The organism is Mediterraneibacter hominis, from assembly GCF_014287475.1.
GTDB classification, from domain to species: Bacteria; Bacillota; Clostridia; order Lachnospirales; family Lachnospiraceae; genus Mediterraneibacter; species Mediterraneibacter hominis.
On sequence record NZ_JACOPF010000006.1, the window covers coordinates 1 to 57,671 of the forward strand.

Genomic DNA, 57,671 nt, shown 5'->3' on the forward strand with positions numbered 1-57,671 from the left:
GAGGTAGATAGGGCAGAGGTGGAAGTGTGGCAACACATGGAGCTGACTGTTACTAATAGGTCGAGGGCATAACCAAGCAGGTGATAGGTTGGATGATGATTTCTTTTATATGTAGTTTTGAAGGTATAGAGAAAAGCACTTGGAAGATAAACTTCTAAGTGCTTTTTTGCTGGAGATTGTATAAAAAATATAGTAATCCGGTAATAAGAAATATAACAGCAGAAATGTAGAAGCGCATAGAAATATTTTCACTGACGATTGAAGCAAAAAAGTTAATATAAAGGCCTGAAAAAGTTTGTCCTGCAGAACTTCCAACCATCATAATTGAAATATTTGCAGAGATGGAAGATGAAGGGACAGTCTTTATTATCTGATGAACGCAGCTGGGCATGAAGATAGATAAGCCTGCTCCGATAAATGCTGAACCTATATATATAAAAAGAAGGTTTGCCGTTATGCAAAGAAATATACCAGTTATAGAAACAAAACAGGCAAAATAAATGGAATACTTTTTTAAAAATCGTGAAAGAAACACATAACAACATCCAATTCCAAAGGCAGCAAAAGAGTATGCAGAAGTAGCATAGCCGGCTTCTACAGCAGTACCTGTTTGTATTTCTGAGAGATATAGGGCAATGTTAAGAGACAGGGTCATACCAGCACTGATAAATAAAAAAGTTAATATTGAAGTAAGCAGTCCGTACGGCTGTATATGACTTTTGCCCATATGTTCTTGTTCCGGTTGAGTGGCTGGCTTTTCAGGCAGGAATATAAGTATGAAAAAAAAGAAAAGTATGCAGATACTATAAACGAGGAAAATATAGTTTGTTTTAATCTCTACCAGGTATCCGCTTAAAATATTAAAAACAAATCCACCCGAACCGGCCCAGGCAGACTGCATGCCGATTGCTAAATTACGTAAAGGACCTTCCGGATAGTAATCAGCGGCTAAACTGGGAGCTAAAGTAAATAAAAGCCCCAGTCCAATCCCCATGAGTGAACGTACTATAAGGATATATGAAAAGTTGTGTATCCAACAGGGGAGGAGCCCGGTTATAATAATAATAGCGGTGCCGGTTAGTGACAGCTTTTTCTTTGAGAAGTAATAAGTTAATCTTCCTGTTAATACTGTAAAGGGTATTGAAACAAGATATGGAAGAGTAATTGTCAATGTAGCGGCGGCATTGTCGACTCTATAAGTATTCATTAACATTTTAATTCCGGGGGAAAGGGCCAATGCGGCCATAAGCATGGAAGAGAGAATACAAATACAAATTAAAGGTCTATATTTTTTCAAAATTTAATAATTATCCTTTCCAGACTAAATATGAACGACAGACCAGTTTGAATATTTATAATATAAGGTCTGCCGTTCTAAGTACTATTTTCTCATTGAATAAAAACGAGCTGGATTATGAATCATAAAGTCATCAATAGTGTCTTGTGAAAAACCTTCGTCTAACAGACGCGGAAGAAATTTATCCTTAAGCCAGTTCCATCCTGGTCCGCCTCCATATTGTGGATGGTGTGATTTCTTGCCCATATCATTACAAAGCATGATTTGCTTTCCATAACCATCTTCTACCAGACGCCGCAGTATATCCACACGGATAGAATCGGGATAATATTTTGATTTTCCAGGTCCGTCATAAATGATGTAGCATCCTTTTTCACATATCTTTTTATGCAGCCAATAATCGGGATTACGGTCTACATGTGCTACACCAAATCTAGTCAGATCCATTCCTTCTGATTCTACAATTTCAATTTGTTCTAAACAATAAGTGCCTATTTCTGTATGCGTATGCATAGGAGCGCCTGTAATCATAGAAGCGCGTGCGCCTGCGCGCATACAACGTTCTTGAAGAGGCGTAATATAATGGTACATACTTGCTCCCTTGATCCAGCCTGCTTTGATATCAGTTCCGTCAATACCTTCGTTAATCTCTTTTACAAAAAAATCTGTAATTTCATCAGTACTCATTTTAGAAAGAGCCTGACAGTTTTCATAATTTGGTTTTTCTTTTACAAAACCAGTACATGCAACGATGTGTACTCCTGTTTGTTTAGAAACAGTATAAAGACGGGCAACATCACGACCATCATAAGACATAGGATTGGCATCGATTAGGGCGCTGCCTCCATTTTCCTTATATTTTTTAACCATATCAAATTGCTCGTCCCATCTCCAAAGGCTCCATTCAATATCTGGTTTTCCATGTCCCCCGACATCCATAAATACATGTTCGTGAGCCATAGTAAAACCAAGTTCTGAAGAATCAATATCACCAAGAACTGTTCGTACTACTGACATAAAGTACCTCCTTTTATTAAAAAATTTTATTTGTTTGATAATTAGCATATCGGAAACCCTTTTTTGAATCAATAGTTTAACGGGAAATGGCACAGAGGTGATTTCAGAACAAAAGTGCAGAAATAAACCTTTGTAAAATAGAAAAATTGATTTAAAAAATGGGAAAATGTGAAGTGGTGGAAAGTGCTATAAATGCCGTTGAATTGTTGATTTTATGCCGGATTATAAGATACACTTTGAGTAAATTATAAAGATAAGGAGGAAAAAACTTATGCTTGATTTTAATTTTTGTGTACCAACTAATTTTATTTTTGGAAGAGATACACATAAAAAAGTGGGCGAAACAATTAAGGGATTAGGTTACAAAAAAGTACTTGTAAATTATGGAGGTACTTTTTTGCAGGAAACGGGACTTTTAGATGTGGTTTTAAACAGTCTAAAAAATAGTGGCTTGGAGGTAGTAGAATTAGACGGGGTTTTACCAAATCCAAGATTAGGACTGGTGTATAGAGGAATTGAGCTCTGTCGGGCTGAAAAGGTAGATATTGTTCTGGCTATTGGAGGAGGCAGCACGATTGATACATGCAAGGCGATTGCTGCCGGAGTTCCATACAAAGGAGATGTGTGGGACTACTATATGACAGGAGAACCGGTTCTGGAGGCACTGCCCATTGGTGTTATTCTTACGATACCGGCTTCCGGCAGTGAATCCGGATGTGGAAGTATGATTACGAATGAAGAAAATGGACTAAAAAGAGGGGCGGGAGGGCCTGGGTTATATCCTAAATTCGCGATTTGCAATCCTGAATTGACATATTCACTGCCGACAGTTCAGACAGCGTGTGGAATGGCAGACATGTTTACACATGTTTGTGAACGTTATTTTTCAAATACACAGGATACATATATTATCGATGCGATGGATGAAGGCTTCTTCAGAAGTTTGATAGAGATCGCGCCAAAGCTTTTAAAAGATCCGAATAATTATAATTTGCGCTCTGAGATTATGTGGATGGGAACAATCGCACATAATGATACCCTTGGAATCGGGCGTGTACAGGATTGGGGGACCCATGACATGGGACATGAAATCAGTGGTATGTATGACACTACACATGCATTTTCCATGTCTATTATGTTAATCGCATGGATGAAGTATGTATATACCCATGATATAGAGCGGTTTGTACGATATGCAAAGTATGCATTCAGCATTAAGACAGAGGGAAAGACAAGAGAAGAAATAGCTCTGGAAGGAATTCAGAGTACAGAAATGTTTATGAAAGATATTGGAATGCCGGTTCGCCTTTCAGAGATTGGAATTAGTGACACAAATTTCGAAGAAATGGCTGATAAAGCATTGATTGGAAAAGAACATATCGGAAACTTTGTGGAGTTAAAAAAGGATGATATCATAAAAATTTATCAGTTAGCGAAATAGGAGGAAAGCATATGAAATTAACTTGTATCTTGGAAAAACGTATTCCAGAAATAGGGGAACCGATTAAAAGATTTGCGCAAGATTTTAAAGGAGCAGACTGTGTATATGAACTGTGGGATGATCCTGCGGAAGACGATATTTCAGCAGTATTTCGCCGTATAGAAATCAATGGTCCGGACGCAGAACCTATTCCGGAAGGGTTTGCTAAAAATCCAGATACGGAAATTCTTGTTGGAAGTTTCTGCCCATTTTCAGGAAAAGGGATGGATGTATTTGAAAGGCTGCGTATAATAGGAGTGGTTAGGGCAGGAATGGAAAACATTGATGTAGAGGCTGCTACAAAACGCGGCATAGCGGTAGTAAACGCAGCGGGGCGGAATGCAGACGCAGTCTCTGATTTTACAATTGGTATGATGCTAAGTGAGGCGAGGAATATAGCCCGCGCTCATCATTCTATTATGAATGGAGGGTGGCAGCTTAATTTTTCCAATAGTGCTACTGTGCCGGATATGAGAAATAAGACAGTGGGGCTATTTGGATTTGGGTATATTGGGAAATTAATGGCAGAAAAATTAGCGGGCTTTCATGTGAAATTATTAGTCTTCGATCCATATATATCAGAAGATGTTGTAGAGCCGTTTGGAGGAAGATTAGTAGACAAAGAAACTCTGTTTTCAGAATCTGATTTTATTAGTATACATGCAAGACTGACTCCAGAGTCGCGTCATGCTGTCGGTAAGAGTGAAATTTCTCTTATGAAATCTACTGCGTATTTTATTAATACTGCACGTGCAGGCTTAGTCGATTATGAAGCATTATATGAAGCTCTGGAAAAGCATAAGATTGCAGGAGCCGCATTGGACGTATTTGAGGAAGAACCTTTGACAGAGAATAGCGCATTTAGAAAACTGGATAATGTAACATTGACTACACATCGTGCAGGAGCTACATTGGACGCCGCGTTAAATTCTCCCAGACTTGTATTTGAGCGGATCCAAAACTTAATAAGAGGCAAAGAAATAACTGGGTTGGCAAATCCAGAAATATTAAATAACGAATCATTTGAAGAATGGAGAAAGAAAGCAAAATTATATCTGAATTTATAAAAATAAGGAGGAAAAAATATGGATTTAGGTTTAAAAGGAAAAGTAGTAATTGTTACAGGTGGAGGAGCGGGAATTGGCGCCGCTATGTGCCAGACATTTGCAGAGGAAGGCGCTAATGTAGTAATCGCAGATTTTAGACCGATAGAGGATACGGTTTCTTATGCGGATAAGTTAGCACAGAAATATCAGGTAGAGACTTTGGCCGTAAAGGTGGATGTTTCTAGGCCGGATGATGTTAAAAGGCTTTTCGCCGAGACTGTTAAAAAGTTTAGGACAGTAGATATTTTGATGAATAATGCAGGAAAAATGGGATTGAACCGCATTGAAGATATTACAATAGAAGAATTACAAAAATTTGAAAGGGTGAATATAGAAGGTTTATTTTTAATGAGCCAAGCCATGGTTAAACTGCATAGAGAACAAAAAAGGGAAAAAAGCTGGATTGTTAATACGATTTCAAAATCAGCTTTCTCTACTAACAGTGGTGGAAATTCTCCGTATATTGCGACAAAAGGAGCAGCGGCGGCTTTTACCAGAGGACTTGCTACAGAAGTTGGCAGAGAAGGAATCTATGTAAATGGGATTATTCCGGGATATGTAGTTACTGAAACAACCAAAAATATACCAAATGCTAAAGAGCGCAGTGAAGCTATGACTAAAATTATACCTGTGGGACGTGAAGCCGAACCAAAAGAGATTGCAGATGTTGCGGTATTTTTGTGTTCTGAAAAGGCATGTCAGGTAATGGGAGTATTGATGGATATAACCGGAGGAACGATGCTCTGAAAATCATGTCCGTCTGTTAAACACAACATCATTAATTTAAGAGAATCTGCCTGGAGACAGGCAGGTTCTTTTATTATGGTAAAATTCAGGTAAGAAGAATATATGAAGTGGAGTGGTCAAAACCTGCTTAAAGAGGTACATAACTCATTATACTATTTAACCAACTAGAAAAAAGCTATGCAAAAAGGCGCTGAAACATAAATATGAGTCAACGCCTTTTTTGTTTATGACAAGAGGTACAGTTTACCTATTTTGTTATTTAATTAGAATCCGATGATTTATGTCTCAATCTAAATCTCTTTTAATGCTTCGTCTACAGCTGCATTTTCATGTACTATTTTATTCAATGCACGTGCCATTCCAGAAATATTCGTATGTCCCCATACATTTCGCCCTATAATAAGTCCTTTACATCCGGCATCCATTGCTTCTTTTGCACTTTGTAAAACAGCACGATCATCATCGACTTTAGCACCTCCTAAAGCAAGAACATCGGAATAACAATTTTCAATAATTTTCTTAAATTCATTTACAGGTTCTACAAAAGCAGTTTTTACAATATCTACTCCAATTTCTGCACCGACACGACAGGCAATATTCATCGCCCTGACACTGCGGTCTTCAGGATCAGAAGAAAAGCCATTTGGCAACATTTCAGCGGCGGTTATGAGACCATATTTGTTACATTCAGCGATAAGTTTTGCGATATAAATGAGATTTCTGGTATCGTAGTCGTTTCCAATAATACCCATAGTCATAATTCCATCGACTCCTAAACGTAGACAGTCATCGACTGTATAGGGAGTAGACATACCCTGTCCAATAATCGGATTGTAAGGGGTCAGACCAGAACCCAAAACTTCCATACGAAGCATTGTTCCCATTTTTCCAATTTCTTTACGAAAATTAGATATCACACCGTATGTAGTAAGAATTCCATCCATTCCTCCTTGACGCGCACCTTCAATAACGGTAGCTGGATTTACCCAGGCATCCCCGCTGGCGGCATGGTCAAATGCAAGGATAAGTGCTTTTCCGTCCTCACGGAAAAATTTGTAGTAACGATTTTTCATGTTGAACACTCCTTTTTAATTTTTATTTTTTCATTTAAGAAAACTATGTCCATAGCTCTTTGATACGGTTTTTTATACGAAGAGCTTCGAATGCAGGATTTTCGGCTTTTAAAACAGAACGTCCGCAAATAATTGCGTAAACCGGGAGACCTGCGATAGAATCCAGATTTTCATAAGACATACCACCAGTAGCTGTTACAGACATACCCAGATTAATTAAAGCTTTAATATCATCGGCATCTTCTTTTCCCCAAGGACCTTTGCGAGAACGCGGGCGGTTATAAATTACATGATGAATCCCGTAACTTTTCCATCTTTCTACATCGCTGACAGTATAATCTCCATACAGTTCAATTTGTACAATCTGATTTTTGTTTCGTTCTGCGGCTTCTTTTGCGACAGCCTCCTGAACGTGAGGTTCTGCAACAGACAATACAGTCAAAAGATCAGGAGTATGCTCCATGATACGGGAGCCAAAATGTGGAGCTACACATTTAAAATCTGCTACGAGGAGTTTATCCGGATAAATGGTGCGTAAATAATCTACGGCGTGCAGACCTTCATGCAAAAGAAGCATGGTGCCACATTCAATAATATCTACGGTATCATCTAATCCCTTACCGAGAATACGAAATGCTTCACACATGGAAGTCGTATCTAGCGCGACTTGTAAATTTGGAATTTGCATAATTTATTCTCCTTTATATTTTATGTAAAAAATACTATCATTGAATTTTTACAAAGGTCAATACTATAGAATGTTGTTTCACATAATTTAATTCAGCACATATGTGAAACAATGAGCAAATACGTTTTCCCGATAAATAATATTTGATAAAATCAAACATAAATTAGAGGAATTATATGACAAATTACAACGGTGTCATTGTCGAAAGGAGTGAGCAAATTATGCGAGAAATAGAGTTGCTTTTTAAGGTTGCTCAGATGTACTACGAACAGGGGTTGACACAAAAAGAGATTGGAGATAAGTTATTTATTTCCCGTTCCAATATTTCACGGCTTTTAAAACAAGCAGAGGAAGCAGGAATTGTTGAAATAAACGTTCATTATCCTTTTGAACGGAAGAGAAGGTATGAGATAGAATTTCAAAAGCGCTTTAAATTGGAGGAGATACGTATTGTTGATTCGGGAGATAATACAGCATTCGATTGTTATACAGCTACGACAAAGCTGGCAGCTTCTTACGTAAATATGCAATTAAATAATAATTCAATTTTAGCACTTACTTGTGGAAATTCCATATGTGGTATGGTACATGAATTAAGACCGAGAAAATATCTTCCAGATATGCAAGTGGTTCCTCTTATGGGAAGTATTGAAAGCAGTAATGTAATTATTGACGGGCATTATTTAGTGCGTCAGGTTGCTGAGATATATGGGTGCCGTCATTACTACATTATGTCGCCATTTTGTGTAGATGATGAAATAATGTGCCAAAGTCTTATGAAGCGTCCGACGGTTGTAGAAGCGCTTACATTGGCAGAGAATGCAACTATGATGTGTACGGGGATTGGCCATGATATGAAAGCAAGTTATATGTCAAAAGAAAATGAAAAGTTGGTTTTGGAAAAAGGCGCAGTTGGATATATAGCAGGATATTATTTTGATTCCGATGGAAAGATTATTGATATACCAGAAATTTACAGCAAAATGGTCTGTGCAGGCATACAAATGTTTGATATTCCTTTGCGATGTGCGGTAGTAGCAGATGCTGAAAAAGCGCCTGCTACATTGGCGGCGCTGAGAGGGGGACTTGTGAATGTACTGATTACAAATACGATGCTTGCAAATAAAATTTTAGATTTAGATGAACGGAGAAAACGTAAAGGGCAGGGAGGGTGATTATGTTTGGCATAAAACTAATAAAGGCCGAAAGACTTCGGAGGTTTCTGGTTATTCTGTTTTATCTGGGATTTGCAGTTACAATGATTTATTGTTTTCTACATACTGATAATTCTGATGATAAAGTCTTGTACATTCTATTATGTGTGTTTATTCCCTTTGGACTTTGGTATGAAATGATTCGTTATAAATATACAGAGTGTAATGACTATTTACACGATAGGTGCTGCCCGAATAAAGTATTACGACTGACTCAGTTTATCTATAAATATGATATTTTTAAAAGATATAAATTACAAACAATGTATTTGGAAGGATTTGCACTTATAGATTTAGCACGTACGGAAGATGCAAAGAATTTTATTTTGAAGAGTTTAGATAGACTTGCAGGGACAGGTAAAAAATTAAATTTTGAATATAATTATTTGAATTTTATGTTATGGACTATAGAAAAAGACAAGAAGGAAGTACAAATTTATTATACTTCATTGAAAAAGATTTTTAGCATGAATAAAAATAGTAATGAAAATATTTTATCTTTAAAGTATATGGTAGATGGGATTTACTGCTATACAAATAAACAGTATAAAAATGCAAAAATGTTTTTTGATAGAGTGAAAAGTGAATTACTTGGAAAACATGAGTGTGCATGGTATTATTTCTATTTTTCTAAAATTCTTTTTGAAAACAATGAAGTGAAAAATTCCACACAATATTTTCTGAAAGCTTGTGAGATGGCCCCGAACATAAAAATATTTACAAAGTAAAAATAAATGAAAAAGGAGGAGAAACTATGGGGGAATCGTAAATTAGAAGTAATTTTCAAACAGTAATCATGAGAGTCTATTTTTGAAAATAGGAGGAAAAGAAATGTACAAGGTAGAAGACATACACGATTTATCAAAACGTCTATGTAAAACAGTAGGACTTCCGTATAGCCCGGTAGCGATAAGAGTATACGAGAACGACACAGAGTTACCTTCAAACGTTATGCGGCCTTATCAGGATAAAGGGATTCATTATGGATATTGTCAGGCTGTATCATTAGTAAAAACAAAGGGCGCAACAATAGCCCTTTCTAAAGAGGACCACTGGTGCTGGAAGCCATTGATGGCATTTGGATTAGTTGATGTGGAAAGAAATACAGATGTTTATAAAATTATTTTACGGAACTGTGGGATTGCCTGTCCGGACAGAGCAGATTATTTTTTCCAGAATAAATTTCCAATGATGTCTAGAAATGATAATAGAATAATTGTCATGGGGCCTTTGGATAAAGTGGAATTTATTCCTGACGTCATACTGGCATATTGTGATTCGAGTATACAGATACGGGATATGATTGCCGGTATTAAACGGCGTACAGGAAAACTCGTAGAATCTGAATTCGATTATATGGATTCTTGTGTTTTTTCATTCATGCCAACACATTTTGAAAGAAAATTCCATGTTACTTTTCCAGATCCGGGTGAAACCGGAAGAGCATGTTGTGGAGAGAATGAGGTGATATTATCTATACCTATAGAGAATTTAGAAATGCTTGTAGAGGAATGTGAGGCAAAAAAAAGACATGCGCAAGGGAGAACGCTAAAGCAAGATGGAACAATTAAACCAGATTTTCCGCGTCCACAATTTTATAATGAACTTTTTGAAAAATGGGGACTTATGACAGGTGAGGTTTCATGGACTGAAGAACAAAGAGGATATAAAATTTGACATGGAACAGAAAAAACAGGAGAAAATAAGGTATGAATGAGGACAGAACAGTAAGCTACAAAAGGGCAGCAGAGCAGATTATGTCAGTACTAGACCTTACATTTGTTCCTATGGCAGTAAAGCTGGCAAAAAATGAAGGGGAGATTCCTTTGGAGGCTATTCGTCCATATAGAGATTTAGGCATACATTATGCAGAATGTCAATGTTTGGCGAAGGCACGAAAGGATGGAAATACATATGCTCTTACTATAGAGGATCACTGGTGTTGGTTTCCGTTAATTTGCTATGGATTTGTAAATGTAGAAAAGGGAAATAAAGATTATGAAATCGTAATGAACAATCTGGGAATTCCATGTAGAAAGAAACAGGAACTATTTTTTGAGAAGTTTCCTAAAATTCCATATGGAAATATTTATGCATATATCGTAGGACCTGCAAAGAATTTGAAATTTGAACCAGATTTATTTTTAATTTACTGTAATAATGCACAGCAGATAAGAGAACTGGCAGGGGCAGTAAAATATATGACCGGAGATGTATTACATACGGCATTGGACTATGTAGATTCTTGCGGATGGGACATTGTTCCAAGTTATATAAAAAGAGAATTTAGAGTTACAATTCCAGATCCGGGAGAGATAGAAAGAGCAGAGATAGGAAGTAATGAATTAATTTTTACAGTACCTGCTGAAAAATTTATAAAAATATGTGAAGTTACAGAAGATAAACATAAGAAAAAGGCAGCGCGACCAGGTTGTAACTGCGGTTTGGTAGGGGATTTCCCACGGCCAGAATTTATTGCAAATCTGTATAAGGAGTGGGGACTGCAATCCGAGGGGCCTATTTCATGGACAGAAAAACAAAGAGGTTACTAAAGAAAATAATAAGGGACAAGGTGTGCTCATAATTGCACATATGTGCGCGAAAATCAATTGTTCCATTAGGTGTTAGTTTATTGAAGTAAATTTTTTATTATGCTATTTTAAATACAAGACATTTCATGCATTTTGACGATTTTAATAATATATCTGGCCAGAGAATTGTTGAAAGTGTATGAGTTTGGGAAACTAGTGTTAAATAGTGAGGAGGATGAAAATGCTAGATATATTAAATACCTGTTGGACATGGTTTACAACAAATATTTTTACACAAACCGCACAGTTTATGGCTTTGTTAGTATTGATTGGCTTATTGATTGCCAAAAAGACATGGTATGAAGCTGTAGCCGGTATGCTGAAAGCATATATAGGATATTCTGTGTTTAATATTGCATCTAATGGGATGACATCCACATTCCGGCCGATTCTTCTTGGAATTCGAGATGCGTTTAATTTGAATGCCACAGTGTCAGATCCCTATTATGGAATGGCGACAATCAATGCAACGATTCTGCCAGATCTGGGAAGAACAGCGAGTCTTACAGCCTTGGCTATGCTATTTGGCTTTTTGCTTTCAATTCTTCTGGCATTACTTGGGAAAATAACAAAGATACGAACCTTGAATGTCGCGGGCAACTGCCTGAATGCCTTTGCTATTATCCAGGTTTGTGCTATTGCAATGTGCTGTCCATGGATGAGTGATATGGAAGTCATAATAGCAGGCTCCATTTTTACAGCAGTTACAAACAGTGTATATTCTAACTGTACCGTTGTAGCAGCACAGTCCCTTACAGATGGAGCAGGGATGACGGTAGGACATTCACAGAATTTAATGGATGCGTTTGCATACTGGCTGGGTGACAGGATGGCAAGGAAGGCAGAAAAAAAAGGGAAAAAGATTAAATACTATGATGACTTAAATTTACCTGGATGGCTTTCTATTTTTAATGACATTTATGTTTCAGCAGCAATTGTTATGTTTGCGTTTTTTGGGATTATTATTGCCGCGATTGGTCCGGATAAACTGGCGCTAATTGAAGGAAGCGGATATACAGCAGGGGCGAGTTTTGCTATGTATTTGTTTACAACAACAATGAAGTTTCCTATTTATATGGTGGTTTTGACAACAGGTCTGCGAATGTTTGTGTCAGAACTTACAGTTGCATTTAACTATATTTCTGAAAAAGTACTTCATGGGACATTACCGGCAGTTGATTGTGCATGTTTTTATGGTTTTGTAACAAACCCGAATGTTTTAACAGCAGGTTTTTTGATTGGGTCTCTAACAATGATTTCCTGTACAATTATAGGAGCAGTTGCTGGAATTCCGTTTGTATTAATTATGGGATTTATTCCGATGTTTTTTGATAATGCAACAGTTGCATGTTTTGCACATTGTAGAGGTGGAATTAAATGTCAGGTTATTTGTAATGTAATTACGGGTATTATTGATGTTTTCTTAGGAGGACTTGGATGCTACATTATGGGATTCACAGCTTATGGAGGAGCAGGGATGAATGTAGATTCGGCTGCAACGTTTCCTGTTTTTGGAGTGATGTGGAAAGAAATGGGATGGATTGGATTTGGAATTATAATAGTGGCTCTGTTGGCAATTCCTCAGATTATGTATTTCAAAAATAAAGAAACATATTGGCTGGCAGCTCACGATTGGGAGAAATATAAAGAAATTAAATATGGAAATCAGGCAGTAGATTAATTATTGGAGGAAGAATTATGGCATTAAAGAAAGGAACAACTATTAAAGTCCTGGCAGTTTGTGGCGCGGGAATGGGTACTTGTGCTTTTATAAAAACAAATGTACAAAATGCATTAAAACAACATGGAATACAGGCAATTGTAGATGTTGAGGTGGCGGCGAATATAAATAATACAACGATACATAGGTGTGATGTGATTTTTACAAGTAAAAATATAGCAGAAGGTAAATTAGCAAAAGTAGTTGCAAGTGGAGAGGTTCCAGTTATAGCACTTTTGAATATTATGTCTAAGCAAGAGTATAAAGAAAAAATAGAGAAAGATTTGCTTCCACTATTTACTGAGTAATATTGGGCAGCTCTGTAGCTTTTACAGAGCTGCTTAACAGCACAGACGTAATGGGAAGAGGTGATAAAAATGGAGTGGAAACTCGCAAAGATTGTGCGTAATAGAGAATACAAAATAAGGGGTATAAATTTATTTGATTGTGAATGGAAAGTAGAGGGAACGATACAGTTAAAGGATGTTGCACATGCGATGAAAAGAGAGTTTGATGTATGTACAGCCGATATAAATGGAGACACATTCAAATTTGCAGTGTGTGAAATTGCGAAAGATGTGTTTAACTTTTATATACCTAATGAAATATAATTTAATATGATAGAAAGGCTAAAAATGAATACGCGATTTTTAAGAGAATTATATGAAAAAGGATATTTTTCTATTTATGAAAAATTTGATGATTGGCATGATGCGATTCGTGCATGTATAAAACCACTGGTAAATAGCGGTGCAGTAAAAGAGACCTATGCGCAAAGTATATTTGATTCGGTAGAGGAATACGGTCCTTATATTTGTATAGCGCCGGATATTTGTCTTCCACATGCCATGAATAGTGGAAATGTAAATGAAAATGCAATTTGTTTTATGAAATGTAATACGCCGGTTGTCTTTGATGGGGAGGAAAACCATCAGTCACGAGTATTCTTTGCTCTTGCAGCTAATAGTTCAGAGGAACACTTAGACAACATGAAACAGTTAATGGAAATGTTAGAACAAGAAGAATTGGTGGAGGCACTTATTAATGCTAAAACAGAGGAAGAATATAGACGGATTATTTACGGAAGCTAAAAATATAACCTTTAAAAGAGGTAATACATACTAGTATCAGAGATGATAGGTATACTGGGAAAGAATATCTGTTTAGTCATAGCTTAATGGGGATTCTTTGACAGTCTGAGGGGATAGGATCCCCTCTTTTTTAATATTAGGAAAGTTCTCCCTTTTAGAAAAAGAGAAAAAATAGTCCACTTGAAAAAATGGGCATGGGAAATAGACGATATTAGAAAAGATAAAAATCTTCTTCTTCAAAATCGTCATCGTCATCAAATTCATGTAGAAAATAATCCATATCCAGAAGGTCACTGTCGCTCATGTATTTAATATCATAAGGGGTCATACCTTCCGGAGGAGATTCGATGTATTGCTTCCTGAGTTTTTCTGCAAGTTCATGCTCACTTATGGGTTTCATGGGAATACTGCCTCCGTTTCATACTTGATATTCTGATTGTATCACGAATGAAAAGGAGATAAAAGAAATTTACTTTTAGCAGGAGAACGGGGCAGGTACTTTCGCATTGCTTTTTCGTATAATTCTTGCAGAGAACAGGATGATGGTTGTAGTAAATTTCAAGGAGGAGCATGGTTTTGCCACATTTAGGACACCTTAAAGGATCGTAGCCGAAAGAGGCTATGATGGAGCTGCGCCATTTGTTGAAGCTAAGGAGAAAAGGACGGGCTTTTTGGGAAATAGCCCGGAAAAGGAGTTTGTCTGATTCGCGGTGCCTTGCATAAAGACCGTAATAGCGAATGATTTTAAGGTGCTTTTCTGGGATGTGTTGAATCAAGCGGGAGATAAAGTCTAAGGCAGGGAGTGTTTCAACAATAAGTTTTTCATCCTCATGGCGGTTGTAATGGAAGGTGACGGAATCGCCATTGTAAGCATCAATGCGGGAAGTGGCAATGGGAGGGCGGCCGAGATAGCGACCGATATATTTGGAGACAGCATAGGGGTTGCAAAGATAGGATTTGGCATAAACATAAAAGCCGTTCCTACAGTGTTGATAGCAAAAAGCTTTCATTTTTTTAAAAGAGGGACCGAGTTGGTGATGAAGTACATTGAGGAGTGCGGTACAAAAGGCGCTGCGCAGAAAAGAGAAGTTGAAATGAGAGAGTTTGCGCCAAAAATTATCGTGACTAAGCCCGCCTTCGGTAACAAGACAATGAATATGTGGATTCTATTTCAGGTCACGGCCGAAAGTATGAAGGACACAAATAAAACAGGGAGTAAAATTTTTGGATGTATTCACCTTAGAAAATAAGCGGAAGATAACGCTTTGGACTGCGGAAAAAAGGCAGTTAAGAAGAGAACGGTTGTGGAGGAAGAAAGGGCGTAGCTGCTCAGGGATAGTGAAGACACAATGGCGGTGAGTGCAGGCAAGGAGCTTAAAAGACATAGAAGTGGTACGGTGGATGGAATACATGTTGCCACAGGAGGGGCAAAAGCGGCTGTGGCAGCGAAAGGGAACAAACTTCCATTCTGCGCAGTGGGGACAGTGGTACATTGCGCCGCCGAAAGAAGGGTCCCCGCAGTGAATCATTTTTTCAACATTCTCAATAACAGAGATACGGGGATGTAAAATATAAATCATTTCTTCATAATGGTCTGCAAAGATAGTTTGTAAGATATTCATAAAACTATTATGAAGGAAAACGTAACAAAAGGAAACCCCTAATTCCCTCAAGATTGAGGGGCAGGGGAGTTGAATAGGCGAAGCCTATTTTTTATTTTAGAGTATATAAATGAATTTCAATGGCTTCCTAGGCTTTCTTATGGAAAGTTATCTGATCTCGATACTTTTTGGGTGAGATACCGCGCCGTGCTTTAAAAGCATTGATAAAGCTGGCAGAAGAACTATAACCTAGAAATTCTGCAATCTCAGATACAGAGACAGAAGTCGTTCTTAAAATGAGCTTAGCATAGTCAATTTTTGTAATCGAGACAAATTCCAACGGTGAATACCCAGTTTCTTTTTTAAATATATGTGAAAAATAGTAAGGACTTAAATGTGCATAGTCTGCCAACTGCTGTAGAGTAAAATGCTGTTCTATATGATTTTTAATATATTCAATCGTTTTTGCGGCCATATCTGAATAAGGAGATATAGAGGCAGGGAGTGTATCATTTGAGGATTGTATAAGACATAAAGTACTATATACGACAGAGGAGAGAAACGCATCGGATGCTTGTTCCTGATAGCATAGCTTCATAATCGGTTCATTGATATTATGATAAATATCACCGGCATTTTTTAGAGTAAAAACAGGTCTTCCATTCTGTTCGATTAAATGATCTGCCAGATTCGTGGCATATTTTCCATCAAAATGAAAAAACAAAAATTCACAATTATCAGTACAGTAATATTGCTGAGGCTTATAGCAGTTGAGCAGAACAATGTCGTTAGCGTGAGCAGTATAATGTTTTCCATTATAAATTAGTTCGAGAGAACCATTTATAATAAAAAAGAAAAGAGGCGGCCGTGTTCCCTCATTTTTAATGTTATATTGTCCATCACACTGGTAGTATCCACAGCTTACCATATAATAATAGTATTTCTTAAAGGTATCAGAAGGGTTAAAAAAGCACATATAAGAGCCTTCTTTTACTCCAATTTCTTTCCAAATCATAGAATTCCCTCAAACATTTCACTTATTTTTATGAATAGTACTCCTTGAAAACAGTATATCTATATCAGATAAAAAAAGCAATATGAATAAATTTTTCCGCATTACACAGTATTGAAAAAATCTATATTGGAGAATATTGTTTTACATAAGAAGACAGTAATTACTGTAAGACAGGAGGAAAAAATATGAAGTATTATCTTGGCTTAGACGTTGGGGGAACAAATTTTGCAGCGGGAATTATAGACGAAAACTACAGAGTGATCGAAAAAATCAGTGTTCCTGCGGGTGCGGGAAGAAGTATAGAAGAGATCACAGAGGATATGGCAAACGTTTCGTTAGAAGTGGTAAAGAAAGCGGGGGTGGATATATCTGATTTTACTTCCTGGGGAATTGGCATGCCAAGCTTTGTAAATCCTAGAACGAACCTGTTAGTCCATGCAAATTGTTTTGGGTGGAAAAACGTACCTATTTATTCTTACTTAGAACGACATATTCCACTTCCAATTTATATTGAAAATGATGCGAATTGTGCAGCTCTGGGGGAAACCTTGGCAGGAGGAGCAAAAGGATATGAAAATGTTTTGATGCTGACTCTGGGTACAGGACTTGGGGGAGGCATTATCTTGAATAAAAAAATATATGCGGGCGCCGATATGATGGGGGCAGAGTTAGGACACACAAAGCTTGTCTACAATGGTGCCGCGTGTACATGCGGACAATATGGATGTGCAGAGGCATATTGCTCTGCTACTGCTTTGATTAGGCAGGCAAAGGAGGCGTTGGAGAGAGATCCAGAATCTTTGATGGTTAGATTGTGTGACGGTGACATTTCCAAACTGGAGGCAAAAACGGTGTTTGACGCAATGAAACAAGGCGACGATACTGCGAGACAGGTGATTGAACAATATATAGATTATTTGTCCTGTGCAATATCTAGTTTTGTGGTCATTTTCCGGCCGGAAATTATTATATTAGGAGGCGGTGTGGCAAATGCAGGAGAAATTTTACGCAGGCCGTTGCAGGAAAGACTGCTTGTGAATACATATGCAGGAAGCGAAATCGGTGTTCCGGATATTAAAATTGCGGAGTGTGGAAATGACGCGGGGCTTATTGGAGCAGCAATGCTAGAGAAGTATGGCATGAATAGAAATCAGAAATAGAAGGAGGCGGCGCAAGAATGGTGAAATTTGATGTAGAAGGAAGCCAGAATGTGGAAGTAAGCGAGAAAATTCCATGTGAAAAAAGTTTAGTCAGACAGTTGGAAATAATGGAGGAATATACCGCTGTGCATAAAAAATTCAGCGGGGCTTCGAAAGAGAGAAGAGAAGTGGAATGTTTAAAGGTTATCTTTCCTCAGATGTTCCGAACTATTGAGAAACAGGATTTGTTTGCAGGAAGGCTAGATTTTCTGCCGATTGGATTTGGAACTGTAACCTCAATCGGCGGGGTGGGACATTACTGTGTATTCAATAAACTGCGTAAATTTCAAGAGGAGATTAAGAAGCAGGGGGAAATCTACTATGACAGGGTGGAAAATCTATATCAATATTGGCTTGAGCATGATTTAAAGACACAGTATTGTAGGGAGGTTTTGACAGAGACGACCATTGGACGTTTTATCGACGTAGAATATCCATTGATTGCAACGGCGCGACTGTCTGGAATGATGCTGGATTACCCCAAATTGTTAGAAAATGGTGTGGGCGGATTAAAGAGAATTATTTCAGAAAAACTGACAGGTACACCAGACAATGAATTTTATAAAGCCAGTCTGGAATGTTTGGAGCTTGTGACGGTCAGTGCAGATGCTTTAAGAGAGCAGGCACAGAAGCAGATAGAAGAGTTAAAAGAAACTGACAGTAAGAGGAAACAGGAGCTTTGGCGGATAAAAGAGGGCTTAGAGAAAATACGGGAAGACAAACCCTCTACTTTCCATGAGGCTTTACAATTATTCTGGCTGTATGCGCTGCTCGCAGGAGTAATTAATTACGGACGGCTGGACGATTTTTTGGGGCCTTACCTCGCAGCGGATCTGGACAGCGGACGTATGACAGAGCAGGAGGCATATGCGTATATAAAATCCCTTTGGACGATGATTGAGAATCGACGTACAACAGTAAACGGGCGTGTAATTGTCGGAGGAAAAGGAAGAAAACACCCGAAAGAAGCGGATCGTTTTTTACATATAGCGATGAAGGTGTGCAAGGACTGCCGGTATGTAGAGCCACAGTTTACACTACGTCTTACGCAGGATACCACAGAAGAAATATGGAAAGAAGCATTGGATGCTCTCGGCGCAGGCGCAACGTATCCTACTCTTTACAATGATGAGGTGAATGTTCCGGCGGTGGCCTATGGAATGCGTGTAAGTGAAGAAACTGCAAAGAGGTATGTTCCGTTTGGGTGTACAGAATTTGTACTATGGGGACAAAGTACGGGAACACCGAATATCTGCATTAATTTGTTGAAGCTTTTAAACATCTACATGAACGAAGGAATTGACCCTATGGACGGCAAGTACAAATTAGGGGAAGTTTCTCCAAAGAAACTGGAAGAGATACAAAGCTTTGAGGAATTTTATGACGGCTATAAAGAAGTTCTGGACTATTATATGGATTTGTCTGTGCAGGCGCAATATCGTTCCTATGGCGTGATGAATGAACAGGTCAGCTTTTTGTTCACAAGTATACTTATGGACGACTGCATTGAAAGAGGAAAGGCTTTATTAGACGGAGGAGTCAGATACCTGGGAGGAACCTGTGAAACATATGGAAATATAAATGCTTCGGATTCATTGTGGGCAATCAAACACCTTGTATTTGACACAAAGCGCTATACCTTAAGAGAAATAGAAGAAGCTGTGTTGGCTGACTACTGTGGGTACGAGGACATAAGAAAAGCCTGCCTTAACTGCGATAAGTATGGAAACGATCTGGAAACGGCAGACGGCATGGCAAATAGTCTGTATGAGTACGTATCTAAAGGCATACGTAACCGCGGAATTGAAATAGGGATGCAGTATTTTTTGATCGTAATCAGCAATAATTCTTTAAACACAGAATGGGGAATCAGGACGTCTGCATCTCCGGATGGAAGACTGTCGGGAGTATATATGAATCCTGCAAACAATCCGCAGGGTGGAGCAGACAAAAACGGGCCGACAGCGATGTTGAATTCTTTGACTACATTTGATGCAAAATACCATGCAGGTTCTGTACAGAATATTAAATTTGAGAAGAGCATGTTTAATAAAAATAAGGCTCTGATTGAAGCAATGTTTAAGGCATACTTTGAAAAAGGCGGGTGCCATCTGATGGTAACAGTAGTGGACAAGGGAGCCTTGGAAGATGCAATGATACACCCAGAAAAATATCCTGATTTAATCGTGCGTGTCGCCGGATATTCAGCGGTATTTATCCATCTGGATCGAAGTGTTCAGGAAGAACTGTTGAGTCGTTCACTTTACGGAGAGGCGGGCGTGTGATGAATAGGAGAACGCTTCCTGTGTCGAATATCGAACGCTTTGCGATCCACGACGGGCCAGGTATCAGAACGACGGTTTTCCTCCAAAGCTGTCCGCTGCGGTGCCAGTGGTGCGCAAACCCAGAAGCACAGACGGAAGGAAAACATTTGATGTTTTTAGAACAAAAGTGTGTGGGATGTGGAAGCTGTGTAAAGAATTGCCCGCAGCATGCAATTACAATACGCGAAGGGAAAGCACGTGTGTGTCGGGAAAAGTGTATTGTATGCGGGAAATGTGCGCAAACTTGTCCAAATGAGGCATTGAGTATAAGTGGAAAGCAAATGACGCCGGATGAGATATATGACATTGTAGTCAGGGACAGTATTTATTATGAAAAAACAGGCGGAGGAGTGACCTTTTCAGGAGGGGAGGCACTGCTCCATATCGAAGAAATTGCCATACTAACAGACAGGCTGAGAAGAGCTGGAATCCATACGGCGGTAGAAACCTGCGGGTATGTACCGGAAGCATATATAAAAAAAGCGGTACAAGCGATAGAGTTGTTTTTATTTGACATAAAAACATTAGATGCAGACAAGATGAAACGATACACAGAGGGAGAACTGTCTGTGGTTCTGAACAATTTTACATATGTTGCAAAATGTGGGCCAGACAGAGTGACGGCACGTATACCAGTGATTCCAAATTTGAACCATACAGAAAAAGAGATGCTGGAAATCTTCCAGTTTTTAGTAGACAACCATGTGAAAAAGGCAGATCTTCTGCCGTATCATACGCTGGGGATAACAAAATATAAGCAACTTGGAAAAGAATATCCCTTTGACTGCAGAGAAAGCTTAAGACCGGATGAACTGATAAGGTACCGGTCCATAGGGGAAGAAATGGGGTTATGTATTACAATAGGGGGATAATCCAATCCCCCTGTTTATTTTTATATAATAGGAAATTTCGATAAATTTCCTATTATACAAAAAGCCCTCCGGGCAGGATGCGCACGCCGCAATAAGGAAATTTTACCGCTTTGCGGTATTGCGGCGGCGCGCAAAGTGGGCTTGCCCACTTTGTTCACTATTTTTGAGAGAAGAGGAAAAGTGTATGAGAGAATTAATATTTTTAGAAACAGAATTTAAGAAAATGATATGGGGAGAAGAACAATGGGTGATAAGTGCCAATGAAAAAGGGGATTGCAGAATAAAAAATGAAGGTTGGAGAGGAAAAACGTTATCGGCATTATGGAAAGAAGCTCCGGAACTATTCGGAAATATAAAAAAAGAATACTTCCCGCTTTTGGTGAAAGTGATAAAGGCGCGGGAAGATTTGAGCATACAGGTACACCCTGATGATGTCTATGCAGAAGAACACGAAGAGGGAAGTCCAGGTAAAAATGAATGTTGGTATATTCTGGAGTGTGAGAAAGATTCCTACCTGATTGTAGGACATAATGCAGTAAGTAGACAGGAATTAAGGCAGATGATTGAGGAAGGCAGGTGGATGAGTTTATTTAGGAAAGTTCCGATCAAAAAAGGCGATTTTATAAAGATTGATGCGGGGACTCTTCATGCGATAAAAGGAGGGATTACACTTCTTGAGATTCAGGAAAATTCAGATATTACTTACCGAGTGTATGACTATGGAAGGAAGAAAGACGGGAAACCAAGAGAATTGCATACACAAAAGGCTCTTGACGTTATAAAGGTACCGGCAGAGAGCACAGAAACAAGCATTTACAGGGCGGAAGCTATTTGCAAAAACCAGGAGGAAATCCTGGGAGAAAATGCTTATTACAAGGTTTTTAGGATATATGTTTTAGATTCTTTCAAAATGGAGCAGAGGTTCCCGTTTTTGATTGTGAGTGTGGTGGAAGGATCTGGGAGGATAAATAATATGCATATTAAAAAAGGAGATCATTTTATCATATCGGCAGGTTATGGAACGTCAGAATTCAAAGGAGAGATGGAATTGATTTGTTCCACGTACCCTGTACTACAGAAAAAATAGATATAATTTCAATAAGTTTAATTTTTTTTTGCACATTGATGATAAAATATGATAAAATATGATAGAGAGAAGGTTGTTGCTGAAAAAATGAAATAGGAGTAGGATATGATTGCGTTAGAAAGAAAAAGGTATATTTTAAATGCGCTTAATGAAAAAGGGATTATTAATCTGAGGGAAATTGCGAAAGAGCTGAATATGGCAGAGATAACAATACGGCGTGATTTTGAAAAGCTGGAAGCGGAAGGAAAGTTAAAGCGTGTACAGGGGGGCGCAACCATTGGAGAGGATTCGCAGAATGATGTAAGTGCAGAGCTTACTATGAGCAGAAAAATTTCTGTTCATATGAAAGAAAAAGAACTGGTTGCACGTTATGTCGCCAAAACTGTAAAAGAAGGGGAGTGCGTTTTTATCGACGGAGGGACGACCATGATTCCGTTAGTAGCAGAGCTGGTCAAGAAAAACGTGCATATTGTTACGTATAACACGTTGATTTTAGAAAAGCTTGCGAATCCGTCGGCGAAGATATTTATGATTGGCGGGGAGTATTCGCCTTATTTTAATATGAATGTCGGAGCAATGGCACAGGATATGCTGCGTCAATTCCATTTTGACAAAAGCTTTATCAGCTGTGTGGCTGCCAATTTGGAGCAAAAAGCGGCTTATATGGCGGAGACAGAGAGTTTGATTATGAAAAAGATTGCTATGGAGCAGTCAGATAATAATTACCTGCTGATAGACGCGCATAAATTTGAGGCGAACGGGTTCTTAAAATTATGTGATTTTTCGAAATTTGACAAAATCTACTGTAATGAATTCCAGACGGATACGGCCCTTCCGGATAACATTACTATGGTGAAAGCGGATATATGAGAAAAAAGTTTAAAAATGATAATAAATGATAATTAATGATATAAAAAGATAAAAAATGATTGACAACGTCCGGCTGCGGTGGTATGATAATTTCAACATACAAAGTTGAATAAGGAGACAGTGTTTTATGAAGACGAAGGATGAAAGAAAAAGAGCAATTTTGGAATCCTTTAAGAACGGTCTGATTGTTTCCTGCCAAGCGCAGCCGGACGATCCAATTTATAGTGAAGAAATGCCGGTGAAAATGGCAGAGGCGGCAAAATGGGCCGGAGCCGTCGGGATTCGGGCAAATTCACCAGAGCAGATACGCGCGATCCACAAGGCTGTGGATTTGCCAATTATCGGACTGTACAAGATTTGGAATGAAAATACAGATGTATTTATTACACCGACCTTAGAAGCAGCGATAGAAGTCTATGAAGCAGGAGCAGAAATTGTTGCATTAGATTGTACAGAACAAGAGATTAATGGACGAAAAGCTTATGAACTTTTTCCGGAAGTAAAAAAAGCATTGCCAGATGCGATACTATTTGCCGATGTTTCAAATTATAGGGAGGCAAAGAGAGCCGTTGAAATGGGGGCGGATATTGTAGGCCCTACTTTATATGGTTATACAAAAGAAACAAAAGAAATTGAGATGCCGGATTTACGAGAGTTTGCAAAAATGTGCCGAGACTTGAAAGACGAAGCGTATGTGGTGATGGAAGGGCATATCTATACACCCGAAGATGCTATGAAATGTATTTATCTGGGAGCACATGCTGTAGTTGTTGGAAGTGCAATTACCCGCCCGCATCTGACAGCGAAGCGTTTTGTGGATCTGTTGAGTGGATACCAAAATGATTGGCGTACAGATGAGAGAAGAAAACATTAGATAAAGGATCAAAAATGAGAAATTGGAGGATGCGGTATGAAAAAATGGAAAATAGCAATTATGGGATGTGGCATGATTGCACAGGATATTTACATTCCACAGATAAAAAAGATGTCGAAAGCAGAATTGGCAGCTGTTTGTGATATTAATGCTGCACGTGCCAAAGAATGTGCGGAGAAATTCGCGATTCCGCAATGGTACAGTGATTACGACGAGCTGCTGGAAAAATGTGAATTTGATATTTTGATGGATATAGCCTCCATACCGGCACATCACGAGATTAATATGAAGGCACTGAAAGCCGGAAAACATCTCTATTCACAAAAACCGGTAGGGCTGTCTGTAGAACAGGTTACAGAACAGATAGAGGCAGCGAAGGAAGCGCATGTGAAATATTCAGCCTCTCCGATTCATCTTCTTCGGCCCGACATTAAAAAGGTGCGTGAGATTATTGCAAACGGAACAATCGGAAAGGTGACAATGATCCGTGTACATGCCTCCCATGGAGGGCCAGAATATTTCCAGTACAGAGATGCAGATCCATCCTGGTTTTTTAAACCAGGGGCAGGGGCGTTATATGACATGGGTGTTCATGGAATTACAATGGCAACGGCAGTCATGGATCGGCCGGCAAAGGAAGTGGGATGTATGGCGGCAATATCTGAACCAGAGAGAACGGTACGCTCTGGAGCTTTTGACGGGAAAAAGATAAAGACGGATATGCTTCCAGATAATTATTTGATTACTCTGAATTGGGGAGACGGCTGTATTGGAATTATAGATACGGGCTTTTGCCAGAAGGCTTCTACCGTAAATATGCTGGAAGTATATGGAACACTTGGGACGGTAACGATACTTGGAGAACTGCGGATTGGAGAAGGGGATGGGGTTCGGTTGTACCTGGATGATCCAGAAAAGAAAGCAAGAGGCTGGATGGATCCACTTCCACAGATGTATCCAGATAAGGAATTTGAACAGGCAGACAGCATAGCTGATTTGATAGAAGCGATAGAAAATGATACAGAAACAGGGCTGCCGCCAGAGCATGCAAGACATGTAATTGATATTTTGTGTACCATACCAAAGGCAGCAGAAGAAAAACGCATTTTACCTCTTCATACAGAGTTTTAAAAGGGAAAAAGGAGGAAGCATATGATAGCGACAGGTATTTTTACAGGATATTACCCGATGACAATAGATGAAACGATTGCACAGATTAAAAAAGATGGATTTTCATGTGTACAGTTAGATGTTTCTTTTAAAGATTGCGATGCAGTAAAAGAATATTTAACAAAAGAAAAGGCAAATCTGATTCGTGACAAGTTCCGCGACGCAAACCTTCCTATTGTGGCTGTGTCTGCATATACAAATATTATTCACCACGATGCAGAAAAGAAGAAGGCAAATCTTGATTACATAAAAATGATGATGGAACGAGCGTTAGATCTAGGGTGTCCATATGTAGCAAGTGAGACCGGAACCAAAAATATAGAAAGTGACTGGGCCTGGGATGAAGCAAACGCGGGAGAACTTGCATATGAGGAAACAGCAGAAACGATTGCGGAGATCGTAAAGTTTGGAAAAGAAGTGGGAGCTACCTTTATCGTGGAGAACTACGTAAACAATGTAATTGGCTCTATTGAGCAGGTACAGAGACTTTTTAGCGACATCAACATGCTGAACTTAAAGCTGATTTGTGACCCGACGAATTATTTTACAGAAGCTTTAATGGACGATATAGATGGAGAACTGAACCGGATTTTTAATGCTCTTGCAGATAAGATGGTGATTGCACATGCAAAAGATATAAAGCTGGCAACGGATACTTCTGTAAAAGTGGCGGATATTGATGCAGATGAATCGCATTGTTTCCGCGGTTCTGGCGCCGTAGAACTGCCGGCGGCTGGACTGGGATGCCTGAATTATGATTTATATGTAAAGCTTTTAGCAAAGTTCCACCCGAACATGCCTCTTATTATTGAACATCTGGATGCAGGGGATATTGCAAGAGGAAAATCCTTTGTCGATGCAGTATTAAAACGTCAGGGTGTATAACGGATAAAGGATGTTCCCCTTGGACTGGCAGAACAAAGAATATCCTCGGATTAATAATATTCCCTTTGAATGTGTTCGCCAAGGTCAGAGTTATTGTACAAATCTATATGAAAAGTGCACTTGTCTGCGCGGGTGACAGAGGAAGTATATTCAAATATAAAGCCGGATTCAAGACTAGAAATACGGTGAATCCGATAGCCAGCTACAGGCAGCGCACTTTGACATTGAAGCAAATCCGCCTCTTTTTCACTTAGAATAATTGCTTCGATATTTTCAGAGGCGTGATGCAGGTTTAATTTGTAATGGTCGGTTAAAATATGGTACAGAGAGGAGGATTCAAAATTAAATTGTTCAATGCCATTACACAGGTAATATGGAATATAGGTTTCTTCAATCAGAAAAGGCACGTCATTGCTGCATCTTAACCGTAACAATTTGAAAACAGTGGTTTGCTTTCCGGGCATTTTCAAGATGTCCTTCACCGACGAAGGCGGAGACTGTATGACAGATGCTTTCAAAATCTGAGAGGAAGGAACCATACCAAGAGCGCGCATATCCTCAGAGAAAGAATATAGATGATTCATATTTCTTTCTACTTTGGGAATAGTCACAAAAGTACCTTTGCCGCGGCATCTGGTTATATAGTGCTCTTTGGCAAGAAGATTCATTGCCTGCCTGACAGTAGTCCGGCTGCAGCCTAAGATATTACACAAGGTTTCTTCTGGAGGCATCTGTTCATCAATATGCAGTTCTTCCGCCTGTATTTGTATTTTGAAAAAAGAGGCTAGCTGCATATAGAGAGGAACCGTACTGTCATAGGAAAAGTGAAATGACTCTTTGAATTTATTAATATCCATAAATACCCTCCTGATGTTGCACTTATTAGTATATTACTAATGTAATCTTAATAATAATTAATGTCAATATAGATTAAATGTGCAATTTGACGAAAAAATAAATATTGGGATTTGATAGATTGAAAAAAATGACAAAAAATGATTGACAAGTAAAAGTATTAAATGTATGATACAAATACAACATATCATATTAAAAGACAAAAGTAAAGGAGGAAAGAATTATGAAAAGAAAAGTTGTAAGTGTGATGTGTGCAGTTGTTATGGTTGCTTCTCTTATCGTTGGATGTGGAAGCTCTGGCGGCAAAGAAGAAACGAAGGAAAGCGGCGATGGAGCAAAAGCAGAGGTGTCGCTGGAAGGGGATATTTATAAAATTATCCCTGAGGGAGATTTAGTGGTAGGATTTTCCACAGGTTCCTCAGGTACTTCCTGGAGAGACCAGATGATCGACGATTTTACGATTGTCGCGGAAGAATATAAAGAAGCGGGCAGAATCAAAGATTATAAGATCGTAAACAACACAACAAACGGAGATGCGACAGAGCAGGCAAATATTATCCGTGATTTTACATCAGATCCAGAAGTGAATGTCATCATTGTAGACGCAAATGACAGTACCGCTTTAAATGAAGCAATTGCCGATGCGCAGAAGGCAGGAAAATTAGTTGTGATTGCAGATACAGGATGCGATGCTCCGGGTGCATTAAATGTTGTGCTTGATCATACGGCATGGATGACGAAAAACGTAGAATTTGTGACAGAGGCTCTTGGCGGAAAAGGGGATCTTATTTACATCAATGGTCTGGACGGAAATCCAGCAGATAATGCCAGACAGGAAGGCGTAGATGCGGTACTTAAAGAAAATCCGGATATGAAGATTTTACAGAAAACATCCGGAGGATGGGATCAGACAAAAGCAAAAGAAGCATGTGCACAAATTTTAAGTACAACACAGGATGTTGACGGTGTTCTTACACAAGACGGTATGGCATATGGCTGTCTACAGGCTTTCCAGGATGCAGGAATGCTTCCGAAAGTGATGATAGGAGATCCGGGATTATCATTCTTTACAGAATGGAAGAAGTTGATGGATGAAGGCGCAGATTTCCAGGCATGCGCACAGCCAAACCCGCCGGGAGTTGCAGCGACAGCATTGAGACTGGCTGTTAATATGGCTGAAGGAAAAGAACTGGATGAATCTAAACTGGACGGAAATACATATTCTTATATTGTAGGTTCTTTCTATACAGAAGAAAATTTTGATGAAGCATGGGAAATTCTGCAAAAAGAATCCGGTGATTACCAGCTGGATGAGTGGTTGACAGAAGAAGAAGCGCTGGAATTATTTAAATAAGAGTAAAGGATGGGGTTCTTCTCTCACGATGACAGGAAATATATATGATCGGGAGAGAGGAACTCTTTTAGGAGGGAAACGGATGGTAATATTAGAGGCTAAAAATATTGTGAAACGTTTTGGCGGTGTTACTGCGTTAAGCGACGGCAATATAGTATGCAGAGAAGGGAAAATTACTGGACTTTTGGGAACGAATGGCTCTGGTAAGAGTACGATTTCCAAAATTATCACCGGCGTATACCTTCCGGACAGCGGAACGATTACATATTATGGACAGCAGGTTTCTTTCCGCAATCCTATAGAGGCGAAAAAGGCCGGCATCATTATGGCATTTCAGAATTTGAGCCTGATTCCGGATTTGACTGTATGGCAGAATGTTGTATTGAGCTTTGAGAAAACGAAAAAAGGATTTCTTGACAATCAGTCCGCTAAGAAAATTACAAAGGAATTGATTGATTCTTTTGTAGAAGGATTTGACATTGAGCGAAAGGTTGTGCAGCTTAATTCCAGTGAAAAACAGATTGTTGAAATTGTAAAAGCAATTTCAGAAGAGCCGAAGCTATTAATTTTGGACGAGCCTACGGCTGCGTTGGAACAGGCACAAGCACAGGCTTTGTTCAAATATATGAAAAAACTGGCGGCACAGGGAACTTCTATTATTTTTACGTCTCATCGAATGAACGAGATTATGGAAGTGTGCGACGACATTGTTGTTTTCAATAATGGCCATAATGTGGGAAGTGTTGATTTTGAGGTAGATGGAAGAAACCAAAAAGAAATCGTTAAAATGATAACAGGAGATATTCATACAGAGGATATTAGCCATACACGTACAGAGAATACAAAAGACATTCAGCTAGAAATAAAGAATCTACAGTATGAAAATATCCTGCATGATATTCAATTTTCTGTAAAAAAAGGAGAAGTACTTGGCATAGGCGGACTGCAGGGACAAGGGCAGACGGAGCTTATGCTCGCACTTGCAGGGAATTATAAAACCTTGCAGGCGGAAGTTCATTTGAATAAGGAAAAGATACGTTTAAATACTCCTGCCAACACGATAAGAAAAGGGATATTTTTAGTGCCAGGGGACCGTCAGACAGAAGGCTTAATGATGAAAGAATCCATCTATCACAATATGCTGATGCCTAAATTTGCATTAAAGAGACAGCCCTTTTTTATACCGGAGAAAAAATACCGGAAAGAGTGTGAAGAAATTGTTAAGTTGCTTTCTATTAAAACAGATTCAATTGATACAAAAGCGGATAATCTGTCAGGAGGAAATCAGCAGAAAATCGTAGTCGGCAAATGGCTTCCATTTGATATAAAAGTTCTCTTACTTTCCGATCCGGCAAAAGGAGTAGACATTGGTGCAAAGCGCGATATGTATCAATTTATTTTAAAACTGGCAAGAGAAAAAGACATCAGTGTGATTTTGTATGCCAGTGACAATGATGAATTAGTAAGATATTGTGACAATGTACTGATTATGTATGAAGGAAGCATTGTGAAGAGGCTGTCAGGTGATGCGATCAACAATGTGAACATCACAGCGGCATCCTTAAATCTTACGAAGGAAGAGGAGGTAGAGAAAGATGAATGTAAAGAGCATTAAAAAGCTGCTGCACAGAACAGAGACAGCAACGGTCATTCTCCTTATCCTTATGGTTGCTGTGATTGCATCATTGTCAGGCAATTTTTTTGAAGCATATACAATCCGCAGCAATATTATTTCATGGACTCCGCTGATTCTGCTGGCTATGGGACAGTCATTTGTCATCATCGGCGGCGGACTGGACTTGTCAAATGGGCCGGCAATGTCTCTTATATTGTGTACCTTGACTGCGGTCATGCATGCGGATTCCGATATTACAGGAATTAAGGCGTTATTCATCGGGCTTTTGGTGGCTTTGGGAATCGGCGTTATCAATGGATTCGTAGTGGGATATTTGCGGGTACCGGCGCTGATTGCTACATTTGCAACCTCTTATATCTGGCTGGGAGCAGCGCTTTTGGTGATGCCGACACCAGGAGGCGAGTGTGTAAACTGGATGCGGATTTTCTATGATTTCCAGTCAGTGGAAAGTCTGCCGGAGGGGCTGAAACAGTTCGGAGCAGTGATACCAAGTGGATTGATTCTCATCATTATAGGGATTATTGTGTGGGTGGTATTGAGTAGAAAAAAATTCGGCAGATACCTATATGCAGTAGGTTCTGATAGGGATATTGCATACCAGAGTGGGATCAATTCTGCGAAAATGCAGTTACTTACCTATGTTATTAATGCTTTGTTTATTTATGGATGCGCGTTGTTCTATGCAGCGCAGAATCAGGCAGGCTCTGCAAGAATCGGAGATCCCCTGACATTACAGTCTGTCGCGGCAGTTGTGGTAGGTGGAGTTGCACTAAGCGGCGGAACGGGAAAAGTATATATGGCAGCAATCGGAGCTGTGATTATGAGCCTGGTAAACAGACTGATCTACATATTGGAATTGCCGGCAGAATATCAGGTATTAGTAAGCGGTGCTATTATCATCCTGGCAATAACAATTTCGACTATATATGAGACGACGAATGCAAAAGCAGCAGAAAAAAGGGAGGTGAATTAAGTGGTGAAAGAGAAAAGTTTTACGGTAATGACAGAAAGGTATAAGAAGACTTTGATCGCACTGGCCTTTATTGTGCTGCTCTATGTGATCGGCGAGATAACAGTGGGCAGTTTTGTATCCGTACATGCTATTATGCAGATGATAAAGTTTGCCACTTATATTGCACTGTTTGCCTTGTGCCAGCTCTTGGTGATCTGTGCAGGAGGAGACATTGATTTGTCCGTGGGATACACTGCAACTTTGGTTGCTGTACTGTCTGCACATATTCTGGAGGGAAGCAATGCACAGCTATGGAAAGCGATTCTTATTGCGGTTGCAGTAGGAGGATGTATTGGCCTGATAAACGGATTTTTGGTAAGCTATGTAAAGCTCCCTTCTCTTGTAGTGACAATGGGAATGGCAAATGTGGCCCAGGGAATTGTGAATGTATATTCTGCAAAATATGGAATAGGCGGTTCCCCCTCACCCGTTTTAAAGACGATTACGACAGGTTCCATTGGAGTAGTCCCGAATATTATCTGGCTTTTGCTTGTGTGTACAGTGATTGCAATGATCGTTTTCTATAAAACAAAGATAGGAGTGTTGTTAAAGAGTATAGGATTTAATGCACTTGCATCTTACCGCTGCGGACTAAAAGTCCAGGTGATCCGTACAATGGCGTTTGTGGCGAGTGGAATTATAGCAGGCTGTGTCGGACTTTTACTGCTAGGAAATTTAGGACAGGCGTTTAAAGATATGGCGTCTCAGTATGTTATGCCCAGTATCGCAGCAGTAGTAGTTGGTGGTGTCTCTCTAAATGGCGGCGAGGGAAACTATATAAATGTCGTGCTCGGCGCTATGGTTCTTCAGACACTTACGAACCTTTTTGTCTCATATGGACTGGGGGATGCAGGTAAATGGCTTGGAATAGGAGCGATTCTTTTGTTGATGTTAATTTTCTATGTGCGTGAAAAAGTGAGCCGCTAAGAAGGCTCTAGTATAAAATATGGAGGTGTCATTATGAGACTTGGATTTTTAAGCTCTATCGTACCAGAACTTACGTTTGAGCAAGTGATTGATTTTGCGGCGGAAAATGGATTTGCCAGTGTAGAACTGGCATGCTGGCCATATGGAAAAGCTGCGAGAAGATATGCAGGGGTAACGCATATTGATGTGGACAGTCTGGATGATGAAAAAGTTGCATATATTAAAAAATATACGGAGGACAGAAATGTTGCCATTAGCGGATTGGGATATTATCCGAATCCTTTGTCTTCCGATCCGGAGACAAGAAAGATAGCGATTGAGCATATCAAGGCATGCATTACCGGTGCAAAGAAACTGGGAGTTCCAGTAGTAAATACATTTATAGGAAAAAACAGGACTGCTGACAACGAAAAGAACTGGGAGGAATTTTTATCCGTATGGCCGGATATTATCGCATTTGCTGATGAACAGGGTGTGAAAATCGGAATTGAAAATTGCCCGATGTATTTTAGAGATGAATGGCCGGCAGGAGATAATCTGGCGAGCAATCCAGCTTTTTGGAGAAAGATGTTCGCTGCAATCGAAAGTGACAATTTCGGACTGAACTACGATCCGTCTCATATGGTATTGCAGAGAATGGATTATCTGAAGCCTATTTATAATTTTAAAGATAAATTATTCCATTTCCATATTAAAGATGTGAAATTCTATCAGGAAAAATATGATGAAGTAGGACTTTTTGCACCTCCGCTGGAGTACCATGCGCCAAAGCTGCCGGGGCTGGGAGACATTGAATGGGGCAAAGTAATTGCGGCATTGAATGATGTACAGTACAAAGGTGATGTGATTATTGAAGTAGAAGACCGAGCATATGAGGATACGCTGGAAGACCGTCTGGAGTCTATTTTGCTTTGCAAACAGTTTATGAACCAATATGTAAGATAAAAAGGTGAATTATATGTCGGACAACAGATTATTACAAGATGTTGCAAGAAAGTTAAAAGAAAAAAATCCCGCTGTGCTCCGGATGCTGATGGGATTTGACGGCTTTGTGGATGAAGTTGTACACGTCGTGGGAAAACGCTATGACAATGAACGGTATGAACGGCTGAATTATATGGAGGAATATGGCCAGAAAATTTGTGATGCGGCGGGACTAAGCTTTAATATAGAAATGCTGCCAGTTCAGAGGAAACTTGGAGGAAACGGGCCGATTATGGCAAATTCCCTGGCGGCGCATGGATGTGATATTACATATATAGGCGCGTTGGGAAAAGAATATGTTCATCCAGTATTTCACGAACTGACCCAAAAGGTCAAAGCGGTTTCTATCAGCAATCCAGGGTATACAGATGCGATTGAGTTTCTGGATGGAAAAATTATCAGTTGTAAATTAGAACCATTAAAAGACGTAAACTGGGAAAATATAAAAGAAAAAATAGGCGTAAAAGCTCTTGCAAAGCTCATGGATGAGAGCAACTTAATCGGTTTTGAAAATTGGACGTTAGTGGTAGGAACATCAGATATATGGAAACATATTATCTGTGAAGTCATTCCAGAGATGGAAACTCAGGACAGGAAAACCTTATTTGTAGATTTAGCAGATCCTGAAAAAAGGGACAAGAAAGATATTTTAGAGGCATTGAAATATCTGGAGCAATTTGAAACTAAATTTGAAACAATTTTGGGACTGAATGAAAAAGAAGCTTATGAAATTGCAGAACTGTTTGGAAAGGAAAAGGCACAGTTTGCGGATGTACTGGAGACGGTTACATTTTTGTGGGAGAATATACACATATCTGCGGTTGTAGTTCATCCTGTAAAACAGGCGTGCGTAGCAGGTAAAGAAGGACAGTTCCTTGTGGATGGTCCTTATTGTGAATCCCCGAAGCTTACAACAGGAGCAGGGGACAATTTCAATGCGGGTTTCGTATTGGGAAGAATGTTAGGGCTTGGATATGAAGAAGCACTTATTACGGGAGTAGCGAATTCTGGATTTTATGTAAGGAATGCAAGGAGCGCTTCCTATGAAGAACTTCAAAAGTTTATTGCTGACTGGAGCAGAATGAAAGAAGCATTGTAGAGTCAAGGAGGAAAATATATGGATAAGATTAAAGTAGGCATAATTGGAACAGGCTTTATCGGACCGGTACATGTAGAAGCTGTTCGGAGACAGCCGGATACAGAGGTAGTTGCACTTTCTGAAATTAATGCGGAGCTGGCGAGAAAAAAAGCAGACGAGCTTGGGATTGAGAAAGCTTATGGGGATTATAAGGAACTCCTTGCAGATAAGGAGATTGACGTAATACATATCTGTACTCCAAATCATCTCCATTATGAAATTGCGAAGGAAGCTGTTCTGTCAGGCAAGCATGTAGTTTGCGAGAAGCCTCTTGCGATGAATACAACAGAAGGAAAAGAATTAACAGAGCTTGCAAAAAAGAATAACGTTATCTGTGCAATGCACTTGAATTGTCGTGCATATCCGTTAATACAGCAGGTAAAAGAGATGGTTGCCAGAGGAGATCTCGGAACGATTTTTGCGGTAAATGGTTCCTACCAGCAGGACTGGTTGTTTAAGGAAACAGACTATAGCTGGAGATTAGAAAAACAATTCAGCGGGGAGTCCAGGGCGATTGCAGATATTGGAACACATTGGTTTGACACGATAGAAACTGTAACAGGCTTAAAGACAGAAAAAGTGTGTGCGGATTTTGCTACATTTTATAAAACAAGAAAGAAACCATTGAAACCAGTGGAGACATATTCTGGCAAAACATTGGAGCCTAGCGACTATGAAGATGTTCCGATTGATACAGAGGATTATGCGACAGTGCTGATTAAATTTAATAATGGCGCACATGGCTCTTTTACAGTAAATCAGGTTGCGGCGGGAAGAAAGAATCGGTTGTATTTTGAAATTTACGGCAGTAAATGTGCGGTTGCATTTGACAGCGAAGAGCCAAATCAGCTTTGGATAGGAAACAGGGATGGCAATAATGAGATTATGATGAAGGATCCTTCCTTGTTATACCCTGAAGTAAGAGAGTATAACAGCTATCCAGGAGGACATACGGAAGGCTTTGCAGACGCTTCGAAGCATACGATTCGTAAGATCTATGAAGCGATCCGTGCGGGGAAAGCTGCAGATACAGATTATCCTCAGTTTGCTGACGGTTATCGTGAACTAGCTCTGTGTGAAGCAATTGTAAAATCAGCAGAAAAAGAGGCATGGGTGAAGATAGAGGATTAAAAACATACGAATACAGGAGGATATAGAAAATGAAAACAGTAAAAAAAGCGAGTGAAATGACGACAAAAGAGCTTGCAGCATATATTGATTATTCTGTATTAAAGCCGGAATTTACGGAGGAAGAAATTATTGCACTGACAAAAGACGGGGTAAAGCTTGGATGTGCGACTATCTGCATTAATCCCGGATATATGGAACTATGTGAGCCATATGTAAAGGGAACAGACACGATGCTGTGTCCGGTTACCGATTTCCCATTCGGTACAAGCTCCACACAGTCGAGAGTAGAGCAGATTGAAAATGTAGCGAAGTATGACACAGTAAAAGAAGTGGATATTGTTGCGAATTTTGGATGGCTCAAAGAAGGACTGTACGATAAAGTGACAGAGGATTTAAAAGCATGTGCAGAAGCAGTTCACAAATATGGAAGAGAAATCAAAGTGATTTTGGAAACGGATGCCCTCAATGAAGAACAGATAAGAAAAGGATGTGAATGCTGTGTGGAGGCAGGCGTGGACTTTGTCAAGACAAGCACAGGATTCCTCACAGGGTTTGAGCTAAAAGGTGCGGCGCCGGAAGTCATTGAAATCATTATGGATCAGTTAAAAGGAAGAGCAAAAGTAAAGGGAAGCGGCTGCATCCGTACAAGAGAACATTTCTTAAAATTGATTGATATGGGAATTGACCGCATGGGAGTCGGATATAAATCAGTTCCGGTAGTGCTGGATTTAGAAAAATAATTAAAACTATTTGTGATTATGTGCGTGGAAAAACCACTGTAAGTCTTGGAGTGCAAGGTTTTACAGTGGTTTTTTCGTACATTTGTCCGAAGATATCAGACTACTGTTTATAAAAGAATTATCTGGACAGAAGAAATTTTGCAAAATTTTTCTTTTAGGAAAAGATAAAGAAATTACAGAAAAGATTTGTGCTAAATATACAAAATTTATTGTGTTTTATTAACAAAATTCACTAATATTTAAAAAGGGACTTGCAAATCAATATGGAGTTAGATATAATGACAACGTAGGACAAAGACGAAGATCGGACAGGCAGGAGGAAGCAGAATGAGCAATGTTACGATTGTAGATATTGCAAATGCATGTGGCGTATCTATTAAGTCGGTATCCCGTGTGCTGAATAATAGCCCGAATGTTAGTGATGCGATGCGTGAAAAAGTAATGAATGCAGTGAAAGAACAAGGGTATCAGGTAAATATGCTTGCACGGGGGCTTAAGGGCTCACGTACCAATATTATTGTAGTATTTGCAGAGAGACATCATGAAGAACATTTAAGCATATGGCACAATATTATGTTGAAACATTTATTTTCTTATGCAAAAAAATGTGCGATGAAAATAGTCCTTTCCCCATCTAACAGTGAAAAATTTGAGGAAGATGAAACAGACGGATTTTATCTGATTGCTAACGGTATCGCAGATGGTGCAATTCTTTTAGAAAATGTGTTGCATGATGCAAGAATTGATTATTTTGAAAAACACGATATTCCTTATGTAGTGTTTGGGGAGCCTGAGGATGATAATATTCCTTATGTTAGTCTAGATAATTTTTCTGTGGGATATACAGGAGGAAATTATTTGACGGAGAAGGGATTTGAAAAAATAGCCTTTTTTATAGGTGAAAGGAAGTTTTTATCTACACAGCACCGTATGGATGGGTTTGAAAAAGCTATGTTCGAAAGTAAGAACAGAAAATATAAGATTTATACGGGAATTGATACTTTGGAGAAGGCTTATAAAAAAGCAGTTGAGGTGATTGAAAAATCGGATATTGAGGCTTTCTTTGTTTCAGGAGATGAAAGAGCTTTAGGAGTGTATCGGGGTATTTATGAGAAGGGGCTCTCTATCCCAAAAGATGTTGCTGTACTGGGAATTGATAATATCACATTGGGAGAATATTATTACCCCCCAATCAGTACAATTAATCAGGATTTTGAGATAATGGCGAAATGCTGTATTGACTATGTAATTCAAAGAATCGAGAAAACAGACGGTATGCAGGCAAAAGAATATAAATTTCCATGCAAGATCGTGGAGAGAGGCTCTTTATAAGTACCTATGTAAGCAGAACAGAGAATATAAGGCTTGTTCAGATAGTGCAGATAAATTATCTGAACAAGGTAATAAATAATTTTTTTAGCAAAAAATGACAACGTTGACATAAGGAGCAAAAATGAATATAGAGTTGGAGAAGAAGATACAAAAGAGGTTAAGGGGTATATATGGTGACAGTATAAAGGAAGAAAAAGCGCTGGCAGAGATTAAGGGAAAATTATCCCAATATCATGCAGAAACGAAACCATACAAAAGGACATTTTCTGAAAAGGACTGTATATTGATTACTTATGGAGATTCGATTGTAGACGAAAAAAACTCTCCGTTGAAAGTGCTGCGGAAATTCCTGGATAGATTTGTGCAGGATGCGATTAATACCGTACATATACTTCCTATGTATCCCTATACTTCAGATGACGGGTTTTCTGTAACAGATTATAGAAAAATAAGTACAAAATTAGGAGAATGGAAAGATATAAAGAAATTAGCAGTATCTTACCATTTAATGTTTGATGCGGTTATCAACCATGTATCGAAAGCAAGCGACTGGTTCAAAGGGTATCTGGAATATAAGGAGCCATATAAGGAATTCTTTATAACAAGCGATCCAAATGCAGACTACAGCAAAGTGATCCGCCCGAGAACCTCTCCTCTGCTTACGGCGTTTGATACAGCGAGAGGACAGAAATATGTGTGGACAACCTTTAGCGAGGACCAGATAGATTTGAATTATCAATCTACGAAACTTCTTGCCGAAATTATAGATATTTTGCTTTTATATGCACAAAAGGGGGCATCTTATATACGGCTGGATGCTATTGGATTCATGTGGAAAGAAATAGGAACAAGCTGTATGCACCTAAAGCAGACACACGAGATCATTAAATTATTTAAAGATATTTTCAGGGTGTATGCACCGGGAACAAAGATTGTAACAGAGACAAATGTTCCACACGAAGACAACGTCAGCTATTTCGGGGAAGGAGGAGATGAAGCGGATATGGTATATCAGTTTCCTCTGCCGCCGCTTACTCTTTATACTCTACTCACCGGAAATGCGGAGATCTTATCCGACTGGCTCGAAGGACTTGCTGTACCGGATAAACAAGTGACATTTTTTAATTTTTTGAGTTCGCATGATGGTATTGGAATTAGACCTACAGAAGGGATTTTAACAGATGATCAAAGGCAGATTCTTGTGAACAGTACTTTGAAAAACGGAGGTGCAGTTTCCTACAAAGATAATGGCGACGGAACAAGAAGCCCCTATGAATTGAATATCAATTACCAGGATGCTCTTGCGGGACCGGATGAATCTGATGCTGAAAGGATGAAAAAATTCCTAGCGGCAGAGACAATACTTTTGTCTTTGCAGGGGATACCGGGGATTTATATCCACAGCCTTCTGGGTTCCAGAAATGATTATTACGGAAAGAGTATTTCCGGTATCGCACGCAGAATTAACAGAGAAAAACTGGATTATGGGTATATTGCAGAGCAGCTAGAGAAAGAAACAAACAGGAAAATTATTTTTAAAGAGCTCATACGACGACTGAAAATAAGACAGAAAGAGAGTGCATTTTCACCTCTTGCAGATCAGGAAGTTATCCGAATCTGTCCGCAAGTACTGGGATTAAAACGCAGTAATATAAAGACTGGCGGAAAGATATATGTTTTAGTGAATGTTTCAGGAGAGGCCATAGATATAGAAAATAGTGAATTGTATGGAATAGAGCTTATATCTGAAAAAAGTGTGGAAGGGAAAATACAGCTAGAACCATGGGATTGTGCTTGGATACGATAGTAGAAGAAAATTAAGTAGGAAGGGAGGGCAGAGAAAATATTGCTGTAGATAGTAACCAAAAAATAAAATGATAATTTAGGAGGAAAAGATTCATGAAAAAAAGAGCAAGTAAAATTATTGCAATGATTATGGCAGCGTCTATGTTAGCGGGGTGTGGAGCAGGAGCATCGGGTGATTCAGGGAAATCAGAAGATGGCAAAGTAACAATTGAATTCATGCATGATGAGGCCGAAGAAGATCGAATGGCAGTATATGACGAGATCATAAAGGACTTTATGGCAGAAAATCCAGATATTGAAGTAAAGCAGACGGCGATATCAGAGGATGGATTTGAAGACAAAGTAAAAACTTTAATTTCAGCCGGAGAAATGCCTGCTATTGTGGCGGGGTCTACATCTCTGATGCAGTTGTTGGATGGAGAAGAGATGATAAATACTAAGGCAAACAAAGAAGTTGTGGAAGAGAGAGGAAGAGACGACTTCTATGAACAAGTATTATCGCTGCTAAATGCACAGGACGGTGAGGGAATGATAGGGGTTCCAATTTCAACCTGGGTGAATGGAATTTGGTACCGCAAAGATCTTTTTGCCGAGAAAGGACTGAATCCGCCTGAAACATGGGAGGATATACTTACAGCAGCAAAAACATTCCATGATCCAGACAATAAAATGTATGGAATTATGTTTGGAACAGAAGAAGGGGCAATTGCCCAGAATAATTTCGAGTTATTTGCAGGTTCCAACGGAGCACAGTTGTTTGATGAGGAAGGAAATGTACAGTTTACTTCACCGGAAATGAAAGAGACGATGGAATTTTATAAAGAACTATATCAGTATTCTCTTCCAGGCTCTAATGGGACTACACAGATTCGTGATGCTATGGTAGGTGGAAACACAGCAATGTGCGTATATTCAAGCTATATTTTGGCGCCTCTCTATAATGCAGAAATGGGCGAAAAAATTGGATATTGTGTTCCTGAAAATACACAGAAATCAGTATACTCATCTCCATCGATTTACACAATCTCCAATACGATTTCTGATGAGGAAACAGAAGCTGCTAAGAAATTTATTTCTTATATGTTGACAGATGAAGTAAATATAAAAGTGCTGCACATTGCACCGGGAGGTCCACAGCCAGTTATGAAATCTGTTGCGGAGAATCCAGAGTATAGAGATGCTGATGTACTGCAGGTATATGGTGAAGAGATAGATAAAATAGCAGATGCTTTGAATTACATCAACGTATTTGGAACACAGGACGGAATAACCGATTCACATATTGGAGCAATCAGCAATTCTATGATTATCAGTAAAGCAATTAACCAGATTTTAGTACAGGATCAGGATATGGACGAAATGATGCAGATTGCACAGGAGGATATGGAGAAAGAAATAAGCAGATAGAAGGAGAAAACAGATGAAGCGGTGGAAGAAAAAATCTCCATTAACAATGAAGAAAAAAGAAAGTATACTGGGTTTTCTGTTAATTCTTCCAGTTATATTATTGATTGCATTTGTAGTTTTGTACCCCATTATATATAACGTAAAAATCAGTTTCTTTGATGTAGCATTAAATCCGAATAAACCAGACATTTTTATAGGATGGGAAAATTATATTGACCTTTTGACAGATAAAGAGTTTTATAAAGTATTAGTTGTAACAATTCTGTTTGTGGCGGCTACGGTTATTTTATCAACGGCACTTGGTCTTGGAGTTGCACTGCTGTTTAACAGAAAGTTCCGTTTTAGGGGAGCAGCCAGAGCTTTAGTAATGCTTTCCTTTGTGACACCAGCTGTATCTTTGGTCTATGTATGGAAGTATATGTTCAATGGACTGTATGGAATTGTGAATTATGCGCTCGTAGATGTTCTTCATATACTAGAAACAGCACCGGCGTGGTTTGACAATATTGTATTTGCGTTCATATCAGTAGTAATATTTGATACTTGGCGTTTATATCCATATGCATTTATGACAATACTGGCAGCACTACAGACAATTGATACATCGCTGTATGAAGCAGCAAAGATTGACGGAGCAGGCGCGTGGGCGCGATTCCGCTATGTGACACTTCCGGAAATTATGCCAACAATAGCAACAATAGCTACGCTCAGAATGATATGGAATTTTTATAAATTTGACGAGATTTACCTGTTGACACAGCAACTGCCGGTAATAGGGGTATATCTATATAAAACCTCCTTCGCATCTAATGATTTTGGAATGGCAGCAGCAATTACAGTTATATTGTTTGTAATTGTTATGAGTCTTGTATTCTTGTTACGAAAGGTGGTGTTTAAGAAAAATGAGACGTAGAAAGATAATAAATGTACTCTTAAACCTATTAGTTGTTGCGATACTGATTGTGACACTCTTTCCGTTCTTCATTATGCTGACCACGGCCTTGAAAACAGATGCAGCATCTGTAGCTTATCCGCCTGAATTATGGCCTGGTGAAATAACGTTCCAGCATTTTCAGGATATTGTAAATCCAATGATATTTCCATTTTTCAGGTATTTGGCAAACAGCTTTCTTATAGCGTTTATTACGGCTGTTGCATCAGTAATTATATGTAGCTTGGGAGGATACAGTCTGGCAAAATTAAACTTCTTCGGAAAGAGACAGATACACAATGTGACATTAGTTGTGTACATGTTTTCTGGTATTCTTCTGATTGTACCATTGTTCCAAATTTTTAATTCAATTGGGTTAATTGATAATCGGTTTGCTGTAATACTCGCCTGTCTGGTGTCCAGTATGCCGGCGGCATTGTCTATGCTGGTTTCCTATTTCCAAAAAATACCGGACTCTATCGAAGAAGCAGCACGAATCGACGGATTGAATCGAGTACAGGTGATTTTTAAAGTGGTAATGCCGCTGTCAGTCCCAGGAATCATGTCCGTATTTTCCTATGTGTTTATGCAGGCATGGAACAATTTCCTTTTTGCTAATACATTCCTTTCTTCTATGGAAAAACAAACGCTGATTATTGGTATGAGGAATTTGTTTACATCACAAGATTATGTCTGGGGAAGAATGATGGTAGCGTCACTTCTGACTGCAATTCCAGTAATTATTGTGTTTTCCTTAGTGGAACGGTTTATTTCAGGAGGAAGACTGGATGGAGGAGTGAAAGGATAAATGAGAGTATTATTTATTGATATTGATACGTTGCGTCCGGACCATTTGGGATGCTATGGGTATGGCAGGAATACATCGCCTAATATTGATTCCATTGCAGATGAAGGAGTCTGTTTCGATAATTATTACTGTTCGGACGCCCCATGTCTGCCTTCACGCGCTGCCTTGATTACAGGGCAGTGCGGAATAAGGACGGGAGTTGTAGGACATGGTGGAACGGCAGCAGATATGCGTCCCTGGGGACCAGAAAGAGAATTTCGGGATGTAAGAAGTATGGGAAGTCTGTTTACGCAGATGCGCAGAGCAGGGTTGTATACGATTTCTTTTAGTTCCTTCCCAGAACGACATACAGCATGGTGGTTCAATGCAGGATTAAATGAATGTCATAACTGCGGCGGTGTGGGGCACGAATCGGCAGAGGCGGTTACTCCGTCAGTCCTGGAATGGCTTAAAAGCAATGGAAAGAAAAAAGATTGGTTTTTGCATGTACACTATTGGGATCCGCACGGACCTTACAGAACACCGGAGGAATTCGGCAATCCATTTGAAAATACTCCTTTACCAGACAACTGGATAGATAAAGAACGGTTTCAGGAGCATCTACAGCATGTGGGGCCTCATGGGGCAAATGAAATTTACATGTGGAATGATAAGGCGGATCCTAATTATCCCAGATATCCAGGAAAATTAGAGAATCTCAAAGACGTAAAATACTTTATCGATCAGTATGACTGCGGTATCAGTTATGCTGACCAACATGTAGGAAAAATTCTTTTTTTATTGAAAGAGATGCAATTATATGATGAAGAGCTTGCGGTAATTGTCACATCCGATCATGGAGAGAATCTAGGAGAACTTGGAATTTATGGAGAGCATGCTACAGCGGATATGGCAACAGGACGCATTCCGATGATTATAAAGTGGCCGGGCGGCTTAAAAGGTATACATGACTTTGAACTGCACAGTAATATAGATTTGCTGCCTACTTTAAGAGAACTACTAGATATAGAAAATAAGCCGGCTATGTTTAAGCATATGGAAATACCAGAAGGACATTATGACGGAAGTAGTTATGCCAAGACAATTCGAACAGGAGAAAAGGCAGGGAAAAAGGGAGTTATCATAAGTCAATGCGCACATGTATGCCAGAGAAGCGTCAGATTTGATGAATATCTCTATATCAGGACGTACCATGGAGGGTATCATCTGTTTGAAAGAGAAATGCTTTTTGATGTACGCAAGAGTACACATGAATTGGAAAATATAGCAGAAAAATACCCAGAGCTTTGCGAAAAGGCTGCAAAGATACTTCTGGACTGGCAAGACGATATGATGAAAAAATCCCAGTATCAGATCGATCCTTTATGGACCGTAATGAAAGAAAACGGACCTTATCATATACACGGGCAATTGGAGGCATATATAGAAAGGCTGGAAAATACACCGAGAAAGTCAAAGATAGGAAAACTTAGAAAACAGTATAGAACAGAACTGTAAAAATGGCTTTATTTTTTAGTTTTACGGAAAAGGTGGCGTGAAAGGGTAAGAAGATGGAAAAAAAGAAAAATGTAATTTGGATTGTGGTAGATCAACTGAGGGCACAGGCATTGGGAATCAGCGGGGATGTCAATGTTCACACACCTCATATTGATTTCCTTGCAAGAAACGGGGCAGAATTTACAAATGCAGTTTCAGGAGTGCCATTGTGCTGTCCTTTCCGCGGTTCTATGCTGACTAGTGAATATCCGCATAAATGTGCTCCAGGACACGATATGAGGATGCCTCATAGGGAGACGATCGCCGATATCTTTAACGAGAATGGATATGATACATGCTATATCGGAAAATGGCATCTGGACGGAGGCCCGATGGACGGAGAACGTGCGGGAACTCATTTCGTACCGCGTGAAAGGCGCGGTGGATTTCAAACCTGGCTTGGATATGAGAATAACAATGCCCAGATGGACTGCTGGCTGCATGGACATATACAGAAAAGAGAAACCGATATGTTCCGCGTGAAAGGGCATGAAACGGATGCTTTGACAGGAATTCTTTTAAAATATCTTAAGGAAAAGAAGAATAAACCAGAGCCTTTTTTTGCAGTATTGTCTATACAGCCTCCGCACAATCCCTATGTTGCCTCCCCTAAATTTGGCAGGCGTAATCCTGGAGAAATACAATTCAGAAAAAATGTTCCAGAGGTAGAGTATATACGTAAGCAGGCGTCAGAAGAACTGGCGGGATATTACGCGATGATTGAACAGATAGATGACAATGTAGGGGAAATCCTGGAAGAATTGACAGATTTGGAGATGATCGAAGATACGCATGTAATGTTCTTCAGTGATCATGGCGATATGCATGGTTCGCACGGTCAGTTTAGAAAAACGACAATTTATGAAGAGGCAATAAAAATTCCGTTCATTATCGGAGGAGAAAAGCTGGGAGGACATGAAGTGGCCAGAAAGAGCGGAAAGGTAGAGGAGGTATTCATCAACCATGTAGATATTGCTCCGACTACATTGGGACTTTGCGGAATTAGCAAGCCAGACTGGATGAAAGGATATGACTATTCTTCCTTCCGGCTTTTAGATAAAGAAAGAGCAAAAGGGTATCCGGACAGCGTTTATCTTCAGTCTGTGGTTCCTACCGGGCACCATGACAGTGTTAATAAAGCATGGCGAGGAATCCTGACAAAGGAAGGCTACAAGTACGGCTGCTTTGAAGGGACTGACTGGGTACTCTTTGATTTGAACAGAGATCCTTACGAACAGGTGAATCTTGCACATAATGATAAATATAAAGGAATGCGGCAGAAAATGAAAACAAAGTTAGAAAAGTGGATCGCAGAAACCGGTGATGTGTTTCAGCTTCCAGCGGAAAAATAATATATAAACGAAGGGAGAACAGGAATGAAAAAATTAGTGGCGACGGCACCCAGAACGGCTGAACTGAAGGAATATTCAGACAGAGATATAAAAGAAAATGAAGTAAAGGTGAAGGTAGAATTTGCAGCGCCGAAACATGGGACAGAGCTGGCGGATTTCCGTGGAACTACCCCGTTTATTGACGGCAGATTTGATGAGGAATGGCGGATATTTAGAGAAAGAGAGCAAGGAGAGCCGAGAGGAATTGAATTTGGAGATCTTCCTCTTGGAAATATGTTCGTAGGTACAATTATTGAGAAGGGAAGCCAGGTGACAGATTACGAAATCGGCGACAGGGTATGTTCTTACGGTTCTATAAAGGAAACACAGATTGTAAACGCGGTTGACAATTATAAATTGCGCAAAATGAGCAAAGATGCTTCTGCAAAAAATGCGGTCTGCTATGATCCGGCACAATTTGCACTCAGCGGAATCCGAGACGCAGATGTACGTCCTGGCGATCGTGTCGCTGTGATTGGATTGGGAGCGATTGGACTGATCGCGCTGCAGTTTGCCGCGAAGATAGGGGCGGAAACGGTGATCGGGATCGATCCGATTGAAAAGAGAAGAAAGATTGCCTTGAAAACAGGAGCAGACTATGTGCTGGATTCTGCGGTATGTGATACCGGACTAGAGATAAAACGGCTGACAGGAAAGGAAGGAGCCGATGTAATTATCGAAACGAGTGGGAATGTACATGCACTGCAGGCAGCACTAAAAGGGCTTGCTTATAATGGGACGATCGCTTATGTAGCGTTTGCAAAGCCTTTCCCGGCAGGGTTATGGCTTGGACAGGAGGCACATTATAATTATGGCAAAATCATCTTTTCACGTGCATGTAGCGAACCAAATCCGGAATACCCACGGTGGAACAGAAAACGGATTGAAGATGTATGCTGGAAATTGCTGATGAATGGCCACTTAAATTGTGAAGAGATCATCGATCCTGTGGTGCCATTCAAGGACTGCGCAGAAGGATTCTGTGAATATGTAGACAGGCATCCTGAGAAAAGTATTAAAATGGGTGTAGATTTTTCCGAGAGGGAATAAAGAAAAAGGAGGAACAAAGATGCTGTTGGGAACACAGGATAAGGATTTTTTTCCAACTGAAATAAAAGAAAAATTCAAATTTGTAAAGGAAATGGGGTTTGACTGTTTTGAAATAGATGGAAAGCTGCTTACAGAAAATGTAGAGGAAGTAAAAAGAGCGATTGAAAATACAGGCCTTTCAGTGAGTTCTGCCTGCAACGGATGCAGAGGATGGATAGGAGATTTCATTGAAGAACGCAGAAAAAATGGTGTAGAAGATATAAAAGGAATCCTGCAAGCTTTATCGAAAGTAGGAGGAACGGGATTTGTAGTACCCGCGGCGTGGGGAATGTTTTCCTACAGATTACCTCCAATGGTGTCTCCCAGAAGCAGGGAAGGAGACAGAGAGGCTTTGCTTACTTCTTTGGCGGAGCTGGACAAGGCAGCACAGGAAACGGGGACGTATATTTATCTGGAACCATTAAACCGCTATGAAGATCATATGCTCAATACCCAGCAGGATGCGGTGGATATTATAGTAAAAGGAATGTTTAAGAGAGTGAAGACGACATTCGACTTTTACCATATGTCCATTGAAGAGGACGACATAACCAATTCCATCAGAAAATATAGAAACTATATCGGGCATGTGCATATAGCAGAGAACCACAGGTATCAGCCGGGAAGCGGCTCGATAGACTGGGAGCGACATATAAATACTTTAAAAGAAATTGGATATGAAGGTCCGATAATTAATGAAGGAAGAGTCAGAGGAGACAATCCGCTGGAAGCTTATCAAAAATCTGTAGAATTTATGCGGCGATATATTTAGAGGAGACAGATAGATGAAACATTTAAGAATGGCGCTTATTGGAGCGGGGCAGATAGCACAGGCGACACATATTCCCAATTATATATCAATGCCGGAGGTAGAACTGGCAGGAATCTGTGATGTACGAATAGAAACTGCGCGTAAAGCAGCGGATGCATTTCATATTCCGCAGTATTTTGATTCTAGTACAAAAATGTTAAGAGAGTTAAAGCCAGATGCGGTAACAGTCTGTGTTCCTAATAAATTCCACTATCAGACGGTGATGGAAGCATTAAACAGAGGATGCCATGTACTTTGCGAAAAGCCGCCGGCCATTACAGCGGAAGAGGCAGAACAAATGGAGAAAAAGGCGCATGAAAAAGGATGTCTGCTATCGTATGGATTCCATCTGCGAAGTAGTGAAGAGGTGCAATTCCTGCACCGGGCTATAGAACAGGGCACATTAGGAGAACTCTACCATGTGGAAGTGAAATGGAGAAGGAGACGAGGAATTCCAGGATGGGGGAATTTTATAGACAAAGAAATACAAGGAGGGGGACCGCTGATAGATATAGGGGCGCATGTATTAGACAGCGCATTATATTTGTTGGATTATCCTCGTATAGACTATGTATGCGCTGCCTCCAGCAACCGAATAGGGAAAACATATCATGAAGGACTGATGGGAAAATGGAATCCTGAAAAATTTACAGTAGAGGACGGGCTGTTTGGATTTGTAAAATTTAAAAATGGATGCAGTCTGGAAATTCAAACCTCTTTTGCTCTGAACCAGAAAGAGAAAGATATCAGAAATATTTTGCTGTATGGAGACAGGAGCGGCGCACAGTTGTTCCCGCTGGAGATATATGGAGAAGAAGCGGGCCGACTTTATGACAAAACTTTTCCTTTTACCGGGCAAAAGGATTTGCATCTGGAATTGGACAGGAATTTTGTCCAGGCATGTTTAGGCAGGGAAACACTGCTTGTAAAACCGTGGCAGGGTACGTATATCCAGAGCCTTATAGGGATTTTATACGAATCGGCGGAAACGGGCCGGCCCGTAGTCTGTGATAAAAAGAATGGAGTGTACAGCTATGGAACATTATAAGATAGAGAAAGAGAAAAACAGACTGTGGCTGACGGAAAATTCTTATGCTCCGCTGTATGAATTAAAGACAGAATCTATTTTTGCACAGTGCAACGGATATATGGGAGTTCGTGCAGTCCATCCGTTTCTGTCAGTTGAAGAAAGCAGAGGGATGTTTTTATGCGGAGTTTTCGACAAGGCTTATGAGAATGAAGTGACAGAACTGGTGAATTGTCCGGATATTACATGGTTTGGAATAGAGATTGACGCAGAAAAAATCCATACAGACAGTACAAAATTACATTCCTGTACAAGAAAAATAGATATATTAAGCGGAGAACTCAGGCTTTTTTATGTATTTGAACTCTCCACAGGAACTTTAGTAGAAATAGAAGTAAAAAGATTTGCGTCACTGGATAATAAACATTTGTTTATGCAGTCTTACCGGGTGCATATATGTAATGGAATAGGAAAGAACATAAAAATTACAACAGGCATTAACGGACAGATTACAAACAGCGGGGTTTCTCATTTCCATTCCGTGACAGAAAGAGTTTATGACAGAGAAGTGATGGAAAGCAGAGGAGAACTAGAGGAAAACATAGTAACGGTATTAACAGCATGTACAATAAAAACAGGTACTGTGGCAAAAAAGGATTTTACGTTAAAGCGTAGAAGCATATATGGCATATACAGCTTTACAGAAGAAAATGATATAGAGATAGAAAAGGCCGCTTATATATACCAGGGAGGGGAAACGGAGGACTGTCGGGCGCGCCGTTATATGGATTGCTTTAAAAACACAGGCTACCAGAAGCAATTCTGTATGCATAGGAAACAGATGCAGAATTTCTGGAGAAAAGCGGGTATTGGTATTGAGGGGAACGGCCTGGAACAGCAGGCCGCAATTTCTTTCAGCCAGTATCATATGCTTGGAATGACGCCTCCTGACAGAGCAGAATGCAGCATTGCTGCAAAAGGACTGACGGGAGAGGGGTATAAAGGGCATGTATTCTGGGACACAGAAATTTTCATATTGCCGTTTCTGATCTATACATATCCCGAGAAAGCAAGGCAGCTTTTAATGTTCCGATACCTTGGCCTGGAAAAGGCGCGGCAGAAGGCGAAGGAATATGGCTACCAAGGGGCAATGTTTCCATGGGAGGCGGCAAAGACAGGAGAAGAAGAAACACCGAAATATGCAGCCTTGAATATACATACAGGCAAAGCAAACCGTGTCTGGTCCGGAATAAAAGAATACCATGTGACGGCAGATGTTATCTATGCAGTGGAACAGTATTTTACGGTAACCGGCGATAGGGAATTTATGGAACAGTGCGGATATGAAATGATATTTGAAGCGGCGAAATTCTGGGTTTCCTGCGCAAAATGGGATGAGACAGAGCATAGATACTGCATATATGATGTGATCGGACCGGATGAATATACAGAACATATAAATAACAATGCATATACAAACTATATGGCAGAGTTTTGCGTAAAGACGGCCTGTAGATATGCGAGGCAGTTAAAAGAGGGTGGACACAAAGAATGCAGCAGACTCGAACAGCGCACAGGCTTTCTGGAATATCTGGAAAAATTTGAGGAATTCTTAAGTAAAATATATCTTCCAAAGCCTGGGAGAAACGGCATCATTCCACAGGATGATACATTTTTGTCAAAGCCTTGTCTTCAAGAGATAGAAAAATATAAATCTTCTCAGGTAAAACAAGCTGTCCTGCTGGACTACTCACGTGACGAGATCGTAAATATGCAAGTGTTGAAGCAGGCTGATGTGATAATGCTGTTTGATCTTTTTCCGCGGCTTTTTCCGGATGATATTGTCAGAAAAAATATTTTGTTTTATGAAAAAAGAACTCTTCATGACTCATCCTTGAGTTATTGCGTCCATGCACAGGCAAGTGCATATACAGGAGATAAAAAGGCAGCAGACAGGTTTTTTAAAAAGGCGTTGTTTATAGATCTGAATGATAATCCATATGACAGTGCAGATGGGATTCATTCCGCATCTATGGGAGGAATTTGGAACTGTCTGATTTTTGGATTTGCAGGCGTCCGTTTTACAGGAACGGAAGTATGGATTCGTCCATGTCTTCCAGAAAATTGGAAAGAAATTTCCTTTTTTCTGACTCTTTGCAAAATAGAAATACAATTTGCTGTTTCAGAAAAAAGGATTGTTATGGAAGCCACGAAAGAACTGAAAGAACCATTATATGTATGTGTGGAGGATAAGAGATACACATTTGTAAGAAGTTTGGAATTGTATAGAGATACAGGGGAAACAAAAGAATGGAAGAAAAAATCAGAGGATGTATCTTTGACTTAGACGGGGTAGTTGTAGATACGGCAAAATATCATTATGCTGCATGGAAAAAGTTGGCAGATGAACTGGGATTTTATCTGAGTATAGAAGAAAATGAAAAGTTAAAAGGCGTAAGCCGCATGGAATCACTGGATATTATATTGAAGATAGGAGGAATAGAAAACTGTTCTCAGGAAAGAAAACGATTACTTGCAGAAAAGAAAAATATGTATTATTTGGAAATGCTTTCGGATATGGGACCTTCAGAGATATTGCCTGGAATTGTAGAACTTATAAAAAGTCTGAAAATGAAGGGGTGCAGGATCGCTTTGGGATCGGCCAGTAAAAGCGCCGGTATGATACTCAAAAGACTGGGAATAGAGGAACTGTTCGACGAGATTGTAGACGGGAATGACATAAAGCATGCGAAGCCGCATCCAGAAGTATTTCAGACGGCGGCGAAGAAACTCGGGATTTCTTATGAAAAATGTATGGTTGTTGAAGATGCAAAGGCCGGAGTGGAGGCAGCGCATGCATGTGGAATGTGCTGTATCGGGGTCGGCAGCAGCGAAGCCTTAAGCGCGGCGGATTTCCATGTGGAAAGTACAGCGGAATTGTCGAATATCTTCACTGTGCTCGTATAAAAACAGAGTATAAAACGGATGACGAAGAGAAATTTAAACGTCATCCGTTTTTTCGGTGGCACAAAGAATAAAAGCACTCAGCAAAGGAGCCTTACTTGCCGGAGTATTTTCTGTATGTTAATATTAGAAAAAGGAAATCATACAGATAATAAATACATATAGAGTTATAACTTGCAAGAGTAAACAAATGAAGGAGAATATCAGGAAATGGACTATGAATTGCTAAAGAAAATAAGAATGTCTCAGAATGCGTTTGGGGATATGGTGGGTGTTAAAATTGTAGAAATCAAAGAAGGATATGCCCGTGCGAAGCTGACAGCTTCAGACGCCCTGTTAAATCCGATTGGCTCTATGCATGGAGGATGTCTTTTTACACTGGCTGATATTACAGGCGGTTCCGCAGCAGTATCACACGGCGAACAAGTGACGACAGTAGATGCGGACATCCGCTATCTGCGTGCAGGAATAGGAATTAAGGAGGCAGTGGCTGAAGCAAAGGAAATAAAAAGAGGAAAAAAACTTCTTGTCTATAGAGTAGATATTACAGATGAAAGAGGAACTTTGTTGACAGCAGGAACTTTTAGTTATATGTCCTTGGGTAAGAAAATCGTATTGGAAAAGTAGAATAGGATAGAACATTGTGCCGGAGCGTATTCCGGCATTTTTATGTATAGTGGGGAAACTTAACTTTTATCCTTGATAGTGAAACCTTATGAGAGGTTTTGGCGTCTAATGTATGTAAAGACAATGCCGGCAAGATAGAGGGGAACATAGATACTATAAGAAATATAGACCTACAGAATAAGAAAGGGGGAAATCTGTTATTGAAATTTTTAGTAAAGAAAGCACAGAAGAGAGATGATCAGGCATTTGTAGAACTGATGGAGCTATGTAAATCCAGTATGTACAAAGTTGCACGGAGTTATCTGCGTCAGGATGAAGACATTGCAGATGCTATATCGCAGACTATATTGAATTGTTATGATAATATCGCAAAATTAAAAAATCCAAAGTACTTTAAAACTTGGCTGACTCGTATTTTGATAAACAATTGTAAGGATATTATAAGGCAGAATCAAAAGGAATATCTTCTGGAAATTTTGCCTGAACAAGGGGAAGAATGTATGGAGCTTAAGAATTATGAATTTCAGGAATTAATGAATTCTTTAGATGACAAATACCGTGTTGTACTGCTTCTCTATTACGGAGAGGGATTCAAAATCAGGGAGATTGCCCAAATCTTGGAAATGGATGAGAATACAGTGAAGACAAGATTGTCCAGAGGAAGGAAAAAATTAGGACAAGTATATCATTTAGAGGCTGTAGGAGAGAGGAGGTAAATAGATGAAAAAGGAATATTCAGACAAAGAGATAAAACAAATTTTGAAAAAAGAGGCGGAACTTCCAGAGTGCGTGGAAAAGAAAATACAGGCGGCATATCAGGAAATTAGTATGGATTCAAAAGTGACAATGAAGTATTTGAAGACATATAGAATAAGAAAGATGGCTGTTATTGCCGCTGTTATGGTGGCTGCTGTGGGACTTGCGGGGTTTGCGGCAAATGAATTTTTAAAGGTGAATATAAAAGAAGATACAAAAAATGCAGAGAAAATACTGTATAATATACAAGTGGATACGCAGAAGGAGGCACATAAAATTAAGGTGACTCCCACATATATGCCGCAGGGATATGTATATGGCGACGAGACTTCTGCCTACGGCGGAAAATGGCATAATTATGATACGGACAGCGGAATTACAATTGTACCGGTGAATGCGGCAGAACTCTACTGGGGAGAGAGAACAGGCAATTCTGTTTACAGAGAATCTTTTGCTAAGTCAGATTATGTAGAAGAGATCGAGATAGACGGACAGAGACAGGATATATTTGTAGAAGCGAAAGCGCCCTATGTGGATGCAGATAAGAAGATAATCAATATTTTTCTTACGAATGAGGAATACGGATATATGGTTTGGATAAGCAGCGAGACAACACTAGGAAAGGAAGAACTGCTTAAGGTAGCAAAAGGGCTGCAAATAGAAGTATTAGACGAAACCGAAAGCTACGCGACAGAAGAAGAGATAGAAAAAGAACTCGCAATGCAAAGGGAAGACAAAGAGACACAGGAGAAAGAAAAAGAGGAAAAAATAAAATATGGAATTCCAATTGAAAATATTTATAAGACAGGGGATGTCATCAGAAATCCGTTCCTTACGGAGGACATGGGGGTTCCTGAGGAGAATATAGAGTATATGGTACAGGATATCCAGATAGCAGACAGCTTGGATATGGAGAAATATCCTAGCGAAAATTATTGCAGCTATGAGGAAGTTGCGCCATGGGTAAATGAGGACGGTACATTAAAAACACATTTTCGGTATACGTATGCGATGACAGCAGAAGGACAGACCGAAGAGGAGCCAAGATTAGAGGAAGTATCATCTAAGTATGTCATAGTGAAAATGAAAGTAAAAAACGTTTCCGGCATGAACAATGAAAGCGTGAATTTAGCACCGGATCTGATTGTAAAGGAAGAAAGAGAAGACGGAGGACTTTCCTGTTATGGACCGACATTTTTCCCTGCAAATGAAGAGTATTCCCTACAGTGGGGAAGCGGAGACGGGGCAAGTTTCCCGATTTATATCGACCAGATGTATTATACAGAAGGGATAGAACGAATAAAAAGCAGCCTTTACAGGCCACTTGCAGATCAAGAAGAGCTGGAATATACACTCGTGTATGTAGCGGACGCAGATGTGCTGGATTCTATGTACCTGAAATTCTACGTGTCATATGCAGAAGAAATGCTGAATGGAAATTGGATAACGAATCCGTATGTGAAAGTGACAGAATAAAAAGCAGAAATATCAATAGAAATATAAACGACAGGAGGGGAGCAAAAGCCCCTCCTGTTTTGTAATTTGACAAGGATTCTTATGACGTTTATAATTCTACTGTATGATTGTATAGCTTAAGAGCTGTAAGTTTTGGCATGAGAATAAGTGTAAGGAGGATTACGATGAAGAAGCCGGTTTTAATCATTATGGCAGCAGGAATGGGGAGCAGATACGGCGGTTTAAAGCAGATTGACCCGATTGACAAGGAAGGGCATATTATTATGGACTTTTCCATTTTTGAAGCAAAAAGAGCAGGATTCGAGAAAGTTGTATTTATTATAAAGAAAGAAAATGAAGAGGATTTTAAAGAAGCAATTGGAAAACGAATTGAAAAGGTGATGGATGTATCTTATGTATACCAGGATCTTTACAGTCTGCCGGAAGGATTTCAAGTGCCGCAGGGACGAGTGAAGCCCTGGGGTACGGCACATGCTGTATTAAGCGCATACGAGGAAATAGACGGACCCTTTGCGGTAATCAATGCGGATGATTATTATGGACAGCATGCTTTTGAGACGATTTATAAATTTCTTACTACCCATGAGGATGATGACAAATACCGCTATACAATGGTAGGCTACCGTTTGAAAAATACAATGACAGACAATGGATATGTGGCGCGCGGTATCTGTGAATTAAACGAGAAACAGGAACTTGTAGAGATCAATGAGAGGACTCGGATTGAAAAACGCGCAGACGGAATCGCTTATTCAGAAGATGACGGAAAAACCTGGGTGCCGGTAGAAGGTAATAAACTGGTATCTCTAAATATGTGGGGCTTTACAAAAAGTATAATGAAAGAAATAAAAGAAGGATTTCCTGCATTTTTGCAAAAGGGATTGAAAGAGAATCCTCTGAAATGCGAATATTTTCTGCCGTCTGTAGTAAGCGATCTTCTGGAAAGTGGACGTGCGACAGTGACTGTTTTAGATACAGAAGATAAATGGTACGGTGTAACCTATAAAGAGGACAAGCCGCTGGTGACGGCAGCGCTCCAGGCATTAAAGGATGAAGGAAAATATCCGCAGAAGCTGTGGGAATAAAATAACCAAACAATGATGAAAAAAAGGACTTGCCTAAAGACAGAAAAAGGAGGTAGAAACATGTCTATTTTAGTAACCGGTGGAGCCGGATTTATTGGAAGCCATACTTGCGTAGAATTGCTGAATGTAGGATATGACACAGTAATTGTAGATAATTTATATAATGCATCAAAAAAAGCAATAGAGCGTATAGAAGAAATTACAGGGAAAACAGTGAAATTTTATCAAGTAGATGTCCGCGACGCAGAAGGGTTAGATGAAATCTTTGAAAAAGAAGATATAGAAGCAGTCATTCATTTTGCCGGGTTAAAGGCAGTCGGGGAGTCTGTGGCAAAGCCTTTAGAGTATTATGACAATAATATAAATGGTACACTGACACTTTGCGATGTAATGAGAAAACACAATGTGAAAAATATTATTTTCAGTTCTTCTGCGACTGTATACGGGGACCCTGCATTTATACCCATTACCGAAGAGTGTCCAAAGGGAATCTGTACAAATCCGTATGGATGGACAAAATGGATGTTGGAGCAGATTTTGACAGATCTGCATACAGCAGATAAAGAATGGAATGTGGTTCTTCTTCGGTATTTTAATCCCATTGGAGCACATAAGAGTGGAAAAATCGGAGAAGATCCGAAAGGAATTCCCAATAATCTTATGCCGTATATTTCACAGGTGGCGATCGGAAAATTAAAATGTCTGGGCGTATTTGGAGATGACTATGATACGCCGGACGGAACGGGTGTGCGGGATTACATTCATGTGGTAGATTTGGCAGACGGGCATGTCTGTGCGGTTGAAAAATTAAAAGAAAAAACAGGTGTATCTGTTTACAACCTGGGAACCGGAAGAGGATATTCTGTACTTGATATGGTGAAAGCATTTGAAAGGGCATGTAAAAAAGAGATTCCTTATGAAATCAAAGCACGCCGTCCCGGTGATATTGCAACTTGTTATTGTGACGCTTCAAAGGCGAAAAAAGAATTGCATTGGGAAGCAAAACGCGGGCTGGAAGAAATGTGTGAAGATTCCTGGAGATGGCAGAGCCAGAATCCCAATGGGTACCAGGGGGAATGAAAAGGAAAGGGTTTTTGTTATGAGCGAACAAAAAGAGACTGTAATAACAGAGAAAAAGAAACAGGTGCTAAGTGATTTGCGCAATTCGGAGGAAATATACATGCTGATGTCTGCATGTACGAAAATGCCGTTTGTAGTGTGTGATCCTGAGACGTACGACGATAAGATTTTTCTGTTTAATGATTTAGAAACGGCAAAAAAATGTGCAGAAAAATACAGAAATGAAAATCAGCCGGTCAATGTAGGGAAAGTGGGAAGGAAGCAGTTACTTCCATTTTATTCCAGCTTATATACAATGGGGATAAATTGCCTTGTGTTTGAAAATAAGGAAGAGAAAATAACAGCGATCCAGTTGGAAGATCTGGTAAAGCGGGGAGATATAAACCACCTTCCAGAGGGAAAGGTCTGGGTAGAAAATCCAGGATTACATCTGACATCGCTTTATTTTATGCAGGAAATGCGCAGACATAAGAAGCCGGAGCTGACAGAAGAAATGAAGGAGCTTCAAGAGGAGATTCTTTCAAATTTCCAGAGAGGGACTTACATTGCGGCAGTACAGGAAGGAAATAAAATCCCTCTGTTAAAACAACAGGATGGAACGTCATTTCAGCCGATTTTTACGGATGTTATAGAATTTCAGAAATTTAACAGGGAACAGAAGTTTAAATCTGCGGTTATAAAAGCAGATAAGCTTCTTAATATTCTTGTACCAGAGGCAAAGGGGGTTGTGATCAATCCTTTTGGAGTAAATTTGCAGCTTCCTATTAAGAGGAAAAAATAATGATTGTTTTTTATTTTAGTGGAACAGGTAATACTCTCTGGGCGGCAAAAAAAATAGCGAACCGTTTTTGGGGTGAATGTCATGGGATCATGGAATATGCGGCGGACAAAGCTATACAGATAGAAGACGATAGGATTGGATTTGTGTTTCCAGTCTATATGAATGATCTCCCCTGGGTTGTAAAAGCATTTTTGCTGGAGCTGTCATTTAAAAACCCTAAATATATTTTTGCAGTGTTTACATCAAGCAGTGGAAAAAATGGAAAAGCAGCTAAAAATTTAGAGAAGGTTCTTCAGATGAAGCATACAAAGCTGTCTGCTGTGTTTGATCTGCCAATGCCAGGGAACTGCATTCCCGGGAAAAAGGCAAAAGAGACGGAAAAGCTTAAGAAAGCACCTGAAAGATTAGAAGGCATTATAAAAGATATTCAGAAAAACACAAAAAGTGTAAATCAAAAATTTCTTTCAGATAAAAGAAGAGGTATGCAAAAACATTATGCGGGCAGCGTGAAACCAAACTTTGTGACTGGTTCTTGGTTTTACAGACAAGGGATGGCCAGCACAGTGATGAAACCATATCCGGATGATAAGAAATGTACAGGATGTGGAATTTGCGAAAAGATCTGCCCGACGGGTAATATTCAGATAAAAAATGGAAGAGCAGTGCATGGGAATTGCTGTACCGCATGCTATGCATGCTATCATTGGTGTCCCAAACAGGCGCATACCGTTTCTATGCCTATTTTAAGAGGAAGAAAGCAGTACCACCATCCAGATGTAGGGTGGCAGGAGATTGCAAATCAAAAGAAAGAGCAGAAGAGGGAGAAGAGATGACAGAGAAGGAACGAATGCTGGCAGGGAAATTGTATATTGCAGATGATAAAGAGCTGGCGAAGGATGCGAAACGTTCCAGAAGATTGACAAGACTGTTGAACCATTCTACAGAGGAGGAGAGTAATCTCCGGGTTCGGTTGATAAAGGAACTGTTCCAAAAGACAGGAGAGAATATCTGGATAGAACCTCCGTTTCGTTGTGATTATGGGTGCCATATTTCCGTAGGAGAAAAT

54 protein-coding genes and 1 pseudogene (1 of these 55 running past the window's edge) are annotated in these 57,671 nt (G+C 39.6%); 47 read left to right on the forward strand and 8 right to left on the reverse strand.

Annotated elements, in window-relative coordinates; translation table 11 throughout:
* Positions 1-154: 154 nt before the first annotated feature.
* Positions 155-1,297 carry an MFS transporter gene (locus tag H8S37_RS16750; RefSeq protein WP_186877217.1) on the reverse strand — a complete coding sequence of 381 codons (1,143 nt, stop codon included), beginning with the start codon at positions 1,295-1,297 and terminating at the stop codon, positions 155-157.
* An 84-nt stretch (positions 1,298-1,381) separates the two neighbouring features.
* Positions 1,382-2,314: a phosphotriesterase family protein gene (locus H8S37_RS16755; RefSeq protein ID WP_186877218.1), complete on the reverse strand. Its 933-nt coding sequence runs from the start codon at positions 2,312-2,314 to the stop codon at positions 1,382-1,384.
* Between the two features lie 271 nt (positions 2,315-2,585).
* Between H8S37_RS16755 and H8S37_RS16760 the strand changes: the two genes are divergently transcribed.
* The 3 genes from H8S37_RS16760 to H8S37_RS16770 are packed head-to-tail and all read left to right on the forward strand — an operon-like array spanning position 2,586 to position 5,647.
* Positions 2,586-3,755 (forward strand): iron-containing alcohol dehydrogenase, encoded by a 1,170-nt coding sequence (locus H8S37_RS16760; RefSeq protein ID WP_186877219.1) that lies wholly within the window; start codon positions 2,586-2,588, stop codon positions 3,753-3,755.
* Positions 3,756-3,766: 11 nt separating this feature from the next.
* The gene (locus tag H8S37_RS16765) at positions 3,767-4,861 is read left to right on the forward strand and encodes a 2-hydroxyacid dehydrogenase (protein ID WP_207723989.1); all 1,095 of its coding nucleotides are present in this window, start codon (positions 3,767-3,769) and stop codon (positions 4,859-4,861) included.
* 18 nt (positions 4,862-4,879) lie between these two features.
* Positions 4,880-5,647 (forward strand): SDR family NAD(P)-dependent oxidoreductase, encoded by a 768-nt coding sequence (locus H8S37_RS16770; protein ID WP_186877220.1) that lies wholly within the window; start codon positions 4,880-4,882, stop codon positions 5,645-5,647.
* 290 nt (positions 5,648-5,937) lie between these two features.
* Here H8S37_RS16770 and H8S37_RS16775 read toward each other — a convergent pair whose 3' ends face one another.
* Both H8S37_RS16775 and H8S37_RS16780 read right to left on the reverse strand, forming a co-directional pair.
* Positions 5,938-6,720 (reverse strand): class I fructose-bisphosphate aldolase, encoded by a 783-nt coding sequence (locus H8S37_RS16775; RefSeq protein WP_186877221.1) that lies wholly within the window; start codon positions 6,718-6,720, stop codon positions 5,938-5,940.
* Positions 6,721-6,763: 43 nt separating this feature from the next.
* Positions 6,764-7,408, reverse strand: a complete 645-nt coding sequence (locus H8S37_RS16780) for an orotidine 5'-phosphate decarboxylase / HUMPS family protein (protein ID WP_186877222.1) — start codon at positions 7,406-7,408, stop codon at positions 6,764-6,766.
* Positions 7,409-7,629: 221 nt separating this feature from the next.
* Here H8S37_RS16780 and H8S37_RS16785 point away from each other — a divergent pair, with 221 nt between their 5' ends.
* The 8 genes from H8S37_RS16785 (at position 7,630) to H8S37_RS16820 (ending at position 14,024) form a co-directional block, all read left to right on the forward strand.
* Entirely contained in the window at positions 7,630-8,583 is a 954-nt protein-coding gene (locus H8S37_RS16785) for a sugar-binding transcriptional regulator (protein WP_186877223.1), read from the forward strand.
* Positions 8,584-8,585: 2 nt separating this feature from the next.
* Positions 8,586-9,350, forward strand: a complete 765-nt coding sequence (locus H8S37_RS16790; RefSeq protein ID WP_186877224.1) for a hypothetical protein — start codon at positions 8,586-8,588, stop codon at positions 9,348-9,350.
* Positions 9,351-9,453: 103 nt separating this feature from the next.
* Positions 9,454-10,299, forward strand: a complete 846-nt coding sequence (locus H8S37_RS16795) for a DUF169 domain-containing protein (RefSeq protein ID WP_186877225.1) — start codon at positions 9,454-9,456, stop codon at positions 10,297-10,299.
* A 32-nt stretch (positions 10,300-10,331) separates the two neighbouring features.
* Complete coding sequence (locus H8S37_RS16800; protein ID WP_186877226.1) at positions 10,332-11,174, forward strand: DUF169 domain-containing protein; 843 nt, start codon at positions 10,332-10,334, stop codon at positions 11,172-11,174.
* A 220-nt stretch (positions 11,175-11,394) separates the two neighbouring features.
* Complete coding sequence (locus tag H8S37_RS16805) at positions 11,395-12,894, forward strand: PTS transporter subunit IIC (RefSeq protein WP_186877227.1); 1,500 nt, start codon at positions 11,395-11,397, stop codon at positions 12,892-12,894.
* Positions 12,895-12,911: 17 nt separating this feature from the next.
* Positions 12,912-13,241, forward strand: coding sequence for a PTS sugar transporter subunit IIB (locus H8S37_RS16810; RefSeq protein ID WP_186877228.1), 330 nt, complete (start codon positions 12,912-12,914; stop codon positions 13,239-13,241).
* A gap of 69 nt (positions 13,242-13,310) precedes the next feature.
* Positions 13,311-13,544, forward strand: a complete 234-nt coding sequence (locus tag H8S37_RS16815; RefSeq protein WP_186877229.1) for a hypothetical protein — start codon at positions 13,311-13,313, stop codon at positions 13,542-13,544.
* A gap of 24 nt (positions 13,545-13,568) precedes the next feature.
* Positions 13,569-14,024 (forward strand): PTS sugar transporter subunit IIA, encoded by a 456-nt coding sequence (locus H8S37_RS16820; protein WP_186877230.1) that lies wholly within the window; start codon positions 13,569-13,571, stop codon positions 14,022-14,024.
* Between the two features lie 211 nt (positions 14,025-14,235).
* On the opposite strand, the gene H8S37_RS16825 is transcribed toward H8S37_RS16820, so the two are convergent.
* The 3 genes and pseudogenes from H8S37_RS16825 to H8S37_RS16835 all read right to left on the reverse strand — a co-directional run bounded on the left by H8S37_RS16825 (position 14,236) and on the right by H8S37_RS16835 (position 16,640).
* Positions 14,236-14,424, reverse strand: coding sequence for a hypothetical protein (locus H8S37_RS16825; protein WP_186877231.1), 189 nt, complete (start codon positions 14,422-14,424; stop codon positions 14,236-14,238).
* A gap of 41 nt (positions 14,425-14,465) precedes the next feature.
* Positions 14,466-15,646: pseudogene (locus tag H8S37_RS17800) on the reverse strand (IS91 family transposase).
* Positions 15,647-15,773: 127 nt separating this feature from the next.
* Positions 15,774-16,640, reverse strand: a complete 867-nt coding sequence (locus tag H8S37_RS16835) for a helix-turn-helix transcriptional regulator (protein ID WP_186877232.1) — start codon at positions 16,638-16,640, stop codon at positions 15,774-15,776.
* A 185-nt stretch (positions 16,641-16,825) separates the two neighbouring features.
* Between H8S37_RS16835 and H8S37_RS16840 the strand changes: the two genes are divergently transcribed.
* The 8 genes from H8S37_RS16840 (at position 16,826) to H8S37_RS16875 (ending at position 25,921) form a co-directional block, all read left to right on the forward strand.
* Positions 16,826-17,800 (forward strand): ROK family protein, encoded by a 975-nt coding sequence (locus tag H8S37_RS16840; protein ID WP_186877233.1) that lies wholly within the window; start codon positions 16,826-16,828, stop codon positions 17,798-17,800.
* Between the two features lie 17 nt (positions 17,801-17,817).
* Entirely contained in the window at positions 17,818-20,124 is a 2,307-nt protein-coding gene (locus H8S37_RS16845; RefSeq protein WP_186877234.1) for a pyruvate formate lyase family protein, read from the forward strand.
* Positions 20,124-21,035, forward strand: a complete 912-nt coding sequence (locus tag H8S37_RS16850; protein WP_186877235.1) for a glycyl-radical enzyme activating protein — start codon at positions 20,124-20,126, stop codon at positions 21,033-21,035. Before H8S37_RS16845 ends, H8S37_RS16850 begins: the two co-directional genes overlap by 1 nt.
* 184 nt (positions 21,036-21,219) lie before the next feature.
* Positions 21,220-22,122, forward strand: coding sequence for a type I phosphomannose isomerase catalytic subunit (locus H8S37_RS16855; RefSeq protein ID WP_186877236.1), 903 nt, complete (start codon positions 21,220-21,222; stop codon positions 22,120-22,122).
* A 105-nt stretch (positions 22,123-22,227) separates the two neighbouring features.
* Entirely contained in the window at positions 22,228-22,992 is a 765-nt protein-coding gene (locus tag H8S37_RS16860) for a DeoR/GlpR family DNA-binding transcription regulator (RefSeq protein ID WP_186877237.1), read from the forward strand.
* A 127-nt stretch (positions 22,993-23,119) separates the two neighbouring features.
* Positions 23,120-23,866 carry an N-acetylmannosamine-6-phosphate 2-epimerase gene (locus tag H8S37_RS16865; RefSeq protein WP_186877238.1) on the forward strand — a complete coding sequence of 249 codons (747 nt, stop codon included), beginning with the start codon at positions 23,120-23,122 and terminating at the stop codon, positions 23,864-23,866.
* Between the two features lie 36 nt (positions 23,867-23,902).
* Positions 23,903-24,997 carry a Gfo/Idh/MocA family protein gene (locus tag H8S37_RS16870; protein ID WP_186877239.1) on the forward strand — a complete coding sequence of 365 codons (1,095 nt, stop codon included), beginning with the start codon at positions 23,903-23,905 and terminating at the stop codon, positions 24,995-24,997.
* Between the two features lie 21 nt (positions 24,998-25,018).
* Complete coding sequence (locus tag H8S37_RS16875; protein ID WP_186877240.1) at positions 25,019-25,921, forward strand: sugar phosphate isomerase/epimerase family protein; 903 nt, start codon at positions 25,019-25,021, stop codon at positions 25,919-25,921.
* Positions 25,922-25,971: 50 nt separating this feature from the next.
* Here the strand turns inward: H8S37_RS16875 and H8S37_RS16880 are convergent, their stop codons facing one another.
* A complete protein-coding gene (locus H8S37_RS16880; protein WP_186877241.1) occupies positions 25,972-26,778 on the reverse strand; it encodes a GntR family transcriptional regulator in 807 nt (268 codons plus the stop codon).
* Between the two features lie 221 nt (positions 26,779-26,999).
* On the opposite strand from H8S37_RS16880, the gene H8S37_RS16885 reads away from it, so the two are divergent.
* The 28 genes from H8S37_RS16885 to H8S37_RS17020 form a co-directional block, all read left to right on the forward strand.
* Positions 27,000-28,130 (forward strand): ABC transporter substrate-binding protein, encoded by a 1,131-nt coding sequence (locus H8S37_RS16885; RefSeq protein ID WP_186877242.1) that lies wholly within the window; start codon positions 27,000-27,002, stop codon positions 28,128-28,130.
* 82 nt (positions 28,131-28,212) lie between these two features.
* Positions 28,213-29,745 carry a sugar ABC transporter ATP-binding protein gene (locus H8S37_RS16890; RefSeq protein ID WP_186877243.1) on the forward strand — a complete coding sequence of 511 codons (1,533 nt, stop codon included), beginning with the start codon at positions 28,213-28,215 and terminating at the stop codon, positions 29,743-29,745.
* Positions 29,726-30,739, forward strand: a complete 1,014-nt coding sequence (locus tag H8S37_RS16895; protein WP_186877244.1) for an ABC transporter permease — start codon at positions 29,726-29,728, stop codon at positions 30,737-30,739. The genes H8S37_RS16890 and H8S37_RS16895 overlap by 20 nt, the downstream gene beginning before the upstream one ends.
* Positions 30,740-31,705 (forward strand): ABC transporter permease, encoded by a 966-nt coding sequence (locus H8S37_RS16900; RefSeq protein ID WP_186877245.1) that lies wholly within the window; start codon positions 30,740-30,742, stop codon positions 31,703-31,705.
* A gap of 33 nt (positions 31,706-31,738) precedes the next feature.
* Positions 31,739-32,650, forward strand: coding sequence for a sugar phosphate isomerase/epimerase family protein (locus H8S37_RS16905; protein ID WP_186877246.1), 912 nt, complete (start codon positions 31,739-31,741; stop codon positions 32,648-32,650).
* A 13-nt stretch (positions 32,651-32,663) separates the two neighbouring features.
* The gene (locus H8S37_RS16910; RefSeq protein WP_186877247.1) at positions 32,664-33,788 is read left to right on the forward strand and encodes a PfkB family carbohydrate kinase; all 1,125 of its coding nucleotides are present in this window, start codon (positions 32,664-32,666) and stop codon (positions 33,786-33,788) included.
* A gap of 18 nt (positions 33,789-33,806) precedes the next feature.
* Positions 33,807-34,958, forward strand: a complete 1,152-nt coding sequence (locus tag H8S37_RS16915; RefSeq protein WP_186877248.1) for a Gfo/Idh/MocA family protein — start codon at positions 33,807-33,809, stop codon at positions 34,956-34,958.
* A gap of 29 nt (positions 34,959-34,987) precedes the next feature.
* Complete coding sequence (gene deoC, locus H8S37_RS16920) at positions 34,988-35,698, forward strand: deoxyribose-phosphate aldolase (protein ID WP_186877249.1); 711 nt, start codon at positions 34,988-34,990, stop codon at positions 35,696-35,698.
* Positions 35,699-36,025: 327 nt separating this feature from the next.
* Entirely contained in the window at positions 36,026-37,030 is a 1,005-nt protein-coding gene (locus tag H8S37_RS16925) for a LacI family DNA-binding transcriptional regulator (RefSeq protein ID WP_186877250.1), read from the forward strand.
* Between the two features lie 121 nt (positions 37,031-37,151).
* The gene (locus tag H8S37_RS16930) at positions 37,152-38,837 is read left to right on the forward strand and encodes a sugar phosphorylase (RefSeq protein WP_186877251.1); all 1,686 of its coding nucleotides are present in this window, start codon (positions 37,152-37,154) and stop codon (positions 38,835-38,837) included.
* Between the two features lie 92 nt (positions 38,838-38,929).
* On the forward strand, positions 38,930-40,243 hold the full coding sequence (locus tag H8S37_RS16935; protein WP_186877252.1) for an ABC transporter substrate-binding protein: 1,314 nt from the start codon (positions 38,930-38,932) through the stop codon (positions 40,241-40,243).
* A gap of 13 nt (positions 40,244-40,256) precedes the next feature.
* Entirely contained in the window at positions 40,257-41,156 is a 900-nt protein-coding gene (locus H8S37_RS16940) for a carbohydrate ABC transporter permease (protein ID WP_243207241.1), read from the forward strand.
* Positions 41,146-41,982, forward strand: coding sequence for a carbohydrate ABC transporter permease (locus tag H8S37_RS16945; RefSeq protein WP_186877253.1), 837 nt, complete (start codon positions 41,146-41,148; stop codon positions 41,980-41,982). Before H8S37_RS16940 ends, H8S37_RS16945 begins: the two co-directional genes overlap by 11 nt.
* Positions 41,983-43,479, forward strand: a complete 1,497-nt coding sequence (locus H8S37_RS16950) for a sulfatase (RefSeq protein ID WP_186877254.1) — start codon at positions 41,983-41,985, stop codon at positions 43,477-43,479.
* A gap of 53 nt (positions 43,480-43,532) precedes the next feature.
* Positions 43,533-44,870 (forward strand): sulfatase family protein, encoded by a 1,338-nt coding sequence (locus H8S37_RS16955; RefSeq protein ID WP_186877255.1) that lies wholly within the window; start codon positions 43,533-43,535, stop codon positions 44,868-44,870.
* A 24-nt stretch (positions 44,871-44,894) separates the two neighbouring features.
* On the forward strand, positions 44,895-45,959 hold the full coding sequence (locus H8S37_RS16960; RefSeq protein ID WP_186877256.1) for a zinc-dependent alcohol dehydrogenase: 1,065 nt from the start codon (positions 44,895-44,897) through the stop codon (positions 45,957-45,959).
* A gap of 19 nt (positions 45,960-45,978) precedes the next feature.
* Positions 45,979-46,770, forward strand: coding sequence for a sugar phosphate isomerase/epimerase family protein (locus H8S37_RS16965; protein WP_186877257.1), 792 nt, complete (start codon positions 45,979-45,981; stop codon positions 46,768-46,770).
* Between the two features lie 13 nt (positions 46,771-46,783).
* The gene (locus H8S37_RS16970; protein ID WP_186877258.1) at positions 46,784-47,857 is read left to right on the forward strand and encodes a Gfo/Idh/MocA family protein; all 1,074 of its coding nucleotides are present in this window, start codon (positions 46,784-46,786) and stop codon (positions 47,855-47,857) included.
* Entirely contained in the window at positions 47,844-50,183 is a 2,340-nt protein-coding gene (locus H8S37_RS16975) for a glycoside hydrolase family 65 protein (RefSeq protein WP_243207242.1), read from the forward strand. The genes H8S37_RS16970 and H8S37_RS16975 overlap by 14 nt, the downstream gene beginning before the upstream one ends.
* On the forward strand, positions 50,147-50,803 hold the full coding sequence (gene pgmB, locus H8S37_RS16980; RefSeq protein WP_186877259.1) for a beta-phosphoglucomutase: 657 nt from the start codon (positions 50,147-50,149) through the stop codon (positions 50,801-50,803). Before H8S37_RS16975 ends, pgmB begins: the two co-directional genes overlap by 37 nt.
* A gap of 207 nt (positions 50,804-51,010) precedes the next feature.
* A complete protein-coding gene (locus H8S37_RS16985) occupies positions 51,011-51,427 on the forward strand; it encodes a PaaI family thioesterase (RefSeq protein WP_186877260.1) in 417 nt (138 codons plus the stop codon).
* Positions 51,428-51,627: 200 nt separating this feature from the next.
* A complete protein-coding gene (locus tag H8S37_RS16990) occupies positions 51,628-52,143 on the forward strand; it encodes an RNA polymerase sigma factor (RefSeq protein WP_186877261.1) in 516 nt (171 codons plus the stop codon).
* 4 nt (positions 52,144-52,147) lie between these two features.
* Positions 52,148-53,659, forward strand: a complete 1,512-nt coding sequence (locus H8S37_RS16995) for a hypothetical protein (protein WP_186877262.1) — start codon at positions 52,148-52,150, stop codon at positions 53,657-53,659.
* A 164-nt stretch (positions 53,660-53,823) separates the two neighbouring features.
* Complete coding sequence (locus tag H8S37_RS17000) at positions 53,824-54,744, forward strand: nucleotidyltransferase family protein (protein ID WP_186877263.1); 921 nt, start codon at positions 53,824-53,826, stop codon at positions 54,742-54,744.
* 60 nt (positions 54,745-54,804) lie between these two features.
* The gene (gene galE, locus H8S37_RS17005) at positions 54,805-55,824 is read left to right on the forward strand and encodes a UDP-glucose 4-epimerase GalE (protein WP_186877264.1); all 1,020 of its coding nucleotides are present in this window, start codon (positions 54,805-54,807) and stop codon (positions 55,822-55,824) included.
* A gap of 19 nt (positions 55,825-55,843) precedes the next feature.
* Positions 55,844-56,605, forward strand: a complete 762-nt coding sequence (locus H8S37_RS17010; protein ID WP_186877265.1) for an SseB family protein — start codon at positions 55,844-55,846, stop codon at positions 56,603-56,605.
* Entirely contained in the window at positions 56,605-57,438 is an 834-nt protein-coding gene (locus H8S37_RS17015; RefSeq protein WP_186877266.1) for an EFR1 family ferrodoxin, read from the forward strand. Before H8S37_RS17010 ends, H8S37_RS17015 begins: the two co-directional genes overlap by 1 nt.
* Positions 57,435-57,671: the start of a sugar O-acetyltransferase gene (locus H8S37_RS17020; protein ID WP_186877267.1), read on the forward strand. 378 nt of this gene lie beyond the right edge of the window; 237 of the gene's 615 nt are visible here — the first part of the coding sequence; it begins with the start codon at positions 57,435-57,437; its stop codon lies off the right edge, out of view. The genes H8S37_RS17015 and H8S37_RS17020 overlap by 4 nt, the downstream gene beginning before the upstream one ends.

Coding starts and splice junctions, on each gene's coding strand:
- H8S37_RS16755 (WP_186877218.1), bottom strand. CDS start 2,314: ATGTCAGTAGTACGAACAGTTCTTGGTGATATTGATTCTTCAGAACTT.
- H8S37_RS16760 (WP_186877219.1), top strand. CDS start 2,586: ATGCTTGATTTTAATTTTTGTGTACCAACTAATTTTATTTTTGGAAGA.
- H8S37_RS16765 (WP_207723989.1), top strand. CDS start 3,767: ATGAAATTAACTTGTATCTTGGAAAAACGTATTCCAGAAATAGGGGAA.
- H8S37_RS16770 (WP_186877220.1), top strand. CDS start 4,880: ATGGATTTAGGTTTAAAAGGAAAAGTAGTAATTGTTACAGGTGGAGGA.
- H8S37_RS16775 (WP_186877221.1), bottom strand. CDS start 6,720: ATGAAAAATCGTTACTACAAATTTTTCCGTGAGGACGGAAAAGCACTT.
- H8S37_RS16780 (WP_186877222.1), bottom strand. CDS start 7,408: ATGCAAATTCCAAATTTACAAGTCGCGCTAGATACGACTTCCATGTGT.
- H8S37_RS16785 (WP_186877223.1), top strand. CDS start 7,630: ATGCGAGAAATAGAGTTGCTTTTTAAGGTTGCTCAGATGTACTACGAA.
- H8S37_RS16790 (WP_186877224.1), top strand. CDS start 8,586: ATGTTTGGCATAAAACTAATAAAGGCCGAAAGACTTCGGAGGTTTCTG.
- H8S37_RS16795 (WP_186877225.1), top strand. CDS start 9,454: ATGTACAAGGTAGAAGACATACACGATTTATCAAAACGTCTATGTAAA.
- H8S37_RS16800 (WP_186877226.1), top strand. CDS start 10,332: ATGAATGAGGACAGAACAGTAAGCTACAAAAGGGCAGCAGAGCAGATT.
- H8S37_RS16805 (WP_186877227.1), top strand. CDS start 11,395: ATGCTAGATATATTAAATACCTGTTGGACATGGTTTACAACAAATATT.
- H8S37_RS16810 (WP_186877228.1), top strand. CDS start 12,912: ATGGCATTAAAGAAAGGAACAACTATTAAAGTCCTGGCAGTTTGTGGC.
- H8S37_RS16815 (WP_186877229.1), top strand. CDS start 13,311: ATGGAGTGGAAACTCGCAAAGATTGTGCGTAATAGAGAATACAAAATA.
- H8S37_RS16820 (WP_186877230.1), top strand. CDS start 13,569: ATGAATACGCGATTTTTAAGAGAATTATATGAAAAAGGATATTTTTCT.
- H8S37_RS16825 (WP_186877231.1), bottom strand. CDS start 14,424: ATGAAACCCATAAGTGAGCATGAACTTGCAGAAAAACTCAGGAAGCAA.
- H8S37_RS16835 (WP_186877232.1), bottom strand. CDS start 16,640: ATGATTTGGAAAGAAATTGGAGTAAAAGAAGGCTCTTATATGTGCTTT.
- H8S37_RS16840 (WP_186877233.1), top strand. CDS start 16,826: ATGAAGTATTATCTTGGCTTAGACGTTGGGGGAACAAATTTTGCAGCG.
- H8S37_RS16845 (WP_186877234.1), top strand. CDS start 17,818: ATGGTGAAATTTGATGTAGAAGGAAGCCAGAATGTGGAAGTAAGCGAG.
- H8S37_RS16850 (WP_186877235.1), top strand. CDS start 20,124: ATGAATAGGAGAACGCTTCCTGTGTCGAATATCGAACGCTTTGCGATC.
- H8S37_RS16855 (WP_186877236.1), top strand. CDS start 21,220: ATGAGAGAATTAATATTTTTAGAAACAGAATTTAAGAAAATGATATGG.
- H8S37_RS16860 (WP_186877237.1), top strand. CDS start 22,228: ATGATTGCGTTAGAAAGAAAAAGGTATATTTTAAATGCGCTTAATGAA.
- H8S37_RS16865 (WP_186877238.1), top strand. CDS start 23,120: ATGAAGACGAAGGATGAAAGAAAAAGAGCAATTTTGGAATCCTTTAAG.
- H8S37_RS16870 (WP_186877239.1), top strand. CDS start 23,903: ATGAAAAAATGGAAAATAGCAATTATGGGATGTGGCATGATTGCACAG.
- H8S37_RS16875 (WP_186877240.1), top strand. CDS start 25,019: ATGATAGCGACAGGTATTTTTACAGGATATTACCCGATGACAATAGAT.
- H8S37_RS16880 (WP_186877241.1), bottom strand. CDS start 26,778: ATGGATATTAATAAATTCAAAGAGTCATTTCACTTTTCCTATGACAGT.
- H8S37_RS16885 (WP_186877242.1), top strand. CDS start 27,000: ATGAAAAGAAAAGTTGTAAGTGTGATGTGTGCAGTTGTTATGGTTGCT.
- H8S37_RS16890 (WP_186877243.1), top strand. CDS start 28,213: ATGGTAATATTAGAGGCTAAAAATATTGTGAAACGTTTTGGCGGTGTT.
- H8S37_RS16895 (WP_186877244.1), top strand. CDS start 29,726: ATGAATGTAAAGAGCATTAAAAAGCTGCTGCACAGAACAGAGACAGCA.
- H8S37_RS16905 (WP_186877246.1), top strand. CDS start 31,739: ATGAGACTTGGATTTTTAAGCTCTATCGTACCAGAACTTACGTTTGAG.
- H8S37_RS16910 (WP_186877247.1), top strand. CDS start 32,664: ATGTCGGACAACAGATTATTACAAGATGTTGCAAGAAAGTTAAAAGAA.
- H8S37_RS16915 (WP_186877248.1), top strand. CDS start 33,807: ATGGATAAGATTAAAGTAGGCATAATTGGAACAGGCTTTATCGGACCG.
- deoC (WP_186877249.1), top strand. CDS start 34,988: ATGAAAACAGTAAAAAAAGCGAGTGAAATGACGACAAAAGAGCTTGCA.
- H8S37_RS16925 (WP_186877250.1), top strand. CDS start 36,026: ATGAGCAATGTTACGATTGTAGATATTGCAAATGCATGTGGCGTATCT.
- H8S37_RS16930 (WP_186877251.1), top strand. CDS start 37,152: ATGAATATAGAGTTGGAGAAGAAGATACAAAAGAGGTTAAGGGGTATA.
- H8S37_RS16935 (WP_186877252.1), top strand. CDS start 38,930: ATGAAAAAAAGAGCAAGTAAAATTATTGCAATGATTATGGCAGCGTCT.
- H8S37_RS16940 (WP_243207241.1), top strand. CDS start 40,257: ATGAAGCGGTGGAAGAAAAAATCTCCATTAACAATGAAGAAAAAAGAA.
- H8S37_RS16945 (WP_186877253.1), top strand. CDS start 41,146: ATGAGACGTAGAAAGATAATAAATGTACTCTTAAACCTATTAGTTGTT.
- H8S37_RS16950 (WP_186877254.1), top strand. CDS start 41,983: ATGAGAGTATTATTTATTGATATTGATACGTTGCGTCCGGACCATTTG.
- H8S37_RS16955 (WP_186877255.1), top strand. CDS start 43,533: ATGGAAAAAAAGAAAAATGTAATTTGGATTGTGGTAGATCAACTGAGG.
- H8S37_RS16960 (WP_186877256.1), top strand. CDS start 44,895: ATGAAAAAATTAGTGGCGACGGCACCCAGAACGGCTGAACTGAAGGAA.
- H8S37_RS16965 (WP_186877257.1), top strand. CDS start 45,979: ATGCTGTTGGGAACACAGGATAAGGATTTTTTTCCAACTGAAATAAAA.
- H8S37_RS16970 (WP_186877258.1), top strand. CDS start 46,784: ATGAAACATTTAAGAATGGCGCTTATTGGAGCGGGGCAGATAGCACAG.
- H8S37_RS16975 (WP_243207242.1), top strand. CDS start 47,844: ATGGAACATTATAAGATAGAGAAAGAGAAAAACAGACTGTGGCTGACG.
- pgmB (WP_186877259.1), top strand. CDS start 50,147: ATGGAAGAAAAAATCAGAGGATGTATCTTTGACTTAGACGGGGTAGTT.
- H8S37_RS16985 (WP_186877260.1), top strand. CDS start 51,011: ATGGACTATGAATTGCTAAAGAAAATAAGAATGTCTCAGAATGCGTTT.
- H8S37_RS16995 (WP_186877262.1), top strand. CDS start 52,148: ATGAAAAAGGAATATTCAGACAAAGAGATAAAACAAATTTTGAAAAAA.
- H8S37_RS17000 (WP_186877263.1), top strand. CDS start 53,824: ATGAAGAAGCCGGTTTTAATCATTATGGCAGCAGGAATGGGGAGCAGA.
- galE (WP_186877264.1), top strand. CDS start 54,805: ATGTCTATTTTAGTAACCGGTGGAGCCGGATTTATTGGAAGCCATACT.
- H8S37_RS17010 (WP_186877265.1), top strand. CDS start 55,844: ATGAGCGAACAAAAAGAGACTGTAATAACAGAGAAAAAGAAACAGGTG.
- H8S37_RS17015 (WP_186877266.1), top strand. CDS start 56,605: ATGATTGTTTTTTATTTTAGTGGAACAGGTAATACTCTCTGGGCGGCA.